The 55,812-nt window shown below is 71.6% G+C and carries 54 protein-coding genes (1 of these 54 running past the window's edge); 26 read left to right on the top strand and 28 right to left on the bottom strand.

Going from position 1 to position 55,812, the window contains the following annotated elements:
* Positions 1 to 55: 55 nt before the first annotated feature.
* From mmuM to IEY87_RS36125, 3 genes are all read right to left on the bottom strand, one after another.
* Entirely contained in the window at positions 56 to 922 is an 867-nt protein-coding gene (gene mmuM, locus IEY87_RS36115; RefSeq protein WP_189143324.1) for a homocysteine S-methyltransferase, read from the bottom strand.
* 229 nt (positions 923 to 1,151) lie between these two features.
* Positions 1,152 to 3,434, bottom strand: coding sequence for a VIT domain-containing protein (locus IEY87_RS36120; protein WP_189143325.1), 2,283 nt, complete (start codon positions 3,432 to 3,434; stop codon positions 1,152 to 1,154).
* Positions 3,431 to 4,042 carry a helix-turn-helix domain-containing protein gene (locus tag IEY87_RS36125; protein WP_189143326.1) on the bottom strand — a complete coding sequence of 204 codons (612 nt, stop codon included), beginning with the start codon at positions 4,040 to 4,042 and terminating at the stop codon, positions 3,431 to 3,433. The genes IEY87_RS36120 and IEY87_RS36125 overlap by 4 nt, the downstream gene beginning before the upstream one ends.
* Before the next feature lie 89 nt (positions 4,043 to 4,131).
* Here IEY87_RS36125 and IEY87_RS36130 point away from each other — a divergent pair, with 89 nt between their 5' ends.
* The 3 genes from IEY87_RS36130 (at position 4,132) to IEY87_RS36140 (ending at position 7,068) form a co-directional block, all read left to right on the top strand.
* Positions 4,132 to 4,599, top strand: a complete 468-nt coding sequence (locus tag IEY87_RS36130; protein ID WP_189143327.1) for a Dps family protein — start codon at positions 4,132 to 4,134, stop codon at positions 4,597 to 4,599.
* A gap of 267 nt (positions 4,600 to 4,866) precedes the next feature.
* A complete protein-coding gene (locus IEY87_RS36135) occupies positions 4,867 to 5,676 on the top strand; it encodes a hypothetical protein (RefSeq protein ID WP_189143328.1) in 810 nt (269 codons plus the stop codon).
* A 351-nt stretch (positions 5,677 to 6,027) separates the two neighbouring features.
* The gene (locus tag IEY87_RS36140; protein WP_189143329.1) at positions 6,028 to 7,068 is read left to right on the top strand and encodes an alkaline phosphatase PhoX; all 1,041 of its coding nucleotides are present in this window, start codon (positions 6,028 to 6,030) and stop codon (positions 7,066 to 7,068) included.
* Between the two features lie 40 nt (positions 7,069 to 7,108).
* On the opposite strand, the gene IEY87_RS36145 is transcribed toward IEY87_RS36140, so the two are convergent.
* A complete protein-coding gene (locus IEY87_RS36145; RefSeq protein WP_189143330.1) occupies positions 7,109 to 7,702 on the bottom strand; it encodes a TetR/AcrR family transcriptional regulator in 594 nt (197 codons plus the stop codon).
* A 94-nt stretch (positions 7,703 to 7,796) separates the two neighbouring features.
* On the opposite strand from IEY87_RS36145, the gene IEY87_RS36150 reads away from it, so the two are divergent.
* Entirely contained in the window at positions 7,797 to 9,974 is a 2,178-nt protein-coding gene (locus IEY87_RS36150; RefSeq protein WP_189143331.1) for an MMPL family transporter, read from the top strand.
* On the opposite strand, the gene IEY87_RS36155 is transcribed toward IEY87_RS36150, so the two are convergent.
* Positions 9,943 to 10,845: a bifunctional helix-turn-helix transcriptional regulator/GNAT family N-acetyltransferase gene (locus IEY87_RS36155; RefSeq protein WP_229699435.1), complete on the bottom strand. Its 903-nt coding sequence runs from the start codon at positions 10,843 to 10,845 to the stop codon at positions 9,943 to 9,945. The genes IEY87_RS36150 and IEY87_RS36155 overlap by 32 nt on opposite strands.
* A 39-nt stretch (positions 10,846 to 10,884) precedes the next feature.
* Between IEY87_RS36155 and IEY87_RS36160 the strand changes: the two genes are divergently transcribed.
* Positions 10,885 to 11,790 carry a lactonase family protein gene (locus IEY87_RS36160; RefSeq protein WP_189143333.1) on the top strand — a complete coding sequence of 302 codons (906 nt, stop codon included), beginning with the start codon at positions 10,885 to 10,887 and terminating at the stop codon, positions 11,788 to 11,790.
* Positions 11,791 to 11,794: 4 nt separating this feature from the next.
* On the opposite strand, the gene IEY87_RS36165 is transcribed toward IEY87_RS36160, so the two are convergent.
* Positions 11,795 to 12,499 carry a Clp protease N-terminal domain-containing protein gene (locus IEY87_RS36165; protein ID WP_189143334.1) on the bottom strand — a complete coding sequence of 235 codons (705 nt, stop codon included), beginning with the start codon at positions 12,497 to 12,499 and terminating at the stop codon, positions 11,795 to 11,797.
* 454 nt (positions 12,500 to 12,953) lie between these two features.
* Here IEY87_RS36165 and IEY87_RS36170 point away from each other — a divergent pair, with 454 nt between their 5' ends.
* Positions 12,954 to 13,538 (top strand): superoxide dismutase family protein, encoded by a 585-nt coding sequence (locus tag IEY87_RS36170; RefSeq protein WP_189143335.1) that lies wholly within the window; start codon positions 12,954 to 12,956, stop codon positions 13,536 to 13,538.
* A gap of 231 nt (positions 13,539 to 13,769) precedes the next feature.
* Here IEY87_RS36170 and map read toward each other — a convergent pair whose 3' ends face one another.
* From map to glpK, 3 genes are all read right to left on the bottom strand, one after another.
* Positions 13,770 to 14,564, bottom strand: coding sequence for a type I methionyl aminopeptidase (gene map, locus IEY87_RS36175; RefSeq protein ID WP_189143336.1), 795 nt, complete (start codon positions 14,562 to 14,564; stop codon positions 13,770 to 13,772).
* 172 nt (positions 14,565 to 14,736) lie between these two features.
* Positions 14,737 to 15,276 (bottom strand): DinB family protein, encoded by a 540-nt coding sequence (locus tag IEY87_RS36180; protein ID WP_189143337.1) that lies wholly within the window; start codon positions 15,274 to 15,276, stop codon positions 14,737 to 14,739.
* 177 nt (positions 15,277 to 15,453) lie between these two features.
* Positions 15,454 to 16,914: a glycerol kinase GlpK gene (gene glpK, locus IEY87_RS36185; RefSeq protein WP_189143338.1), complete on the bottom strand. Its 1,461-nt coding sequence runs from the start codon at positions 16,912 to 16,914 to the stop codon at positions 15,454 to 15,456.
* Between the two features lie 115 nt (positions 16,915 to 17,029).
* On the opposite strand from glpK, the gene IEY87_RS36190 reads away from it, so the two are divergent.
* Positions 17,030 to 18,055: a 6-phosphofructokinase gene (locus IEY87_RS36190; RefSeq protein ID WP_189143339.1), complete on the top strand. Its 1,026-nt coding sequence runs from the start codon at positions 17,030 to 17,032 to the stop codon at positions 18,053 to 18,055.
* Positions 18,056 to 18,176: 121 nt separating this feature from the next.
* On the opposite strand, the gene IEY87_RS36195 is transcribed toward IEY87_RS36190, so the two are convergent.
* From IEY87_RS36195 to IEY87_RS36220, 6 genes are all read right to left on the bottom strand, one after another.
* A complete protein-coding gene (locus IEY87_RS36195) occupies positions 18,177 to 19,343 on the bottom strand; it encodes a zinc-dependent alcohol dehydrogenase (protein WP_189143340.1) in 1,167 nt (388 codons plus the stop codon).
* A 73-nt stretch (positions 19,344 to 19,416) separates the two neighbouring features.
* Positions 19,417 to 19,905, bottom strand: coding sequence for a 2,4'-dihydroxyacetophenone dioxygenase family protein (locus tag IEY87_RS36200; RefSeq protein ID WP_189143341.1), 489 nt, complete (start codon positions 19,903 to 19,905; stop codon positions 19,417 to 19,419).
* A 50-nt stretch (positions 19,906 to 19,955) separates the two neighbouring features.
* The gene (locus IEY87_RS36205; RefSeq protein ID WP_189143342.1) at positions 19,956 to 20,747 is read right to left on the bottom strand and encodes an enoyl-CoA hydratase/isomerase family protein; all 792 of its coding nucleotides are present in this window, start codon (positions 20,745 to 20,747) and stop codon (positions 19,956 to 19,958) included.
* 109 nt (positions 20,748 to 20,856) lie between these two features.
* Positions 20,857 to 21,726: an alpha/beta fold hydrolase gene (locus tag IEY87_RS36210; RefSeq protein ID WP_189143343.1), complete on the bottom strand. Its 870-nt coding sequence runs from the start codon at positions 21,724 to 21,726 to the stop codon at positions 20,857 to 20,859.
* A gap of 23 nt (positions 21,727 to 21,749) precedes the next feature.
* The gene (locus tag IEY87_RS36215) at positions 21,750 to 23,009 is read right to left on the bottom strand and encodes an alpha-hydroxy acid oxidase (RefSeq protein ID WP_189143344.1); all 1,260 of its coding nucleotides are present in this window, start codon (positions 23,007 to 23,009) and stop codon (positions 21,750 to 21,752) included.
* Positions 23,010 to 23,041: 32 nt separating this feature from the next.
* Entirely contained in the window at positions 23,042 to 24,595 is a 1,554-nt protein-coding gene (locus IEY87_RS36220; RefSeq protein WP_189143345.1) for a class I adenylate-forming enzyme family protein, read from the bottom strand.
* A gap of 345 nt (positions 24,596 to 24,940) precedes the next feature.
* On the opposite strand from IEY87_RS36220, the gene IEY87_RS36225 reads away from it, so the two are divergent.
* Positions 24,941 to 26,035: a PucR family transcriptional regulator gene (locus tag IEY87_RS36225; protein WP_189143346.1), complete on the top strand. Its 1,095-nt coding sequence runs from the start codon at positions 24,941 to 24,943 to the stop codon at positions 26,033 to 26,035.
* Between the two features lie 60 nt (positions 26,036 to 26,095).
* Here the strand turns inward: IEY87_RS36225 and IEY87_RS36230 are convergent, their stop codons facing one another.
* From IEY87_RS36230 to IEY87_RS36245, 4 genes are read right to left on the bottom strand one after another with little or no spacing between them, the layout of a single operon-like run.
* Positions 26,096 to 27,421: an MFS transporter gene (locus IEY87_RS36230; RefSeq protein ID WP_189143347.1), complete on the bottom strand. Its 1,326-nt coding sequence runs from the start codon at positions 27,419 to 27,421 to the stop codon at positions 26,096 to 26,098.
* A gap of 59 nt (positions 27,422 to 27,480) precedes the next feature.
* Complete coding sequence (locus IEY87_RS36235) at positions 27,481 to 28,461, bottom strand: quinone oxidoreductase family protein (RefSeq protein WP_189143348.1); 981 nt, start codon at positions 28,459 to 28,461, stop codon at positions 27,481 to 27,483.
* Entirely contained in the window at positions 28,458 to 28,988 is a 531-nt protein-coding gene (locus IEY87_RS36240) for a VOC family protein (RefSeq protein ID WP_189143349.1), read from the bottom strand. Before IEY87_RS36240 ends, IEY87_RS36235 begins: the two co-directional genes overlap by 4 nt.
* Before the next feature lie 18 nt (positions 28,989 to 29,006).
* The gene (locus IEY87_RS36245; RefSeq protein WP_189143350.1) at positions 29,007 to 29,423 is read right to left on the bottom strand and encodes a YybH family protein; all 417 of its coding nucleotides are present in this window, start codon (positions 29,421 to 29,423) and stop codon (positions 29,007 to 29,009) included.
* 233 nt (positions 29,424 to 29,656) lie between these two features.
* On the opposite strand from IEY87_RS36245, the gene IEY87_RS36250 reads away from it, so the two are divergent.
* A complete protein-coding gene (locus IEY87_RS36250; protein WP_189143351.1) occupies positions 29,657 to 30,628 on the top strand; it encodes an NADPH:quinone reductase in 972 nt (323 codons plus the stop codon).
* Between the two features lie 57 nt (positions 30,629 to 30,685).
* Here IEY87_RS36250 and IEY87_RS36255 read toward each other — a convergent pair whose 3' ends face one another.
* Positions 30,686 to 31,510, bottom strand: coding sequence for an MHYT domain-containing protein (locus tag IEY87_RS36255; protein ID WP_225277964.1), 825 nt, complete (start codon positions 31,508 to 31,510; stop codon positions 30,686 to 30,688).
* 90 nt (positions 31,511 to 31,600) lie between these two features.
* Positions 31,601 to 32,602, bottom strand: a complete 1,002-nt coding sequence (locus IEY87_RS36260) for an MHYT domain-containing protein (protein ID WP_225277963.1) — start codon at positions 32,600 to 32,602, stop codon at positions 31,601 to 31,603.
* A 215-nt stretch (positions 32,603 to 32,817) separates the two neighbouring features.
* Here IEY87_RS36260 and thiI point away from each other — a divergent pair, with 215 nt between their 5' ends.
* Entirely contained in the window at positions 32,818 to 34,014 is a 1,197-nt protein-coding gene (thiI, locus tag IEY87_RS36265) for a tRNA uracil 4-sulfurtransferase ThiI (protein ID WP_189143353.1), read from the top strand.
* Here the strand turns inward: thiI and aroF are convergent.
* A complete protein-coding gene (gene aroF, locus IEY87_RS36270; protein ID WP_189143354.1) occupies positions 34,011 to 35,039 on the bottom strand; it encodes a 3-deoxy-7-phosphoheptulonate synthase in 1,029 nt (342 codons plus the stop codon). The two genes, thiI and aroF, sit on opposite strands and share 4 nt — an antisense overlap.
* A 243-nt stretch (positions 35,040 to 35,282) precedes the next feature.
* Here aroF and IEY87_RS36275 point away from each other — a divergent pair, with 243 nt between their 5' ends.
* The 5 genes from IEY87_RS36275 to IEY87_RS36295 all read left to right on the top strand — a co-directional run bounded on the left by IEY87_RS36275 (position 35,283) and on the right by IEY87_RS36295 (position 39,849).
* On the top strand, positions 35,283 to 35,879 hold the full coding sequence (locus IEY87_RS36275; protein WP_225277962.1) for a molybdopterin-dependent oxidoreductase: 597 nt from the start codon (positions 35,283 to 35,285) through the stop codon (positions 35,877 to 35,879).
* A gap of 54 nt (positions 35,880 to 35,933) precedes the next feature.
* Entirely contained in the window at positions 35,934 to 37,076 is a 1,143-nt protein-coding gene (locus IEY87_RS36280) for a sensor histidine kinase (protein WP_189143356.1), read from the top strand.
* A gap of 66 nt (positions 37,077 to 37,142) precedes the next feature.
* Positions 37,143 to 37,883, top strand: a complete 741-nt coding sequence (locus tag IEY87_RS36285) for a LytR/AlgR family response regulator transcription factor (protein WP_189143357.1) — start codon at positions 37,143 to 37,145, stop codon at positions 37,881 to 37,883.
* Positions 37,880 to 38,170: a hypothetical protein gene (locus IEY87_RS36290; RefSeq protein WP_189143358.1), complete on the top strand. Its 291-nt coding sequence runs from the start codon at positions 37,880 to 37,882 to the stop codon at positions 38,168 to 38,170. The genes IEY87_RS36285 and IEY87_RS36290 overlap by 4 nt, the downstream gene beginning before the upstream one ends.
* Positions 38,167 to 39,849: a sodium:solute symporter family transporter gene (locus IEY87_RS36295; RefSeq protein ID WP_189143359.1), complete on the top strand. Its 1,683-nt coding sequence runs from the start codon at positions 38,167 to 38,169 to the stop codon at positions 39,847 to 39,849. Before IEY87_RS36290 ends, IEY87_RS36295 begins: the two co-directional genes overlap by 4 nt.
* Before the next feature lie 286 nt (positions 39,850 to 40,135).
* On the opposite strand, the gene IEY87_RS36300 is transcribed toward IEY87_RS36295, so the two are convergent.
* Positions 40,136 to 40,978, bottom strand: a complete 843-nt coding sequence (locus IEY87_RS36300; RefSeq protein ID WP_189143360.1) for a deoxyribonuclease IV — start codon at positions 40,976 to 40,978, stop codon at positions 40,136 to 40,138.
* Positions 40,979 to 41,087: 109 nt separating this feature from the next.
* On the opposite strand from IEY87_RS36300, the gene IEY87_RS36305 reads away from it, so the two are divergent.
* From IEY87_RS36305 to IEY87_RS36340, 8 genes are all read left to right on the top strand, one after another.
* The gene (locus tag IEY87_RS36305) at positions 41,088 to 42,077 is read left to right on the top strand and encodes an aldo/keto reductase (protein ID WP_189143361.1); all 990 of its coding nucleotides are present in this window, start codon (positions 41,088 to 41,090) and stop codon (positions 42,075 to 42,077) included.
* A gap of 13 nt (positions 42,078 to 42,090) precedes the next feature.
* Positions 42,091 to 42,675, top strand: a complete 585-nt coding sequence (locus tag IEY87_RS36310) for a TetR family transcriptional regulator (protein WP_189143362.1) — start codon at positions 42,091 to 42,093, stop codon at positions 42,673 to 42,675.
* A gap of 100 nt (positions 42,676 to 42,775) precedes the next feature.
* The gene (gene uraD / locus IEY87_RS36315; RefSeq protein ID WP_189143363.1) at positions 42,776 to 43,285 is read left to right on the top strand and encodes a 2-oxo-4-hydroxy-4-carboxy-5-ureidoimidazoline decarboxylase; all 510 of its coding nucleotides are present in this window, start codon (positions 42,776 to 42,778) and stop codon (positions 43,283 to 43,285) included.
* A complete protein-coding gene (gene uraH, locus IEY87_RS36320; protein ID WP_189143364.1) occupies positions 43,282 to 43,581 on the top strand; it encodes a hydroxyisourate hydrolase in 300 nt (99 codons plus the stop codon). The genes uraD and uraH overlap by 4 nt, the downstream gene beginning before the upstream one ends.
* Positions 43,582 to 44,442 (top strand): factor-independent urate hydroxylase, encoded by an 861-nt coding sequence (gene pucL, locus IEY87_RS36325; protein WP_189143365.1) that lies wholly within the window; start codon positions 43,582 to 43,584, stop codon positions 44,440 to 44,442.
* Between the two features lie 4 nt (positions 44,443 to 44,446).
* Positions 44,447 to 45,307, top strand: a complete 861-nt coding sequence (locus IEY87_RS36330) for an FAD binding domain-containing protein (RefSeq protein ID WP_189143366.1) — start codon at positions 44,447 to 44,449, stop codon at positions 45,305 to 45,307.
* On the top strand, positions 45,307 to 45,780 hold the full coding sequence (locus tag IEY87_RS36335) for a (2Fe-2S)-binding protein (protein ID WP_189143367.1): 474 nt from the start codon (positions 45,307 to 45,309) through the stop codon (positions 45,778 to 45,780). The genes IEY87_RS36330 and IEY87_RS36335 overlap by 1 nt, the downstream gene beginning before the upstream one ends.
* Before the next feature lie 5 nt (positions 45,781 to 45,785).
* Complete coding sequence (locus tag IEY87_RS36340; protein WP_225277984.1) at positions 45,786 to 47,129, top strand: 8-oxoguanine deaminase; 1,344 nt, start codon at positions 45,786 to 45,788, stop codon at positions 47,127 to 47,129.
* An 81-nt stretch (positions 47,130 to 47,210) separates the two neighbouring features.
* Here IEY87_RS36340 and IEY87_RS36345 read toward each other — a convergent pair whose 3' ends face one another.
* Entirely contained in the window at positions 47,211 to 48,359 is a 1,149-nt protein-coding gene (locus IEY87_RS36345) for a winged helix DNA-binding domain-containing protein (protein ID WP_225277961.1), read from the bottom strand.
* A gap of 137 nt (positions 48,360 to 48,496) precedes the next feature.
* On the opposite strand from IEY87_RS36345, the gene IEY87_RS36350 reads away from it, so the two are divergent.
* The 3 genes from IEY87_RS36350 to alc are packed head-to-tail and all read left to right on the top strand — an operon-like array spanning position 48,497 to position 51,947.
* Complete coding sequence (locus tag IEY87_RS36350; RefSeq protein WP_225277960.1) at positions 48,497 to 49,639, top strand: glycerate kinase; 1,143 nt, start codon at positions 48,497 to 48,499, stop codon at positions 49,637 to 49,639.
* Positions 49,640 to 49,694: 55 nt separating this feature from the next.
* Complete coding sequence (gene allB / locus IEY87_RS36355) at positions 49,695 to 51,002, top strand: allantoinase AllB (RefSeq protein ID WP_189143368.1); 1,308 nt, start codon at positions 49,695 to 49,697, stop codon at positions 51,000 to 51,002.
* A complete protein-coding gene (gene alc, locus IEY87_RS36360) occupies positions 51,003 to 51,947 on the top strand; it encodes an allantoicase (RefSeq protein WP_189143369.1) in 945 nt (314 codons plus the stop codon).
* Positions 51,948 to 51,953: 6 nt separating this feature from the next.
* Here the strand turns inward: alc and pknB are convergent, their stop codons facing one another.
* The 4 genes from pknB to IEY87_RS36380 form a co-directional block, all read right to left on the bottom strand.
* Entirely contained in the window at positions 51,954 to 53,855 is a 1,902-nt protein-coding gene (gene pknB, locus IEY87_RS36365) for a Stk1 family PASTA domain-containing Ser/Thr kinase (protein WP_225277959.1), read from the bottom strand.
* 180 nt (positions 53,856 to 54,035) lie between these two features.
* A complete protein-coding gene (locus IEY87_RS36370; protein ID WP_189143371.1) occupies positions 54,036 to 54,791 on the bottom strand; it encodes a thiazole synthase in 756 nt (251 codons plus the stop codon).
* On the bottom strand, positions 54,784 to 54,996 hold the full coding sequence (gene thiS / locus IEY87_RS36375) for a sulfur carrier protein ThiS (protein ID WP_189143372.1): 213 nt from the start codon (positions 54,994 to 54,996) through the stop codon (positions 54,784 to 54,786). The genes IEY87_RS36370 and thiS overlap by 8 nt, the downstream gene beginning before the upstream one ends.
* Positions 54,993 to 55,812 carry the 3' portion of an FAD-dependent oxidoreductase gene (locus tag IEY87_RS36380; RefSeq protein WP_225277958.1) on the bottom strand. The gene runs 431 nt beyond the window's last position, so the window shows 820 of its 1,251 coding nt (coding positions 432-1,251); its start codon lies beyond the right edge, outside the window; it ends in the stop codon at positions 54,993 to 54,995. Before IEY87_RS36380 ends, thiS begins: the two co-directional genes overlap by 4 nt.

The following is a 55,812-nucleotide window of genomic DNA, read 5'->3' on the forward strand; positions in this document are numbered from 1 at the left end:
GTCCCGGGCGGGCCACGCCGCGGCTTCGGAGCCGCCCGCGCCCCTCGTCCGGCGATCAGGACAGGTGCGCGCGGATCTGCCTGATGTGCTCAGGAGTGGTACGACAACAGCCGCCGATCAGTGAGGCGCCCACCGCCTGCCACTCCTTGGCCGCCTGGCCGTACTCCACCGGGTCGGCCGCGCCCCGCCACCGCCGCCGCCCGGCATCCCAGGTCTCGCCCGAATTGGGGTAGACCACCACGGGCAGCATCCCGGTGAGCGAGGCGATCAGACCGGGGATGTGACGCGGCGCCGTGCAGTTCGCGCCCACCGCCACCACCTGCGAGTCGCCGGTGAAAAGGGCGGCCGCCTCGGTGATCGGGGTGCCGTCGCTGAGGTGGGCGGCGTCACGGCAGGAGAAGCTCACCCACACCTTGACCGAAGGCGTCTCGGCCAGCAGCCTGACCAGCGCCCTCGCCTCGGGGTAGGAGGGGATGGTCTCGCAGGCCAGCAGGTCGGCCTCCGACGAGGCGAGGATCTCCCAGCGCGGCCGGTGCCAGGCGACCAGGCCGTCCTCGTCGAGGTCGTAGTCGCCGGTGTATTCGGCGCCGTTGGCCAGACAGGCGCCATAAGGGCCGATCGAGGCCGCCACCAGACCGCCGCCCGCCTCGTCGCGGGCCTGCGCCGCCAGCTCCACCGACAGCCTCATCAGCCGCTCCGCCCGCGCCACGTCCAGCCCCTTGCGGGCGAAGCCCGGGAAGGAGGCCTGATAGCTCGCGGTCGTGGCCACGTCCGCACCGGCGGCGAAGTAGGCCGCGTGCGCGCTCCGGATGAGCGCCGGATCCTCCAGGAGCAGCCGAGCCGACCAGAGCTCGTCGCCGAGATCGGCGCCGAGTGCTTCGAGTTGGGTGGACAGGCCACCGTCGAGGACGAGTGTGCTCACCCATCCAGAGTATGGTCCCGGCGCCGCTGCCCGGCCCCATGAGCCGGCCGATCTAGGCCCCGCTTGACCTGGCGGCTCACGGGTCCGGCCACCTGCGAGCGACACCCACCAGGCCGGGGACGGGGACGTTTCGGCGACGCCCCCGGCCGGGGCCGGGGGCGTTTCGAGCGAGCGGCTGGGCGTGTCGGGCCGGGCAGGTCAGGGGCGTTTCCAGAAGAGGCGCGGTGCGTCAGGGGCGTTTCCAGAAGGGGCGGCGGGGGGCGTCAGGTTCGGCCGCCGGTGCGCCTCCGGTCAGGGAGGTGAGGACCTGGACGGCGCGCAGCCGCAGCGCCTCGGGGTCGGCGCCCGGTCGCTCGGCCGCCTCGAGCTCGCGGGCCAGGGCGGCGAGCTCGGCATGGCCGCCGAGGAAGGTCGCCAGCGCCGCTAGCCGGGAGCCGAGGTCGGCCAGGTAGAGCACGTCCGGGGCGCCCAGAGCCTTGAGCCGGTCCAGCTCCGCGACGAGCTGCGCCCGTACCGTGTCCAGGCCGTGCGTCGCCGGGCGAGAAGGCGCGGACCGGGCGAACATCGGCGCGCGCGGGTGGCCGCCCGGCATCCCGGCGGGCGGAGGAGCCGGCGCGCCGAGGGCGGCGGAGATGCCGGGATCGGGCACCGCCATGGGGCCCCGGGGAGGCGACGCGGCCATCGCGGCGAAACCGAAGGACAGAGGCGCGCTCGCCGGCTGCTCCCAGCCGCTCGGCGGCTCCACCGGCTGGATGACCCGGTGCTCCGGGCCGCCCTCGGCGACCTGCCGGGTGTCGACCGCCACGTAAGCGGTGAACCGGCACAGCACGCCGTACTCCAGCGAGACGCGGACGATCTCCGGCTCCAGCTGGTGCTCGCCCATGGCGTACCGGTCCTCCAGCTCACGCAGGTGAGCGCGGGCCCAGACGGCGCGGATGGCAGGGTTGTCCACGACGGTGCCGGGCACGCCCTGCTCCCACGGCGCTCCCGCCGCCAGCCCGCGCACGGTCACCGACGAGCCGCCCCGGTAGCGGCCGTGCACCCGCAGCGGCACGCCGGGGAAGATGGAGCCCAGGTGGGTGACCGTATCCGGCTCGATGTCGAGGTCCTTCAGCGACAGGTCGGTCACCAGCGGCGCGCCGATCCGCCGGTGGATCTGCTCCATGGCGGCGTCCAGCCGGTCCTCCGACTCCACCAGCTCGCAGCGGCCCGCGCCGAGCCCGGCCAGCCGGCCGAGGAAGGCGGCGTTCACCGCCCGGTCGATGCCGACCGCGTGCACCCGCATGGCCGACAGCGCTCCGCCGGCCTGCTCCAGGATCTGGTCCTCGTTGCCCACCTGGCCGTCGGTGACCAGCACCACGACCCGCTCCCTGTCCTGCGGGCCGTCCAGCAGGGCGATGGCCTGGCGCAGCGGCTCCAGCAGCTCGGTGCCGCCCCGGGCGTCGACCCGCGCCAGGTGCTCGACCGCGCGGTAGCGCGCCCGGTCGGACCCCTCGGTGAGCCCTTCGAAGGCCGGCTCCACCACCGAGTCGAAGGTCAGCACCGCGAAGCGGTCCTGCAGGGTGAGCGTGTCCACGATGCGGGCGGCCGCCCGGCGCGCGGCGACCATCTTCCAGCCGCCCATGCTGCCCGACCGGTCCAGCAGCAGCACCAGGTCGCGCGGCCTGCGGGCCGCCTCCAGCGCCGGCGGCACGACGGTCAGCGCGAACGTGCCCGCGCCGTCCAGCTGCAACGACGTGGACGCCTCGAACGCCGCCCGCAGGATGAAGTCGCGGTCCAGCCGCTCGCCCGGGCGCAGTCGTACGGTGCCGGCCTTCTCCTCCACCACGTGCAGGCTGGAGGCCAGCTCCCGCAGCTCCAGGCCGCCCGCGTCGACCGTGGCGGTGAGGCTGAGCCGGACCGGGGCGGGGAATCCGGGCAGCAGCACCGGGGGAGTGATCCGGGAGGCGTCGGGCACCGCGTCGGTGTCGGGCGCGGTGCCGTCACCGGCGGGCGGGCCGTCGATCGGGTCGCCGGGGATGTAGCGCGGCGCGACGACCAGCGGGAAGCGGAAGGTGGCCGCCCCGTCCTCGTACGGCAGCGGCTGGCTCATCGTCAGCCTGATCGTGACCCGCTCGCCGGGCAGGATGTTGCCCACCCTGATGGTGAACACGTCGGGGCGGTCCTCCTCGGCGATCGCCGCCCGCCTGCCCTCACGCAGAGCCTGGTCGTAGTCGGCCCTGGCCTGGCCGCGCTCCTTGAGCACGCCCTCGATCACCCGGTCGTCCGCCTCCATGGTGAACGCCGTCACCGCCGCCCGGTCAGGCAGCGGGAAGACATAGGTGGCCTCCAGCGTGACGTCGAACGGGTTGCGGAACCCCTGCGTCACCTCGACCCCGGCGTCGAGCCCGGAGATGCGGGCGGCCACGTCGACGCTGTCCAGCGGCAGATTGCCGCGCTCGGTCCGCAGCGCGCCGAACCCGGCGTCGGGCAGCGGTGCGCATCGGGCGGGCTCGAGCGACGTGATCCTCATGTCAGTTTCCTCTCATCGAGCACCGCGAGCAGCGGTCCGGCCGCCGCGAGTACGGCTTGTACGTCGTCCTTCGTCGGGGTGCGACCGGCGCCGTCGAGCAGCAGCGTCACACCCCCGCCCAGCCGGATCCCGCGCACCGGCGCCCCCACGCCATCGGGCGCGCCGCTGTGCCGTGCCGGGCCGTCCTCGGCCACGGGCGTCGGGTTCTTCCGGGCGGCGGTCCCGGAAGTCCTGGTCCAGAACCTGGTCTCCTGGCCGCTGCGCGGCGCGGCCGCGGGCTGTGCCGTCGGTCGCGCCGGCACGGAGCCGGCGGCCTCTTCCAGCATCGTGTCCGTCGCCCCCGCCAGGGTCGCCTGGATGTCGGCGATGGACATCCCGCCGGCCTGCAGCCGTTTGACGGCCACGAGTTGGAGCAGGTGACGCCTGCCGTACCGGGCGATCCTGCCGCGTCGCGACAGCGGCGGGTCGACGAGCCCGATCGTGGTGTACCACCTGATCAGGCGCTCGCCAGGCACCTCGCGGACCCGGCCGTTGAGCGGCTGCCCGTGCGCGCGCAGCGCGTCGGCCGCGTGCTCCGCCAGCTCGCCGATGGTCCAGGTGTCGCTCATGCCTCCACAGTGACACTGTCACTGTTGCACTGTCAAGGATAGTCCTGACCAGGGGGAATGAAGGCCGGATCGGCGGGGAGGGGTACGGCATGGCTACGATTTCCGGCCCGCTCACGGGTGACGACAAGACCACCACCGTCCAGGCGCTGCAGGGTGCCCTCATGGACCTGATCGACCTCTCCCTGGTCGCCAAGCAGTCCCACTGGAACGTCATCGGCTCCCACTTCCGGCCGATCCACCTGCAACTGGACGAGGTCACCGACCTCGCCCGCGAACACGCCGACACCGTCGCGGAGCGGATTGTGGCGCTGGGCGCCAACCCGGACGGCCGTGCCGCCACCATCGCCAAGTCCACCAAGCTCCCACAGCCCGAACTCGGCTGGATCGAGGACGGCAAGGTGGTGGCGACCTTCACCGATCTCCTCGACGGGATGAGCAGGCGGATGCGCGAGCGCATCGACGCCACCGAAGAGTCCGACCAAGTCACGCAGGACATCCTGATCGCCGTGACCCAGGACATCGAGAAGCAACGCTGGATGTTCCAGGCACAGCGCTGAGCGCACCCGCCGAGCCCGGAGTCGCCCGACTCCGGGCTCCCGCATGCCCGGCTCACCTCTCACGGGTCATGCGGTCGCGTCCAGGGGGAGTGGTGTACGAGTCCGAACCGGCAGTCGGCGCGGCTACGGCTTGCCGAGAGCAGACGTTGACCACATCGATCAGGTATCTTTACTCAGTGTAGCCACTCGATTGCATTGGGCTATGTGCGCTGCTCGTCCCAGGAGTGTGAGGCGCTTCCGGGTCATCTCCTTCGTTAGGAGTTCACCGTGTCGCATGACCAGATCAGCGTCGAGACTCGGCGGGGTGTCGAGAAGCTGCTGCAGTTCTCGGGGCAGGTCGGTGGGTTGACCGAGGATGATGTGCTGGCCGTTCTGCGTGAGTCGGGCATCACGTCGCTGGAGTCTCTGGTTCGGCACGCTTTGGCGGTGCCCCCGGCTCCGCAGCCTGAGCCGCTCGACTCTCTTCGTCTGCTGGCTCCCGGTGTGGAGCCTGGCCTGGCGGCGGCCAACGGGCAGTCCGTGCCGTTGAAGCATCGGTCGCCGGGTGTGGCGGTGATCGTCGACGGTGTCGAATACGATCCGGCGGACATCACGCGGTTCGACGGTCAGGTGCTAACTTTCGTGGTCGACGGCTCTCCGGACCGCATCCTGGCCTACACCGACGATCGGCCGCTGCTCGCGGCGGTGTGGGCAGCGGGCCTGCTCGGCCGGCTGAGCACGGCCGCCGGCCCGCGCGACGACTCCCTTGCCGCCGACACCCGGCCGCGCACCTTCGGCGAGGTGCAGATGTTCGAGCATCACTTCTTCGCCGGCGACTGGTTCTGGCTGCCGGCCAATTACGGATGGCCCGATCTGACCCGGATCAGGCACGGCGCCTGGCCAGGATCGGACTGGAACGACACCATCAGCTCGGTCGCCAGGACCGACTGCCTGATGGGCTACTTCGAACACATCAACTTCGGCGGCATCAAGCTGATCGTCCCCGCCGGCTTCGAACTGGCCGACCTGGGCACCTGGGGCTGGAACGACCGCATCTCCTCGGTCGCCAACTACGGCGTCGTCCGAAGCGGCCGGTAGCCGACGGGCGTTCAGACAACTCGCAAAAGCTGACTCAGCCGCCGCCTCGCCCTCACCCCTGGCGAGGTGGCGGCTGCTGTGCGAAGCCGGGCTGAGGGGGTGGAATCGCCCTGCCTCGCCGACGTCGGCGTCTGGTTCACGTGGGCGACGGCGTCGGTGCCCGATCTGTCCGCGCTCGCTGTGCGGACCTGCCTCAGCCTTACGCATCAGCGGTGGCCGGTGGGGCGCTGGTTCGTCGTGCTGCGACAGGGGATGTACGGCGGGTGAGTTTCCACGGTGTTCGATCCCGGTATCCCCTGCCATTCATGTCCGTGCGGTCGACTAGCGTGGCATCTAGAGGGAGGCCTGACGATGTCCCGCAAGACTCTTCTGCGCGCGGGCCCGCTCTGGCAGGGCGGCGAGAGCCCGTACGGCCCGATCGGGCAGCCCGGCCCCGTGGGCGGCCTGGCGCTTCCCGCCGGTTTCGGCGGCAGGGTGGTGGCCCGGTCCGGGCACAAGGTGGCCGGGCTGACCTGGCACGCCGAGCCGGACGGCGGTGCCTGCTTCCCTGACGGCGCGGGCTGGATCTACGTGTCCAACTCCGGCCTGTCGCTGGTCGGTGGCGCCTCGGCGCTGCGCTTGCGGTCCGGCGGCTCGATCGGCGACGCCTACCGCATCCTGTCCGGCACCGAGCTCAACCGGTCGGGCGGGGCGACGCCCTGGCACTCCTGGCTCTCCTGTGAGCTCGGTCCTCGCGGGCGCGTCTTCGAGTGCGACCCCTACGGCACGCGCGCGGCCCGGCCCCGGCTCACCATGGGGCGCTTCAAGCACCAGGCGGCCGCCTGCGATCCGGAACGGCAGGTGGTCTACCTGACCGAGGGTGAGCGTGACGGCTGCTTCTACCGGTTCAGGCCGGAGGACTGGGGCGACCTGACCGAGGGCACGCTGGAGGTGCTGTGCGCCTCCGGTGCCTGGGAGCCGGTGCCGTCGCCGGCCGCTCTGCTGAAGGGGACGCGCCACCAGGTGCGGGGCGCGCGCCGCTTCGACGGCGGCGACGCCTGTCACTACGCGGGCGGCGTCTGCTTCTTCACCACCCGTGGCGACGGCGCGCTGTGGGCGTACGACGCGCGGACTTCGACGCTCGACCGGATCGCCTTCGGCGGCGTGGCCGGGACCGTGGCCATCACCTCCGCGCCGTCCGGCGACCTCTACCTGGCCCGGCGGGGCGGCCGGATCGACGTGGTCACCCCGGACCGCACCGTCGCGCCGTTCCTCAGGCTCGACGGGCCGGCGGGCGCGGAGCCGACAGGGCTGGCGTTCACGCCCGACGGCGACCGGCTCTACTTCTCCGCCAGGCGGGGTCGCACAGGCAGCGACACCTTCGAGGTCACGGGCCCCTTCCGCAACGCCTGACTCCGGTACGTTCGAGGTGGCCGAGCCTTTCCCGCGACGCCTAGGCCAGGTAGCGGGTCAGTGCGACCTTGAGTTCGTCCACCAGTTCGTTGGCGCGCTCGGGGGTGGCTGCGGACACCAACGGCATGACGGCCTTGACCATCGCCACGGCCACGGTCCCCATCAGCAGGGCGCGGTCCTCGGCCAGGCCGGGGGAGCGGCGCCGGAGGAGGGCGGCCACCTGCCGGGCGATGGCGTCGTGTAGCACTTGGGCGGCCGTGGCCAGCTTGTCGCCGGTGGCGCTGCCGTACAGGAGAGACCAGTAGGCGGGTGAGCGGCCCTTGAAGGCGACGCTCTCGTCCACGACCCGGCCGACCAGCGTCTCCAGCGGCACCTCGGGGGTGACGGCGGCGAGTGTCGCGTCCCAGAACTCCTGCCGCTCGACGGTGTAGCGGGACACCAGGGCGTCGAGGATCTCCTCTTTGTTGCGGAAGAACTGATACAGCGAGCCCGGTGACAGGCCCGCCCTGGCGGCGACCTGGTTCGTGGTCATCTCCGGATAACCCACCTCGGCGATCATGAGCTCCGCCGCGTCGAGGATCTCCGCCATGCGCTTCAGCCCGCGTGCCTGCCGGCGCACCGTGCGCTCAGCCATAGGGCATCACGTTGACAAATACGAGCATTTACTTGTATTCCTTGCCGAGGGATGAAACACGAGTAGTTTACCGGGTTTTGCTCAGGGATCGAGGGTGAACGTGCTGATCACGGAGAGGCCGCCGGTGCGCGAGGAGGCCGGGCCGCCGCTGCGCAGGCTGGGGTTCCTCCTGGTGAGACGGCGGCGGGCGGTGCTGGGACTGGCCTTGGCGCTGGCGGTCGTGGCGGGGGTGCTCGCTGCAGGGGCGGTGCCCCGGATGTCGCTGTCCAGGTTCGAGGCGCCCGGATCGGAGTCCGACCGGGCGCAGGCCGAGCTGGTCGAGCGGTTCGGCACCGGTAGCGCCGACATGATCTTCCTGGTGACCGCGAGGTGGGGGACGGTCGACGACCCCGAGGTCGCCGCGGCAGGCCAGGAGTTGGCCGCGCGGGTCGCACGGCACGAGGGCGTGGCGGAGGTCGAGACCTATTGGAGCCGGGGCAGGCCCGCCACCATGCGCAGCGGCGACGGCGAGCACGCGCTGATCCTGGTGCGCATCCCGGGCGACGCCGACCACGTGCGGGCGACGGTGCTGCCCGGACTCGTGCCCGCGAGCACCCGGGGCGGTGAGCTGCTCCAGGTACGCGCCGGAGGCGGCGAGGAGGTCTTCAGGGCCACCGTGCCCCTGGCCAGGCAGGACTTCGTGCGAGCCGAGCTGGTGATCTTCCCGCTGGCCTTCGCGCTGCTCTGGCTCTACCTGCGGCGCGCGATGGCCGCGCTGGTGCCGATCCTGGCCGGCGTGTTCGCCATGGCCGTCGCGCTGGCCTTGCTGCGCATCCCCCTGCTGTTCGTGGACGTCTCCACCTTCGCCCTGAACCTGACCCTCGCGATGGGCCTGGGACTCGGCATCGACTACTGCCTGTTCGTGATCTCGCGATTCCGTGAGGAGGTGCGCGCCGGGCGGGACCGGGCCGCGGCCGTCGCCGGGGCCGTGGAGCACGCCGGGCGGACGGTGCTCTTCAGCGGGATCACGGTCGCCGCGTCGCTGGCCGTGCTGTTCGCGCTACCGTTCGACTTCCTGCGATCCTTCGCCTTCGCGGGCATCGCGGTGGTCGTCGGCGGCCTGGTCGCGGCCGTTGTCGTGCTGCCCGCGGTGCTCGCCACGATCGGCGGCGCGCTGCTGCCGCGGCGTGCGGCGAGCGTGCGGGGAGCCGAATTCTGGCACGGGCTGGCCGTCCGGGTGATGCGGCGGCCGCTGCTGTACGGCGGGCTGGCCACGGCGCTGCTGCTCGTCCTGGCCGCACCGTTCCTGGGGCTGCGCCTGGGCACCGCCGACGACCGGATCCTGCCGCCGGACGCCGCACCCCGGCAGACGCAGGAGATCATCAGGCAGAGCTTCCCCGCCGAGGAGACCGACGCTGTGCGGATCGTCTCCAGCGGCCCCACCGGCCAGGACGTGACGGGCTACGCGAGTGAGTTGTCACGGGTGCCGGGAGTCGCCCAGGTGGACTCCGCCGCGGGGGTCTTCGCGGGTGGGCGGCGCGTGGGCGACGGCGACGTGTCGAGATTCGCCGGAGGCGAAGGCGCCTGGCTCTCCGTGGTGCCCTCGGCCCGGGCGCTGGCCGGCGACCCCGTTCGGTTCGTCGACGCGGTGCGCGCCGTCCAGCCGCCCTTCGAGGTGCTGATCGGCGGCTACCCGGCCGAACTGGCCGACTACCGTGCCTCGGTGGTCGATCGGCTGCCGCTGCTGCTCGGGCTGATGCTCGGCGTGACGTTCCTGGTGTTGCTGCTCATGACGCGCAGTGTGATCCTGCCGATCAAGGCGACCATCCTGAACGTTCTCAGCCTGGGCGTCATGTTCGGCGCGCTCGTCTGGGTCTACCAGGAGGGCAATCTGTCCGGGCTGCTTGGCTTCACCCCGACCGGCACGCTCGACCCGAGCATCCCGATCCTCATGCTCTGCGTGGCCTACGGGCTGTCGATGGACTACGAGGTCTTCCTGCTGTCGCGGATCAGGGAGGAGTACGACCGGACCGGCGACACCGAGGAGGCCGTCGCCTCCGGGCTCCGGAACGGCGCCCCGCTGATCACCGCCGCGGGCGGGATCCTGGCGCTCACGTTCGTGGCCTACGCCACGGCCTCGGTGTCGTTCGTGCAGATGCTCGGCGTCGGCATGGCGGTCGTGGTGCTGGTGGACGCGACCGTGATCCGGGCGGTGCTGGTGCCGAGCCTGATGCGCCTGGCCGGGCCGCTGAACTGGTGGCCTAGAGGTCGCGTGACCACATCTGCTCGTTGACCTCGACTCCGTTCTCCACGCCCTGCTCCTGCGAGTCGAGCTCGAACCCGGCAGCCTGGTAGATGCGCCGTGCGCTCACCAGGCTGTCGCGGGTCCACAGCACGATCCGCTTGTAACCCTCCGCCTTGGCGTGCCGCAGGCACTCCTCGACCAGCCGGCCGCCCAGGCCGAGCCCGCGGGCGGACGGCTCAACCAGCAGCAACCGCAGTTGGGCGGTGGTGTCGTCGCGGCGGACGCAGAACACGGAGCCCGCGCGCGCCGTGCCGGCCTCGGCGATCCAGCACGCGTCGTGCGCCTGGTCGAAGCCGGCGACGATGCGCGCGACGGTGCGCTCGAAATCCATCCCCCAGCCGTACTCCTCGGCGTAGAGCGCGCCGTGCCGCTGGACGACCCAGCTCAGGTCGCCGGCCCGGGGCGGCCTGATGAGGGTCTGCGGGCGTTCGGCGGGCGCGTCGAGCAGGCTTCTGATCGTTCGCATGCCGGTGACCAGCCGCTCCTGACCGTCCTCGGGCAGCCTGTCGAGCAGCCGCTGGACCTCCTCGCTGGAGCGCCTGTCGAGGGTGGCGAACGCCTCGGCGCCGGCCGCGCTGAGCCGTACGAGCTGCTTGCGCGCGTCGGTGGCCGAGCGCTCCTTGATGATCAGCCCGTCGCCGTCGAGCCGCGCCAGGATCCTGCTCAGGTAGCCCGCGTCCAGGTCGAGCAGCCCGCGCAGCTCGCCGGTCTCCAGCCGGTCGGCGTGCGCGACCTCGTACAGCACCCTGCCCTCGGTGAGGGAGTAGGGGGAGTCGTGCATGCCGGACTGCAGGACGCCGATGACCTTCGTATAGAAGCGGTTGAAGGCGCGGACCTCAGAGATCCTTGCCTCTGTCAACGAATTCATTGCCTCAGTCAAGCATGAGAAGATGCCCCTGTGAAGAGGCATCTCTACATAGGCGGCTACGGCCCCGGCATCGTGACGATCGGCGAGGGGCTGACGAGGCTCGCCTCGCCGTCGTTCCTGGCCCGACACCCCTCGCTGCCCATCGTCTACGCGGTGGGGGAGCTCTCCCAGGGCTGGATCACCGCGTTCAGCGCCGAGGGCGGGCTCTCGCCGTGGGACGAGCGCGCCACCGGGGGCGACAGCCCCTGCCACGTCGCGGTGCACCCGTCCGGCACGCTGCTCGCCGTCGCCAACTACGGCGACGGCGTCGCCAGCCTGCACCGGCTCGACGCGCGCGGGCTGTTCGAAGGCGAGCCGATCGTGCTCCGCCACCAGGGCTCCGGGCCGGTCGCGGACCGTCAGGAAGGCCCGCACGCTCACCAGTGCGTCTTTCACGACGACCTGCTGCACGTCTCCGACCTGGGCACCGACGAGATCCGCCGCTACACGCTCGACGGCGCCGAGCCGGCGCCCATCGCGCTGCCGCCCGGCACCGGCCCGCGCCACTTCGCCTTCGCCGGCTCCCGGCTCTACGTGGCCGGCGAGCTCGACGGCAGCGTCACGCTCCTGGACGGGACGCGGACCACCCGTGTGCCGGCCTCCGCGAGCGGGGCCGCCAACGCGCCGTCCCACCTGGAGGTCGTCGGTGACCTGGTGTACGTGGCCAACCGCGGCCCCGACACGATCTCCGTGCTGTCGGCCGACGACCTGAGCCCGGTGGCGGAGGTGTCGTCGGGCGGCGCGTGGCCCCGGCACTTCGCCGTGCACGGCGAGCACCTGTACGTCGCCAACCAGAACTCCGGTGGGGTCGCGGTGTTCGCGCTCAAGGACGGCGTCCCCGAGCCGACCGGAGAGGTCATCGAGGTGGAGAGCCCCGCCTGCGTGCTGCCCGGATAGCGGCCTACGCCGTGCGCCCGGCGTGCTCCTCGACGACCGCCCTGGTCACGCCGAGCCCGGTGAGCGCCTGCACGGCCGGATCCTCCGGCAGGCCGAGGACGGCGAGCAGCAGATGCTCGGCGCCCACGTGGTCATGGCCGAGCCGCAGCGCCTCCCGGAGCGTCAGCTCCAGCGCCTTCTTGCCCGGGGCCGAGAACGGCACGGCCCCGGACAGGGCGGGGCCTCCCGGGCCTAGCGCGGACTCCACGGCCTCCCGCGCCGCGCCGAGCGACGTCCCCGCCGCCCGTACGGCCTCGGCCGCCGGGGCCTCGGGCTCGTGCAGCAGGCCGAGCGCCAGGTGGCCGACGCCGATGTGGTTGTGTCCGAGCCGGCGAGCCTCCTCCTGAGCCTGTACGAGCACGACCCGGGCCCGGTCGGTGTAGCGGGCGAAGTTGCGCAGGTCGTCGGCCAGTGAGCCGGAGCCGCCCTCCTTGGGGACGAACCTCTTCTGCGCCGCCTGCTTGGTGACGCCCATGCTGCGGCCGATCTCGGTCCAGGAGGCTCCGGAATGCCGGGCGCGATCGACGAAGTGGCCGATCAGGTGATCCGCCACCTCGCCTAGGTGCTCGCCGAGCGTGACGGCGTCGGCCAGCTCACCCAGGGGATCGCTGTCCGGGTGACGGCTCTTGACCGCTTGGATCAGGTCATCGAGACGAACGTTTCTCTCCATGCGTCAACCTTAGGTTGACGATTCCCGATCGTCAACCTTGGGTTGACGCACTGAAGCTCCCCGGGATGGTTGACACTCGTGCTGTGGTTGAGCGGTGACGGTCTGTCCCGGTACGGCTCTCGTCGGGGGCGCCGGTGAAGCCCCCGGCGGTGAGCACCTCGCAGGCGCGGGGCCGCGATGCGGCGCCGCCCGCCTTGGTGGTGCAGCTCGGAGCGGAAGGCTTGCGGGCTTGGCTGATCCTCAATGGGTCACCGTATTCGGTTCGGACCAGATATGTCTCCGAAATCGCATGTCGTCCGGCTGGAGAACCGCGCCATGACATCGCGCTGAGCGACATGGCGCTTCTTTGACAGGCATCGTGAATGGGATCCGCGCCAAGGGGGTAACAGGGGATGGACCTCCGCTGGAACATGGAGCGGACAAACCAGGTACGGGGGGTGTCATGCCTGGGAAAGTGCATCTGGCTCTGGCCGTCACGTTGGGCCTGGGGACGGCGGGTCTCGCCACCACCGGGACCGCCGACAGGCTGCAGGAGCAACCGGCGGTCGAGGCCGTCATCAAGAGTGCTGAGGGGAAGAACGTCGGCCTGCTCCGCGCTGAGCCGCTGAATTCCACCGCGTCCAAAGTCACCGTCAGCGTGAGCGGCATCCCGGCCGGCTATCACGGCATTCACATTCACGCCAAAGGTGTCTGCGATCCCGGATCCACTGATCCATCCACCGGGAGCCCGTTCTTCAGCGCGGGCGGCCACTTCAGCCTCGGTCCCGGCTCCCATCCTGAACACGCCGGCGACCTGCCTGCCCTCCTGGTGAGCGAGGACGGTAAAGGCGTCGCATCCGCTGCCACCGATCGATTCCGCGTGAAGCAGCTCTTCGACAGCGACGGCAGCGCCGTCGTCATCCATGCCGAGCCGGACAACCAGGCACATATCCCCGACCGCTATCGCCAGGCGGACGGGAAAGCCGGACCCGACGCCGACACTCTCAAGACAGGCGACTCCGGCGGCCGCATCGCCTGCGGCGTTCTCGAACAGCGCTGACGCCGCATACGCGGCCGCGAAGGCGTGCTCAGGCGAGCGTGACCTCGACGGGCGGCTTCTTGATGCCGTTGACGAAGTTGGAGCGCACCCGCGGCACCTCGTCGGCCAGGCGGATGCGGAAGTGGTAGACCGGCATGCCAGCCCCGACAACCGCCGCCAGATCCTCGCCTTGGACGCCGCCTGCTACAACATCCCCTCCTTGCCGACCACCCTCAACACCGGGAAGCGGGCTCAGCCGGTTTTCGTCACGGAGGCCTCCGTGACGCGCCGGGTGAGCACCAAGGGGGCGTCCTCGGTGATGGCGACCGTGTGCTCGGAGTGGGCGGTGCGTGAGCCGTCGGCCGACCGGATGGTCCAGCCGTCGGCGTCGTAGACGATCCGGTCGGTCGTACGGGCGAACCAGGGTTCGAGCGCGAGGGCCAGGCCCGGCCGGAGCGTGAGGCCGCGCCCCGCCCGGCCCTTGTTCGACACGTGGGGTCCCTCGTGCATGGTGCGGCCGATGCCGTGGCCACCGAACTCGGTGTTGACCGGATAGCCGTAGTCGTGGGCCACCGCCCCGATGGCCGCCGAGAGGTCGCCCACGCGATTGCCCGGACGCGCCACCTCGATCGCCGCCTCCAACGCCTCCTCGGTGGCACGGATGAGCCGCAGGTCCTCCTCGGCGGCGGTGCCGACGACGACCGTACGCGCCGAGTCGGCCACCCAGCCGTCGACGCTGACCGCGAGGTCCGCGCTGAGCACGTCGCCGTCGCGCAGCGTGTAGTCGTGGGGCAGGCCGTGCAGGACGGCGTCGTTGACCGACAGGCAGATGACGTTGCGGAACGGGCCGCTGCCGAAGGACGGCGCATAGTCCCAGTAGCACGACTCCGCCCCGCGCCGTTCGATCATGCCGCGTACGTGGCGCTCCAGGTCCAGGAGGTTGACGCCCACGTCGGCGAGCCGGCCGACCTCGGAGAGCGCCTCGGCGACGAAGCGCCCGGCCACGTGCATGCGTTGGATCTCCGCCGGCGTTTTCAGTTCGATCATGAATACCTCAAGCCACAGGGTGTTGGTATAGTTATACCAGCAGCCTAACACTCGCCGGTATAGTAATACCAACCACATGGCTGGGAGCATGGTCGGCCGACCGCTCGCCGCTGCGCGGATCGAAGCCGGCGGGCGCCACGTGCGAGCGCGTCGCCTGTGGTCCCCCGCCGCGTCACTCCCCGGTGCGCCCGTCCACCGATTCCCGGAGCAGGTCGGCATGGCCGTTGTGCCGCGCGTACTCCTCGATCATGTGCAGCAGGATCCAGCGCAGGCTGGGCGTCCGGCCGTCCGGCCAGGTGCGCCGGGCGGGCTGGTCCAGGCCGCCCTCGGCCAGCGCCTGGGCCACCAGGGCGCGGGAGCGGGCCACGGTGTCCTGCCAGAGCTCCAGCAACTGCTCGGGAGTGTCCTGCGCGGCCGAGTGCCAGGCCCAGCCGGGGTCGGCCGTCCAGTCCACCGCGTTCCACGGCGGCTGCCGGTCACGCCCGTGCAGCCACCGGGAGAACCAGGAGTCCTCGACGTGGGCCAGGTGCTTGAGCAGCCCGCCCAGGGACATCGCCGAGGGCCCGACGGTGACGCTCAGGCCGACCGCGTCGAGTCCCGCGCACTTCCACGCCAGGGTCGCGCGCTGGTAGTCCAGGAACCCGAGAACGGTGCCGGTCTCATCAGCGGTGAGGGGAGGCTCCGGGCGGCCCTGCTCGTCCACGTCTACCATGGGCGGTGAGTGTATCGGCGGCCTCAGCACCTGGCCAGAGGCCGCTGGCACGTCATGACGAGCCGACTCGACGGCCGCGCGCCACCGCTCGTAGGTCACAAAGCCGGCTCGACGGCCGCGCGCCACCGCTCGTAGGTCGCGAAGCCGGTTCGACGGTCGCGCGCCACCGCTCGTACGTCACGACGGATGGGTCGAAGCCAGTTCGACGGCCGCGCGCCACCGCTCGTACGCCTCGTCGTCGCGGCCGCCCGGCTCGAAGCGGCGGTCGAGCTGCCAGGTCTTGCGCAGTTCGTCGCGTGACCCCCACACGCCCGCCCCAAGCCCGGCCAGGAACGCCGCGCCCAGCGCCGTGGTCTCCTGGATCACCGGCCGTTCCACGGCCGTGCCGAGCTGGTCGGCCTGGAGCTGCATCAGCAGGTCGTTGCCGCTGGCCCCGCCGTCGGCCTTGAGCACCGGTGCTCCGTCGGTCATCACCTCGACCACGTCCCGCACCTCGAACGCGATCGCCTCCAGCGTGGCCCGGACCAGGTGCGCCCTGGTCGTGCCCCGGGTGATCCCGGTGATCAGGCCGCGCGCCTGCGGGTCCCAGTGGGGCGCGCCGAGCCCGGTCAGCGCGGGCACGAACACCACGCCGCCGCTGTCGCGCACGGTGCGCGCCACCGCCTCCGACTCGGCCGCCGTGCCGATCAGGCCGAGCCCGTCACGCAGCCACTGCACCGCGGCCCCGGTCACGAAGATCGACCCCTCCAGCGCGTACGTGCGCTCGCCGGACGGCGCCTGCCAGGCCACCGTGGTCAGCAGCCCGGCCTGCGAGCGGACGATCTCCGTGCCGGTGTTGGTCAGGATGAACGAGCCCGTCCCGTAGGTGCACTTCACCTCGCCTACGCCGTAGCAGGTCTGCCCGAACAGCGCCGCCTGCTGGTCGCCCGCCACCCCGCTGATGGGCAGGTCGAGCCCGAGGAACGCGCCCGGATCCGTCCTGCCCAGCGGGCCGAAGTTGGGCACGATCGACGGCAGCGCCGCCTCCGGCACGCCGAACAGCTCGCACAGCTCCGGCTCCCAGGTGCCGGAGCTCAGGCCGTACAGCAGGGTGCGGGAGGCGTTGGACGGGTCGGTCACGTGCTGCGCGCCCGCGGTGAGGCGGGCGATGAGGTAGGAGTCGACGGTGCCGACCGCGACCTGCCCCGAGGTGACGCCCTGCCAGGCGCGCGGGTCGTGCGCGGCGATCCAGGCGAGCTTGGAAGCGGTGAAGTAGGGGTCCAGGCGCAGGCCGGTCAGCTCCGACACGCGCGGTTCGTGGCCCCGCGCGCGCAGGTCCTCGCAGATCGCGGCGGTGCGGCGGTCCTGCCAGACGATCGCGCGGCGGGGCGCGGCCAGCGTCCGGCGGTCCCACAGCACCGCCGTCTCCCGCTGGTTGGTGATCCCGACGCAGGCCGGCGTGGCCGAGGCCGCCGCGAGGGCCGCCGCGCAGGCGCTCAGCGTGGCCTGCCAGATATCCTCGGGATTGTGCTCCACCCAGCCAGGCTCCGGAAAGTGCTGGGCGAACTCTTCGTAGCCGCGGGCCTCGATCCGGCCGTCCTCGGTCACCACCAAGGCGGTGACCCCCGTCGTTCCCGCGTCGATGGCCAACACGCTCACGAAATCGCCTCCAGGACTGGTTTCGGTCGGTACGCTCTGGTTTGGTCTAGACCAGTGCCCGACGGTACGGGCACAATGCGATTCTGGTCGTGAACCCCATCGGGAGGAACCCGTCATGCGTATCGGAGTGCTCACCGGAGGTGGCGATTGCCCCGGTCTCAACGCTGTGATCAGAGCCGTCGTCCGGAAGGGCGTGAGCGTTTACGGCCACGAGTTCGTCGGCTTCCGTGACGGCTGGCGAGGCCCGCTCGAAGGCGAGACGATGCCTCTGGACATCCAGGCCGTACGCGGCATCCTGCCCAGGGGCGGCACCATCCTCGGCTCGTCGCGCACCAACCCGATCAAGATCGAGGGTGGCGTCGACCGGATCAAGGAGAACCTCGCCTCGAGCGGCGTGGACGCGCTGATCGCCATCGGCGGCGAGGACACGCTCGGCGTGGCCAGGCAGCTCTTCGAGCGCGGTGTCCGGGTGGTCGGCGTCCCCAAGACCATCGACAACGACCTGTCGGGCACCGACTACACCTTCGGCTTCGACACCGCCGTCAACATCGCCACGGAGGCCATCGACCGGCTGCACACCACCGCCGAGTCCCATCACCGGGCGCTGATCTGCGAGGTCATGGGCAGGCACGCCGGCTGGATCGCGCTGCACGCGGGCATGGCCGGCGGCGCCAACGTCATCCTCATCCCGGAGAAGCCGTTCGACATCGACCGGGTCTGCGAGTACGTCGAGTCGCGCTTCCGCACCCGCTACTCGCCGATCCTCGTCGTGGCCGAGGGCGCGCACCCGATCGAGGGGCAGATGGAGCTGCAGGCGGGCGAGCTCGACGCGTTCGGGCACGTGCGCCTCGGCGGCATCGGCGAGATGCTGGCCAAGGAGATCGAGAAGCGCACCGGCAAGGAGGCCCGCACCACCGTGCTCGGCCACATCCAGCGCGGCGGCACCCCCACCGCGTTCGACCGGGTGCTGGCCACCAGGTTCGGGCTGCAGGCGATCGACGCCGTGCACGAGGGTGAGTACGGGACGATGGTCGCGCTGCGCGGCACCGACATCGTCCGGGTCGGCCTCGACGAGGCGACGGCCGAGCTCAAGACCGTGCCGGTGTCGCGTTACGCCGAGGCCGAGGTGTTCTTCGGCTGATTGAAAGCGGCTTGCAAGCGGGCGGCCGTAGCTTGAGGACCAGCGGGTTTCCGCTGAAACCCCCTCAGGGTACGGCTTGCGCCGCGGAGAGTCGGCGGCCCACCACGCGTCGCAAGCCGTACTAAGAGATAGTTCGACCGCGGGGCGTGCCGAAGAGATCCACTTCCGGCGCGCCCTCGCCGGTGGCCGGTCCGGCCACTTCACCACCTGTAAGGCATCGGTCCGCGACTTCTGCCACAGCGGAAGGATCGGCGATTTCGATGAGGACCTTCATGGGGGCGTCGTCGGCGCGCGCTGCGTGGAAGGCCGCGGCGGCTTCGTCCAGAGGGAAGACCGCCACTGGCAAGCGGTCGAGGCCGAGTGGGTCGTCCGGGAGGAGTGCCACGGCCTCGGTGAGGTCATCGCGGGTGTAGACCCGGGAACCGAGCAGGCGCTGCTCGCCGAAACACAGGGCTCTCAGGTCGAGCGCTACCGGGTCCGGGTAGACGGCCACCAGCACGATCGTGCCGGTCTCGCGAGCCGAGGCGGGCAGCACGCGGGCGACGTCGCGATGTCCTGCCGTGTCGAAGACGATGTCCGCCCCCTCGGATGCGTTCGTGGAGCGGAACCAGGTCGCCGGGTCGACGCCGTCGGGGACGGTTTCGAAGCCGCAGGCGGCGGCTGCTCTTCTGCGGCTCGCCTTCGGTTCGGCGATGACTATGCGGGCGGCACCGGCCTCGCGGGCGACCAGCGCGACGAGGATGCCGATCGGGCCCGCGCCGAAGACGAGCACCGACTCGCCTCCCCGCATCCGCGCTTGAGCCACCGAGTGCACCGCGACGGCGAGGGGCTCCGCCCATGCGGCGCGACGAACCGGCACCCCAGGCCGCACCGGGACGACCCGGTCGGCCGGCACCGCCATGTAGTCGGCGAGGCCGCCCGCCGCGTCGATTCCGAACAGTTCGAGCTCGCGGCATACGTGTGCTGCCTGATCGCGGCAGGCCCGGCAACGGCCGCAGGCGATGAGCGGCTCGACCACCGCTCGCGTTCCGGCGGGCGGTCCGTCGGGACCCGTTCGTTCGACGGTTCCGACGATCTCGTGACCGATCACCAGGGGGGCGGTCGCTCGGGGGTGCCGTCCCGCGACGATGGCGAGGTCGGTTCCGCAGATGCCGCCGTACTCCACCCGCAGGAGCAGCCATCCGTCCGGTACGTGCGGATACGGGACGTCGCGTACGTCGACGCGTCCCGGAGCGGTCCAGACGGCGGCACGCATGGTGGCGTTCCGCGTCACGGCGTTCGTCGCCATGGTCAGAGCTCCTCGGGTCTCTTCGGTCCGATACGCCATCGGCGGGCGTCGAGGGCTCGCCGGGGTGCCGGGGTCAGCGTCGGAACCGGTCGGCATAGTCGGCTCCCAGGCCGTTCGCCGCGTAGTGGGCGCGGCACATGTCCAACTTGGTGAAGGCGTCCTCGTAGCCGATCTGGCGGCCGTCCTCGTCGAGGTAGATCATCGCGCCGCTGATGTTGAAGAAGGTGATCATCTCTTGGCAGTGGTCGGGAACCCGCAGGGTGTGGATCTCGCCGGGCGGCTCGTAGACGAACCCTCCGGCGCGAGCCGTCCAGTCGTGCTCGTCGTACTTCCACTCGCCCGCGATGACGTATCCGACGACGATGCCGGGATGCCTGTGACGGGAGACGATGCCTGACTTGGTCACCTTGAGAAGGTTGCACCATTGGCCGGTCACGGTGTTGATGAACAGCGGGCGGAAGAAGACGCCCGGGGCCTGCGGGACCCACACCCGGTCATCGTCCGGAATCGCGTCGACGGCGATCTCCAGCGGGATGTCGGACGAGACGGCGATCTGCTGCATGTGCGAGTTCCTCTTCTCTTGTCTGGCTGGGGGTCGGGAAGGGGCGTGGGCTAGTACCTGTCGGAGTTGACGGCCCCGGGGAACTCGGGTTCGGTGCCCTCGCGCACGGCACGGATTCCGGCCTCGGCGTCCGGCAGCGTCGCGCTGAGGGCCTCGACGTAGAGCGAGTGCTCGAAAATGCCGATGTTGTGCAGGTACCAGTCGTTCAACGCCGCCTTGGTGCCCTGGATGGCGAACTGCGGCCCCTCGGCGAGCCGCGTCGCGATCTCGTTCGCGGTCGGCATGAGGTCCTCGTGGGGGACGCACGTGCCGACCAGCCCGATCTCGGCGGCTTCCCGGCCGGTGATCCGGTTGCCGAGCAGGAGGTGGTACTTCGAGCGGGCCATGCCGATCGCGAGGGGCCACACGAGGGCGGCGTGATCGCCCGCCGCGAGACCGAGTCTGACGTGGCCGTCGATGAGCACCGCTCGCTCGCTGGCGATCGAGATGTCCGCGAGCAGGGCGATCGCCAGGCCACCGCCGACCGCGACCCCGTTGATGGCGGAGACGATCGGCTTGCGGCATGCGATCATGTTGCGCACCAGGGCGCGGCCGTCGCGCGTGTCGACGGGGAGGGGCCCGTTGCCCTCTTTGATGTCACCGCCCGCGCAGAAGGCACGTCCCGCGCCGGTGATCAGGGCGACGTTCATCTCCGGGTCGGCGTCGAACTCACGCCAGATGCGGCCCTGTTCGGCGTGCCCGATCTCGCCGGACGCGTTCAGCTTCTCGGGGCGGTTCATGGTGATCCGGAGGACTCGATCCGCCCCCGGCTCCACCTTGAGGAATTCGTAGTCGCTGTACATCTGCTGCTCCTGTCATCGTCGGTGTTGAGGGAGTCCTGTCGCCGGGCGTGGCGAACACCGGCCCCGGATCGACCTGGACCAGGTCGGTGGCCGTCCGCCAGGGGCGGGGTTACGCCGCGACCGTGGCGATCGTGTCGGCGAACACGCCGGGTGCCTCCACGGGCACGAAGTGCCCGACCCCGTCCACGGGCACCACCGTCACGTCCGCGAAGAACGCGTCGAGCCGGTCGGACCACGCGCGGGGGAAGAGCGGGTCATGTTCGGGCCACAGGAACGTCGTCGGGACGGCGATCCGGTCGGCGGGGTCCGGCTCGGTCTCGGCGAGCGCGCGGGCGACCATTCCGCTCCCCGCGCGGTACCAGCCGATCGACGCGACGAACGCCCCAGGAGCGCCGTAGGCGGCGGCGAGGTGGTCGAGCCGCTCGTCGTCGACGGTGTAGTCCGGGCCGGACCAGCGTGACCAGAAGTGCTTCAGGTAGGCGCGGGCGCGGCTCACGTCGCCGTCGATCAGATCGCGGGCGAGTTCGAGCTGGTGGAACGACTGGTACCAGAATTCGCGTATCGGATGCTCGTCGAGGACCCGCCGCCCGACGCCCGGGGCCGGCGGGGTGACCACCAGGGCGCGCACCAGGTCCGGCCGGTCGACGGCCAGCTGCGAGCCGACGCGGCCGCCGATGTCGTAACCGCCGACCACGGCCGCCGAGACTCCCAGCTCGTCGAGCAGCCCGGCCACGCTGCGCGCCTGGGCCGGGGCCCCGTAGCACTCGGCGGGATCCCGGTCGTGCTTGTCTGACTGTCCGAACCCACGCAGGTCCGGTACGACGACGTCGAACCCGGTGCCGGCGAGCCGTTCGGCCACAGCCGCATGGTCGGTCCGGTCACCCGGCCAGCCGTGCAGCAGGAGGACGGGCGACCCGGCAGGGTCGCCATGCCGGTCGTAGGCGAGGCGGAAGTCGTCGATGGGCTGGGACAACAACATCGGTGCTCCTTGAGCGGGTGTCGTCAACTCTGTGCGTTTCCTGCCGCCGGGTCGCCCAGCGTGGCATGGCCGTTCGGGAGCGCGTCGATCTCCGCGACCCCGAGCAGGCGGAGGGTACGGGTCAGCTCAGTGCGCAGGATGTCCAGCGCCCGGTCCACGCCTCGCTCCCCGCCGGCCATCAGGCCGTAGAGGTAGGCCCGGCCCACCAGGACGCCTGTCGCCCCGAGGGCGATCGCCGCGGCGACGTCCGCTCCGGACCTGACACCGCCGTCGACGAAGACCTCGGCGCGGTCGCCGACGGCCGCACGGACGTGCGGCAGCACCCGCAACGGCGTCGCCGCCCGGTCCAGTTGCCGCCCGCCGTGGTTGGAGACGACCACGCCGTCGGCTCCGGCGTCGACCACCATGCGGGCGTCCTCGACGGTCTGGATCCCTTTCACCACCAGCGAGTGGGGCCAGGCGTCGCGTAGCCGGCGGAGGTCGTCGATGCCCGCGCCGGGGTCGAACAGGCTGTCGGCGAGCTCGGCGGCCGTCCCCTTCCAGGAGCCGAACGACGCGAAACTCAGCGGATCGGTGGTCAGCAGGTTCGCCCACCAGCGCGGATGGAGAGCCATGTCGGCGAGCGTCCGGGGGCCGATCATCGGTGGGATGGTCAGGCCGTTGCGCAGGTCCCGTAGCCGAGCGCCGGAGACCGGTGTGTCGACGGTCAGCATCAGGGTGTCGTAGCCGGCCGCCAGGGCCCGCTTGACGAGGTCCTCTCCCGCCGCCCGATCGCGCCAGAGGTACAGCTGGAACCATTTCCGGCCGGTGGGCTCGGCGGCGACGAGGTCCTCGACGGACGTGGTCCCCATCGTCGACAGGGTGTACGGGATGCCCGCCCGCGCGGCGGCGCGCGCCACGGCCACCTCCCCGTCGTGGTGCATCATCCGGGTGTAGCCGGTCGGTGCGAGCACGACGGGGAGCTCCGACTGCTTGCCGAGCAGCACGCGGCCGAGCTCGACCTGGGAGACGTCGCGCAGTACCGCCGGGTGGAAGTGGACGTCCCGGTAGGCCGCACGGGCACGGGCCAGGCTGATCTCCGACTCCGCGCCGCCGTCGACATAGTCGAACACGGCGCGGGGAACGCGCCGCCGGGCGATCGCCCGCAGATCCCCGAGGCTGCGGGCGCGGGCGAGGCGGTGCTCCGTCGTCGGCGGGGCGAAGGTGCGCAGGTCGATCACGTCGGTGAGGTCTGACCACCGCGGAAGACGGCGTCGCCGTCGGATCGGCTCGTCGGATGCCATGGGGGTTCTCCTTCGGTCTTCTGCGGCAGGCGTCAGATCTGCCGGTCGACGCCACGCCAGTACGGCTCGCGCACACGATTCTTGAGAACCTTCCCGTTGGGGCTGCGCGGGAGCTCCCGGACGATGTCGATGCGCTTCGGAGCCCGGACGCCACCCAGCCGCTCGCGACACCAGGCGATGAGCTCCTCGGGGGTGGCGTCGGCCCCTGAACGCAGCTCGACCACGCCGGTCACCGCTTCACCCCAGTCCGGATGCGGAATGCCGACGACGGCGCAGTCACCCACCGCGGGATGGCTCCACAGGACCTGTTCCACCTCGCTCGGGTACACGTTGAAACCACCCGAGATGATCAGGTCCTTCTTCCGGTCGGTGATGTAGAGGTAGCCGTCGTCGTCGAGGTGGCCGATGTCGCCGGTGTGCAGCCAGCCGTCCACCACCGTCGCCGCCGTCTGCTCGGGCTGGGCGTAGTAGCCCGCCATGACCGTGTCCCCGCGCACGCAGATCTCGCCCGCCGTCCCCCGGGGCACGGCGTTGCCCTTGTCGTCGCGGATCTCGAAGGAGATGAGCGGGGTCGGCCGGCCGCAGGAGGCGAGCCGCGTCTCATTGAGGCCGCCGTCCGGATCGAAGAGTTCCGCGCATCGCATCAGCGCGATGGTTCCCGGGGACTCCGTCTGGCCGTACGCGGCCGTCATCACGGGCCCGAAGACGTCGATGGCCTGTCTGAGCCGGTCGACCGACATGGGCGCGGAGGCATAGATCAGGTAGTGCAGCGATGAGAAGTCGCGTTTCTGGCCCTCCAGATGGTCGAGCCAGCGGTAGATCACCGTCGGGGGCAGGAACATCTCGGTGACGCCGTACTTTTCGACCACGTCGGCGAGCACCGTGTGGTCGGCCTTCTCCAGGACCACGACCGTGCCGCCCCGCGCCGTCGCCGGCAGGCTGAGGAGCCCGCTGGTGTGCGTCATCGGCGCTGCGGCGAGGTTGACGATCGGCTGGTGGGCCTCGTAGCCCAGCAGCATCAGCAGGTGAGCGGTGGACGTGTGGAAGTTGCGATGGGTGCTCATCACGCCCTTGGGCCTGTCCGTCGTCCCACCGGTCGGCGGAATCGCGACGACGTCGTCGATCGCGGTCCGGACGTCCGGAGGTTCGGCGGGGTAGGCGGCGCACCAGCGGTGCAGTTCGGGGTCGTCCGCCATCTCCCGGTCGAGGCATACGGCCAATCGGAGACCAGGCGACTTGCCCCGGAGCGACTCCACCACGCCTGCCATCGACGAGTGGTAGAAGATCGCTTCGCAGTCGAAGGCCGCGGCGAGTTCGGCCGTCTCCTCCTGCGGCATGGCGGGGTTCAGCGGCACCCAGAGCATTCCGGCCCGCCAGCTGCCGATCACGCAGATCCAGGCCTCCGGGTGGTTCGGCGACAGGACGGCGACCTTCGTGCCTGGCTCCAGGGCGGCGCTCAACCCCTGCGCCACCCGGCAGGACAAGGCGTACGCCTCGCGGTAGGTCCACTGGCGGCCGTCCATGATGTACGCCGGACCGTCCGGGTTCTGACGGAGCCCGCGATCGAAGAATTCGGTGATCCTCACTCCCCACGTCCCTTTGACGTGCCGTCGGCGCCGACGCGGGGCGGCTTGGACGGCGATATGAGGTTTGTCGCGATGTCGGCAGCGCTGCTCATCAGCCGGCTCCTCTCATCGACCTGTGGCACTGCTGACCGGCCGGCGTGTCGCCGCCTGCGCAGTGCTTCAACGACTCGATGGTCCAGTGCGGCCGCCCCCGCTTCTACGGCGAGCGCCCCAACCGTCGGCGACCGCGATTGGATGCCGCTACAACGTCTGGCAGAATGCTGTGACAGGAGGCAGGAATTGGAACCATCGGCACTGCCCGCCGATGTCGCCGGGCGATCGTTTCGCGACAGCGTGGCGAGGCTGATGGACGACGTCGACGAACTCGTCGCGCGCACCGTCGCGTTCGGCGACGAGCAACGGCCGCCGTACGCGGTGGTGCCGCGCAGCGCCATCGAGGCGTCGGTCCGGATGAACCTGGAGACCGTCCGCGACTCGCTTCTCGCCGGGGCGCCCGTCATTGACGACCGCGATGTCGAGGCCCTGACCATCCGGGTCGACGAGCGCCTCGGGCAGGGGCTCCGGGTCGAGGACGGGATCCAGGGCTGGCGTAAGTCCATCGGCGTCATCCAGGAACGATTCATCGAGATCGCGGCCGAACAGGACGTCGACGTGGCCGAGGTGCTCAATGCCGTCCGCGTGCTCTGGCAACTGAGCGACCTGATGACCAATCAGATGACCGCGCTTTTTCGGAGCCGGCAGCTCACCGGCGCGCTGCGGCACTCCCAGTTGCGCGCGGAGTTCCTGGAGAAGGTCCTCGCCGGAGGGCTCCCGGTTCCCGAGGTTCACGCGCGGGGGGAGGAGCTCGGCCTGGACACCACCATCGACTACCTGACGGTGAAGGCAGGCACCGCGCAGGGCGCGTCGGTGGAGGCCCTGCGACGTCGCCTGGAAACGCGGGCGACCGGCCTGGTCGTGGTCGCCGACGGATATTGCTTCGGGCTGCTGTCCGGCCCCATCGGTGTCCTGGCCGGCGAGGACGTCGTCGCGCTCGGCCCTGCGGCACCGCTGCCCGAGGTCGCGGGCTCGTTCGAGCTCGCGACCCGCATTTACGACTGGATGCGGCAGCATGGCGTTCGCGGCCGGCGCAGGATCGAGGACATCGGCTGGCGGCTCGCGGTGGACCGGGACGACGCCGTCACCTCGCTTCTGCTACGCCGCTACCGAGCGCCGCTCGACCCGATGGGCGAGTTCGGCGAGCTCATCTGGCGCAGCGTCCGCGCCTACGTGAGCGCGGACAAGAACGTGGCCCGCGCGGCCGAGGCACTGGTCGTCCACCAGAACACCCTTCGCTACCGGCTCGCGCGCTTCGCGGAGATCACCGGGGCGAACCTGGATTCCGCGGATACGTTGCTCGAAGTGGCCTGGGCCCTCGCCGCGGACCCGGACGAGACGACATGAATCGCCCGGTCGCGGAGAGAGTTTTCGGCCCAGCCGCACGCCCGTTGTAGCAGCCTCCAATCAGGCGGGCTGGTCGATGGTGGCGGCCACGCCCGCCCGGGTCGTGCGCCGGACGATCGCCGCGGCACACCAGCCGGACAGCAGGACGACCACCGAGAGGCCGATGCCGAGCAGGGTCGAGCCGTTCGGCAACGTCGCGACCAGTGTGGCGACGAAAGGTGTCAGACCGCCGATGACGACCCCGAGCTGCATGCCCAGGGACAGGCCTGAATAGCTGACCTTCGTGGCGAATGCCTCGGCGATCATCACGGGGTAGACGCCCGTGATGACGGCCCAGCCGATGCCGAAGAGCAGCAGATAGGCGCAGAGCACGAGCACCGCGGAACCGCTCGCGATCATGGGGAAGAAGAACAACGCGGTGATCGCGATGAACACCGCGCCCGCGAGATACGTGGGCAGCCTGCCGAAACGGTCGGACAGGGCGCCCGCGGCGGGGACGAGGGCGAGGTGCAGCGCGCCGCTGAGAATGATCCCGAGCAGCGGCAGTGAGGCGGGCACATCGTGCTCGCGTGCGTACGCCAGGCTGTAGATGACGGTGATGTACGACGCCACCGCCTGGCCTGCCTGTACGCCGCCGGCGAGCAGGATCTGGGCCGGGTGGGTACGGATGACGTCGCGGATCGGGGAGGCCGACACCTGATCGTTCGCCTTGTTCCGCTCGAAGTCCGGGGTCTCGGCCAGTCCGAACCTGATCAGGAGTCCGATGAGAACCAGGAGACCGCCCGCCCAGAACGGGATGCGCCAGCCCCACGTCAGCACCGTCGCGGGGTCCATGGTGTTGTTGACGGCGAGGAACGCGAGATTGCCGAGGACCAGGCCGAAGGACACGCCCGCTCCGGGCAGTGAGGCGAACAGCCCTCGGCGCCCCTCGGCGGCGTGCTCGGCGACGAGGAGGACCGCACCGGGTTGTTCGCCGCCGAAGGCGAATCCCTGCGCGAGCCGGAGCAGGACGAGCAGCACCGCTCCCCAGTAACCGATCGAGTCGTATCCGGGGAGGCAGCCGATCAGCACCGTGGACACGCCCATGATGAGCATCGTCGTGACGAGGACGTTCTTTCGCCCCAGCCGGTCACCGAAGTGGCCGAAGACGATGCCGCCGAGTGGGCGGGCGAGGAAGCCGACGCCGAAGGTGACGAACGACGCCAGCACACCCACCGTCGGATCGGCGGAGGGGAAGAAGAGCGGTCCGAAGACCAGGGCCGAGGCCAGCCCGTAGATGGCGAAGTCGTAGTACTCGAGTATCGTCCCGCCCAAGCTCGCGGCGGCCGCACGCCGCGTGTGCTTCAGAGAGTGGGAGGGGGACGTCCCCCGCTGATCTGTTGTCATGACCGTACTCCTTGGTGCAAAGGGGGGGGTGGAGGTCGCGAGGGACGGCCCCGGAAGTGCTAGTCCTCGACGGCGACCCGGATGACGACCTTCCCGACGACGGCGCCGGTGGACAGGAGTCCTTGTGCCTCCTCGGTCTGTTGCCAGGGGACGACACGCTCGATGACCGGGCGAAGCTTCGTGAGGTCCAGATTCCGGACCTGCTGGTAGAGACCGGTCAGCTCGGCCGGGGTGCGGGTGCGGAAGGTGACCCCGCGGAGGGTGAGTTGCTTCAGCGAGAACGCCTCTAGATCCGCCGTCGCCTCCGCGCCCGCGGCACGCCCGACGTTGACGATCCGCCCGTTGATCGCCGCCGCGGCGACGAGGTCGGGGAAGTAGCTCCCGCCGACGTGGTCCACGGCCACGTCGGCGCCTGTCCCGCCGGTCGCGTCGAGCACGTGCTTCGCGAAGCCGCGCCCCGGGCTGTGCAGGACGAGATCGGCGCCGAGGCGGTGGAGGACGTCGTCCGCGCGGTCCGATCGCGCCACGGCGATGATCCGGCCGGCCCCGAGATGCCGTGCGAGTTGCACTCCTTGCAGCCCCATGCCCGAGGTGGCGCCGGTGATGACGACGCTTTCGCCGGCACTTAGGCCGTCGGCGGCGCTCAGCGCGCTGCATTCGGTCAGCAGGGCGACGATCGCGGCCGCGCCCTCCTCGTGGGACCATTCCGGCGGGATCGGGACGGTGAACCGCGCGTCGGCGACCACCTGCTCCGCCAGGCTGCTGGGCACCATGGCCATCACCCGGTCACCGACTCGCACGCCGGTGACGCCGTCGCCGACCTCGGTGACCTCCCCGGCGGCGTCCAGGCCCGCCACCCACGGAACGCCGTCCGCGGGGGGCTTGCCGTACCCGCCCTGAGGCACGAACCGGTCGACGTAGTTGACCGAGACGGCGCGGACGGCGATCCGGACCTGGCCGTGGCCGAGTTCCGGCTCCGGGACGTCGCCGAGGGCGAGCGTCGCGCCGTCGGCGTGACGCTGGATCAGCACTGCTCTCATCGCGGCCCCGTCCCGTTTCCCGTCCCGGTGATCTCGGACAGCAGGGCCGCCATGTCGCGGACGGGCCTGGTGCCATCCCAGCCCTCGGCGGCCTGGGCGATCGCGTCGAACAGCGCGCGCTTGTCGACCCCTCGCTCGGAGATCTCGATGGCGGTGCCGTCGGCGGCCCCGCCGTCGAAGTAGGCGAACCGGTCGTCGGGCCTGCCGCGTCCCGATCTGCCGTGGTGGATCTCGACGTACCCGCGGGCCAGCGCGGTCTCCACGCAGGCGTCGAAGTGCTCGGTCCAGAAGGCGACATGGTGCAGGCCCTCGCCGAACTTGCCGACGTACGTGTGGAAGAACGACGGCGAGTCGTCGCGCAGCTGGATCAGCTCGATCTGCACGCCACCGGATTGCGCCAGGGCGCCGTTGTTCTCCAGGTAGTAGAACGGCCCGACGCCTGGGCCTTCGATCCACTGGCGCATGGCCGCGTGGATGTCCGTGACGATGTAGCCGAGTTGCCGAATCGGCCCGAAGGGCATGGTCATGGGTCTCCTCCGAGTGGGTCAGATGATCGGGCGCACGAGCCGGTGGGTGAGCTGCCAGCGGCCGTCCGGCTGTCGGCGCACCGTGTCGGTGAACTCGCCGACGCTCAGCCGTCCACCCGAGCGGAAGGTCAGCACCTTGGACCGGCAGGTCGCCGTGCCCGGTCCCGCCGGCTGGACGGTCATGGTGGACAGGTGGTGGCTCAATGCGGGGTCGGCCGAGTTCTCGAGCGTTTCGACGAGCTCGGCCAGGCTGTGAAGGTGCGTCTTCCCGGGGTTCTCGTACTGGACGTCGTCGGCCAGCAGTTCGCCCAGCCGTACGGCGTAGTCGCCGCCGCTGTCGAAGGCGAACGCGATCTCGGCGATGAGGTGCTGGATGGCGAGGATCTCGCGCTCGGTCAGGGGGCCGGTGACTACCGGCTCTTGTGTCGTGCTCATAGGTGGCTCCTGTGGACCTCGTGGGCTGAGCGGCTCTGCCCATCCGGCGCGGCGACTCGGTCAGACCGGCCGCACCAGATGCCGTAGGCGCTCACTTCTCCCACTCGGGGCCTGTGTGGGTGTGACGCCGCTCACTCTTCGCCACCTGGGTATGTCTTGATATAGCGGTGCGACCAACTCTGCCGCGACGAGGTTGTGCCGCGCTCCAACCAGACCTGGGCACCATGTGTTACATGAGAGCAGCAATTTATCGGACAACCGGGCACGCACCGGACGTGCTAGAGCTCGTCGAGTTGGATGTGCCCGACCCCAAGGCGGGAGAGGTACGCGTCGCGATCTCGGCTTCCGGCGTGAATCCCACGGACTGGAAGGCCCGCGCCGGACTCACCGGCCGCGATCCCGACGGTTTCCAGGTACCCCATCACGACGGTGCCGGCCGGGTGGACGCCGTCGGCCCAGGGGTGACCGGGTTCGCCGTCGGCCAACGCGTGTGGCTCTATCTGGCCGCGGCCGGCAACCGGTACGGCACGGCCGCCGAGTTCGCGGTGGTACCGGCGGACAAAGTGGTCCCGCTCCCCGACAACGCGTCGGACGAGCTCGGTGCCTGCCTCGGTGTTCCCGCGCTGACGGCGGCGTACTGCCTCGGTGGTGATCCCAGCGCGGTGCGAGGGCGGACGGTCCTCGTCGCGGGGGGCGCGGGAGCCGTCGGGCACTTCGCGATCGAGTTGGCGAAGCATGCGGGGGCCCACGTGATCACCACGGTCAGCTCGGAGGCGAAGGGGGAGCTGGCGCGTGCCGCGGGCGCCGACCTCGTGCTGAACTATCGCGAGGAGGACGTCGCGGAAAGGATCCTGGCGTCCGCCGGGCAGGTCGATCGAATCGTCGAGGTCGCCCTGGGGGCGAACATCGACACCGACGCCGCCGTCATCGGACCCAATGCCGTGATCGCCGTCTACGCAGGGGAAGCCGAACGGCCCAGCATACCGATCCTGCCCTTGGCCAGCGCGAACGCGTCGATTCAGTTCGCGCTGATGTACACCGTCTCCGCAGCGGAGTTCAAGCGGCTGTCGTCATGGACGAATGCCGCCATCGAGGCGGACGCACTGACCACGCTGCCCGTCTCCGACTACGACCTCAGCGACATAGCCGCCGCGCAGTCGGCCGTGGAGAAGGGCGCGGTCGGGAAGGTGCTCGTCCGCCCTTGAGCGCTGGGCCCGGCGCGGATTCGTCCTCCTCGCCGCTGAGGTGAAACAGAGCGCCGCTTAAGAGACAGCTGGACCGCGGGGCGTGCCGAAGAGATCCACTTCCGGCGCGCCCTTGCCGGCTGCCGGGGGCTCGTCGCCGCCGCGTTGGTCCCGGAGGCGGTCGAGGAACTCCTGCTCCCTGCGCAGCTCCCGTTCCGACGGGGAGAGCACGAGGGCCAGCAGCAACCCCATGGTGACCACGCTGATCCCGACGATCACCGGCAGCATGAAGTCGATCGGCCTGGCCCCGGCGATCGGCGCCGTCTCCGGGTGGACCTCCACCGACAGCGCGTACATGCCGGTGAAGTGCATCCCGGTCACCGCCACGCCCATGACCAGCGCCGCGGCGCCGATCCGCAGCGCGCCGTGGACCCGCAGGGTGAACCAGAGGGCCGTCGTCGCCGCCGCGATGGCGATGAGCACCGATGCCGCCACGAGCAGCGGGTCGTAGGAGACGTGCGCGGACATGTTCATCGCCGCCATGCCGAGGTAGTGCATGCCCGCCACGCCGATCCCGGTCAGCGCGCCGCCGCCGAACAGGAACGGCAGCCGCTCGCCGCCCCGACGGACAAGGAACAGGCCGGCGCCGACGACCACGATGGCGATGATCGCAGACCCGACGGTGAGGGGGACGTCGTAGCGGATCGCGGTGCCGTGCACCGCGAATCCCGTCATGGCGATGAAGTGCATCGTCCAGATGCCCGTGCCGCCGATCGCGATGGCGGCTCCCGCCAGCCAGTAGCGGCTCTCCTTGGCGTTGACCAGGCGGGCGCGTGAGGTGAGGAGCAGGCCGAGCATGCAGCCCACGCTGGACATGACGTAGGCGACGACGGGCGTCAGCAACCCGTAAGCATAGTGGTCTATAGCGGACATACCTACCCTTCGATCTTGATGAAGGGAGTATGTGCGGTGGGCGGTGAAAATGGCAACTGACTAGCGGCGACGACCACGCATCGGAGGCTGCTGGTCGGCGGGCGCGGGGTAACCGGGACGCTGCCCGGCCGCGGGGGCGGGCCCGTGGTAGGTGGGCGCGGGCAGGATCGGCACCGGTCGCGGGGCCGGGGGAGCCTGAGCCGGGGGAGCCTGAGCCGGGGGAGCCTGAGCCGGGGGAGCCGGGGCGGGGGCCTGAGCCGGATAGACGAACTGCTGCTCCTGCGTGATCTGCCGGCGCCGCTCCAGGCGGGCCACCAGCTCGGCGTCCTCGTTCAGCTCCCGCTCGGACGGCGACAGGATGACCATGAGCAGCATGGTGAGCGTGATGAGGCTGATCACCGTCATGAGCGGCACCAGGAAGTCGAGCGCGTCGGCGCCGCCCACGGCCCCCGGCTGCGCGGCCGGCGTGATGATCAGCGCGAACATGCCGGTGTAGTGCATGCCGGCCACGGCCAGGCCCATGACCATGGCCGCCCCGGTGATCCAGACAGGGCTCCTGACTCGGAGCGTGAACCACAGGGCGGCGGTCGCGGCGACCACCGCGATGATCACGGACGCGATCACGAGGGTGCGGTCGTAGGAGACGTGCGCGGACATGTTCATGGCGTACATGCCGAGGTAGTGCATGCTGGCCACGCCGAGCCCGGTCAGTACGCCGCCGCCGAGCAGCGGGAGCAGCCGGCCCTGGCCGTAGGAGACCAGGAACAGGCCGGTGCCGACGACCACGATGGCGACGACCACCGAGGCGACGGTCAGCGGGACGTCGTACCGGATCTGGGTGCCCTGGACCTCGAAGCCCATCATGGCGATGAAGTGCATGACCCAGATGCCGGTGCCACCGATGGAGACCGCAGCCCCGAGCAGCCAGCGGATCCGCGAGGCGCCTCGTGAGGCGTGGGCCTGCGCGGTGAGCCGCAGCCCGAGCATCGAGCCCACGCACGACATCACGTAGGCGAGGACCGGGGTGAGCATGCCGTGGGTGAAATGGTCAACTGGGGACATTCAGGAGATTCCTTGCATTAGGGGTCTCCGGATTCTTCCAGGGGTGCTGTCCCTTTCGCATGGATACCTCGACTATCTGTCAATCTGGCCTGTCGGAAACGTGAGAAGTCCTCATGGTGTCCACGGCATCGAACGGACGCCGGAGCCGGACTAAACTCAGGGCACCGATGCGTTGGTACCAGCGGCGCATTTCCCCATCTTCCGGAGGTTCCACCATGACGATGTCTGCCCTGGGCGAGCCGTGTGTTCTGCTCAAGCTGGGCGAGATCGTCCTGAAGGGTAAGAACCGCGAGGTGTTCGAACGTCGCCTCATCAGCAACATCCGCGACGCGCTCAAGGAGCTCGGCATCAAGCTCGATGTGCGCAAGCGGCACGGCGTCATCGCGATCTTCCTGCCTGAGGGCGCCACCGCCGAGCAGGCGCGGACCGTGGCCGAGCGCGTCGCCGACGTGCCGGGTCTGGTCTGGATCCACCCCGCCTGGCGCGTCGCCAAGGACCCCGAGGCCGTGCTCAAGGCCGGTCTGGAGCTCGTCGGCGAGCGCGAGGAGGTCAAGCGCAAGGCGTCGTTCGCGGTCCGCTCCCGCCGCCGCGACAAGCGCTTCCCGCTCCGCTCCAACGAGCTCGACCGGCTCGTCGGCGGCGCCATCAACGACGAGTACGGCCTGCCCGTCGACCTGAAGAACCCGGCGCTGACCCTGTCCATCGAGGTCGACAGGGACGAGGTGTTCGTCTTCACCGGCGGCCTGCCCGGCCAGGGCGGCCTGCCGGTCGGCAGCAGCGGCCGGGCGCTGGTGCTCATGTCCGGCGGCATCGACTCGCCGGTGGCGGCCTACCGCATGATGCGACGCGGCCTGCACGTCGACTTCCTGCACTTCTCCGGCATCCCGTTCAGCACCTCCGAGTCCATCTACAAGGCCTACGCCCTGGTCAAGAAGCTCGACCGGTTCCAGGGCGGCTCGCGCCTGTGGGTGGTGCCGTTCGGCAAGGCCCAGCAGTCCATCCGCAACTCCGGTCAGGAGCGGCTCGCGGTCATCACCCAGCGCCGGCTCATGCTCAAGACGGCCGAGGAGGTCGCCCACCGCATCCGCGCCGCCGCGCTGATCACCGGCGACGCGCTCGGCCAGGTCTCCTCGCAGACCCTGACCAACATCACCGCCCAGGACCACGCGGTCGAGCTGCCGATCCTGCGCCCGCTGGTGGGCTGGGACAAGACCGAGATCATGGCCGAGGCCCGGCGCATCGACACCCTGGCGATCTCCGAGCTGCCCGACGAGGACTGCTGCAGCCTGCTCGCTCCCAAGCGCGCCGAGACCCGGGCCAAGATCGCGGACCTCAAGCAGATCGAGAAGCGGCTGGACGCCGAGGAACTCGCCGTCCAGCTCGCCGACTCGATTCAGGAATACACCCTCTAGCTGAGGGCCAGCGCGGCCGACTTGCCCAGCATCGCCGGGAAGTCCCGCATGACCTGGGCCAGCTCGCCCAGATCGGTGTCCACCAGGGCCTGCGGGCCGTCGCAGAGCGCCTGCTCCGGGTGCGGATGCACGTCGATGATGACGCCGTCCGCGCCCACCGCGATGGCCGCCCGGGTCAGCGGCAGCACCAGGTCACGGCGGCCGCCCGAGTGCGACGGGTCCACGATCACCGGCAGGTGCGACAGGCGCTGCGCCACCGGGACGGCGGACACGTCCAGCGTGTTGCGGGTGGCGGTCTCGAACGTCCTGATGCCCCGCTCGCACAGCACCACGTCAAGGTTGCCGCGCTGCGCGATGTACTCCGCCGCCATCAGCCACTCCTCGATCGTGGCGTTCATGCCGCGCTTGAGCATGACCGGCCTGCCCGCCGCCCCGACGGCCTGCAGCAGCGCGAAGTTCTGCGCGTTGCGGGTGCCGACCTGCAGCATGTCGGCGTGCGAGGCGACCAGGTCCACGTCGTTCGCGTCGACCACCTCGGTCACGATCGGCAGGCCCGTCTCCTCCCGCACCTCGGCCAGGATCCGCAGCCCGCGCTCGCCCAAGCCCTGGAACGCGTACGGCGAGGTGCGCGGCTTGAAGGCGCCGCCGCGCAGCAGCGTCGCACCCGCCGCCTGCGCCATCCGCGCGGCCAGCAGCGTCTGCTCCGGCGTCTCCACCGCGCACGGCCCCGCGATCAGCGTCACCGTCTCGGGGCCGATCGGCACCCCGCCCACATGCACGGTAGAGCGTTCGGGGTGGTTCTCCCGGCTGACCAGCTTGTACGGGGTCGACACCCGCATCACCTCGCGCACCCCCGGCATGCCGCGCAGGTTGGCCGAGTCGAGCTGCGTCACGTCGCCCACCAGGCCGATGATCGTCCGCTTGACACCTTTACTCACGAACGCTTCCACTCCCGCCGTCCGCACGACGGTGACGATCGAGGCGACGTTGTCGCCGGTTGCCTCAGGGCCCATCACGATGACCATGTTCTTCTCCTTTGGAAAACGCAGAAGGCCCCGGGTCCTTTCGGACCCGGGGCCTTCTGTTCGCCTGTCTGCTAGCGCAGCGTCAGGTGGCGAACGGTCCGACCAACAGGTCCGTCGCCATACCAAAAAACGATCGCGGTGCGCATAGTGCCCTCATGGTAGCGCACCCCGACCCGCTGGCGAGCCGGCTCCCGCCCGATGGCAGGATGGTCCAGACCGCGAGACCCCGTGAGGAGAGTGATCGTGGCGGAGTCACGCCTGCCTCCAGGCCAGTACGTCCCCCGCGGCCTACCCGTGGTCCATTACGGCAGGGTCCCCCCGTTCAAGCCGGCCAGCTGGGACTTCCGGGTGTTCGGCGCCACCGCCTCGGGTGAGGAGCACGGCTTCGCCTGGGACGAGTTCGAGCGCCTGCCCCGCACCAGCGTCACGGCGGACTTCCACTGCGTCACCAAGTTCTCCATGATGGACCTGCGGTGGCGCGGCGTCACCCCGGCCACCATCCTGGAGGCGGTCCCGCCCGCCGCCGGCGTCCGGCACGTGATGATCTGGGCCGAGTACGGCTACAGCGCCAATCTCAGGACGTCCGACTTCACCGCCCCCGGCACGCTGCTGGCCACCGCCTTCGGGGACGAGCCGCTCACCGCCGAGCACGGCGCCCCGCTGCGGCTCATCGTGCCGCACCTGTACGCGTGGAAGAGCGTCAAGTGGGTGCGCGCCATCGAGTATCTGGTCGACGACCGCCGGGGATTCTGGGAGGAGCGCGGCTACCACAACGTCGCCGACCCCTGGCACGAGCAGCGCTACTCCTACCAGGAAGAACCCGGGGAGGGCCCGGCGTAGGACAACGCTCGGTTTCCGCCCGGACACGGTGCGTTGTTGGCTACGGTTGCCCGCATGCTGACCGCCGGGTGCGTGGCGCTCTCCTGCCTGACCTTCGTCCTGGGCTACACGCTCGGCCGGGTCGCGCGGCGCCGCACCCGGATCGAGACCCGCTGGAACGATCAGGCGACCTTCGCCACGCTGCACCTGGCCGCGATGGCCGCGCCCGCGCTGCGCACCGGGCTCACCCGTGACTCCGCCCGTAAGGCCGTACGTCATCTGCACGCCCTGCTCGGCACGCACGCCGTCGCGATCACCTCCACCGACGTGGCGCTCGCCTGGGACGGCCCCTGCGCCGAGGAGGTCCTCGGCTACGCGCGCGCCACGCTCGCCTCCGGACGGGCGCAGGTGTTCGCGGGTGAGCCGTACGGCGCGGTGGTGGTGCCGCTGGCCGTCGACGGCACGATCGTCGGCGCGCTGGCGGTCTTCGACGAGGAGCTGAGCGCGGGCCTGGTGCGGACCGTCACCGAGGTCGGCCGCTGGGTGTCGGGCCAGCTGGAGCTGGCCGAGCTCGACTCCTCGCGGCGGCGCGCGCTGGAAGCGGAGATGCGGGCGCTGCGCGCCCAGATCTCCCCGCACTTCGTCTACAACGCGCTGACCACGATCGCGTCGTTCGTCCGCACCGACCCGAACCGCGCCCGCGAGCTGCTGCTCGACTTCGCCGACTTCGCCCGGTACGCCCTTTCCAAGACCCATGACTTCACCACCCTCGCCGACGAGCTGAGCTGCGTGGACCGCTATCTGCTGCTGGAGCGCGCCAGGTTCGGCGACAAGCTGCGCTTCAGCCTGCAGGTGGCCCCGGAGGTGCTGCCGGTGCCGGTGCCGTTCCTGTGCCTGCAACCCCTGGTCGAGAACGCCATCAAGCACGGCATGCGGGACCGCGGTGGCATCGGCGAAGTCCGCGTGGTGGCACGGGACGCGGGACCGGAGGCGCACATCACCGTGGAGGACGACGGCACCGGCATGGACCCCGAGCGGGCCAGGAGGGTGCTCGACGACGACCCGACCCGCGAGGGCAGCGGCATCGGCCTGGCCAACGTGGATCTGCGCATGCGCCAGATCTACGGCGACGGCTACGGGCTGGTGGTCGAGACGGCTCTGGGCGCGGGCACGAGAGTGCGGCTCCGGGTGCCAAAGGCGCAACTCGGCCATATGTGACCATATCTTTACGCAGAGTGACGTGAGGGGTTGTGACCTTTGACTTCGTACGGCAGCGTAGGGGCCATGCTACGTGTGCTGGCCGTGGACGACGAGGAGCCCGCGCTGGAGGAGCTGGCCTACCTGTTGCGCCAGGACCGCCGGGTCGAGCACGTGATCACCGCCTGTGACGGCGTCGCGGCGATGCAGGACATGGTCCAGATGATGGGCGGCGGCGAGCGGCTCGACGCGATCTTCCTGGACATCAGGATGCCCGGCCTGGACGGGCTCGACCTGGCCCGGCTCGTCGGCGGGTTCCCCAGCCCGCCGAAGCTGGTCTTCGTCACCGCCCACGACGGGTGCGCGGTGCAGGCCTTCGACCTCGAAGCCGTCGACTACCTGCTGAAGCCGGTCCGGGCCGAGCGGCTGGCGGAGGCGGTGCGCCGGCTGGAGGTGGCCGCCTCGCCCGCCCCCGAGCCCGGCCAGGACGACGTGATCCCGGTCGAGCTCGGCGGCCGCACCCGGTTCGTGCCGCAGCAGGCGGTCCGCTTCGCCGAGGCCAAGGGCGACTATGTGCGCCTGCACACCGACGACGGCAGCTATCTGGTGCGCATGTCGCTGGCGGCGCTGGAGCGGCGCTGGGCGGAGGCGGGCTTCATCCGGGTGCACCGCAGCACGCTGGTCTCCGCCCGCCATGTCAGCGAGCTCAGGTTCGAGGGCGGCCGGGTCACGGTCACCGTCGGCACCGAGGTCCTGCAGGTCAGCAGGCGACACAGCCGGCAGGTGCGCGAGCAGCTCGTCCGCCAGCACAGAGGAGTGATCTCGTGACCGCTCGCCGGGTCCCGGTGACCCGCCGCCGTAGGGTGGCCGGCCGCCCGCGCGGCGCCTTCACCCCCGAAGGCGAGGCCCCCGACGTGGGAGAGCTCGTCTCCCGGCAGTTACGCCAGGCGCTGGCCACCGTCGCCGCCGCGCTGATCTCGCTCGCCGGGCTGCCCGCCGTCGCGCTCTGGCTGCGCGCCCCCGGCGCCTGGGTGGCGCTGACGCTGGCGGTGCAGCCCGTCCTGGTGGCGCTGGCCGTCCACCATCTCAAGCGCGCGGAGCGGCTCGAACGATGACCGTCGCGGTGCTGTCCTGGACCGCCTTCGTCGTGCTGCTGGGCATCTCGGTGAGCGCCGCGCGCCCGCGCCGCTACAGCGCCCCCGCGCAGTTACAGGCCGCTCGCCGGGCGGTGCGGCCGTGGCGCAACGGGGCGGCGATCAGCTCCGAGTTCACCTCGGCCGCGGTGTGCCTGGGCCTGGCCGGGCTGAGCAGCGCGAGCGGCGGGTGGCATCCGGCGGGCGTGGCCGGCGGGTTCGTCATCGTCCTCGCCCTCGTCGTCGCGCCGCTGCGCCGTTCCCGCACCTACACGCTGCCGGACTTCGCCGAGTGGCGGCTCGGGTCGGTGCCGCTGCGCTGTCTCACCACGATGCTCTCCCTGGTCATCGGGATGGCGTTCCTGGTCGCCCAGCTGCACGCGGCGGGGGTGGTGGTGCGGCTGCTGACCGGCATGCCCGCCTGGGCGGGGTGGGCGGCGCTGGCCGCGGCCGGGGTCGCGATCGCCCTCGCCGGGGGGACGGGCAGCGTGACGAGCGTCCAGGCGTCCCAGTACTGGCTGAAGCTGGTGATCTTCGTCGGGGTGGGGGTGGTGCTGTGGGCGGTCTGGTGGCACCACCTGCCCTCCGGCGACGTCACGGCCTTCGTCGCGGGCCTGCCGGACGGGCTCTGGGAGGGCGCCGTCGGAACGTCGTACGGTGCCGCGGACCCTTCGGCCGCTCCCGCGCACGCCCCCGCGCACGCCCCCGCGCACGCCCCCGCGCACGCCCCCGCGCACGCCCCCGCTCCCGCGCACGCGCACGCCCCCGACCTCGCCCCGGCTCCCCAGGGCGGTGGCGACGGGATGGCGGGACTGCTGCCGGGGGCGCTCATGGTGCTGCTGGCGTGCGCGCTGGGCACGATGGGGCTGCCGCATGTGATCGTCCGCCTGCACGTCGCCCTGGACGGTCACGAGGCCAGGCGGTCCATCGTGGCGGCGCAGGCGATGCTGGCGCTGTTCTGCGTGGTGCCGCCGCTCTACGGCGTGCTGAGCGCGGTTGTGGCGCGCGGCGGCGTCATGGACGAGATCGTCCTGCTGCTGCCCGCCAGGATGCTGCCCGGACCGGCCGGCGACCTGCTGACCGGGCTGCTGGCCGCCGGCGCGTTCGTCGCCTTCCTGGCCACCGCGTGCGGGGTGCTGAGCGCGGTCGGGGGCGCCATCTCGGCCTGTGTCTCGCGGGCCACCGGCGCCAGCGTCTTCCGCGGCGCCGTGCTCGCCGTGGCGCTCACCGCGCTGGCCCTGACCATGGCCACGGACCCCAGCGGCTCGATGCCGCTCATGATGCTCGGCTTCAGTCTCTCGGCGGCCACCCTCTGCCCGCTGCTGCTGCTCGGCATCTGGTGGCGGCGGCTCACCGACGCCGGTGTCCTGGCCGGGGCGGTGGCCGGCGGGGGCGTGACGGCCGCCCTCGTGGTGTGCGAACAGACGGGCTTGAACCTGGGCGTGCCCACGTCCCACCCCGCGTCGGTCGCGGTGCCTCTCGCGTTCGCCGTGATGGTGGTGATTTCCCTGGTCACACCGGGTCGAGTGCCCGGGGGAGTGGGCCGGATGATGGCCAGAATGCACCTGCCGGAGCCTTCGGAGCGCGCCGGAGGCCACCGCTCGTCGCCCGGTGCGGACCGCTCACCGTCCGGGCGCGTCCCGCATACCGATGACTACTGACCGTTGGGCGAGGCGGCGGTCAACGGGGTGTCGTGCGGTAGGTCGCGACCGTAGTGTTTCGGCATCGGAGCCACTCCGGCGCAGCAGGAGGGGAGCCGCAAGGCTCGCCGAACGCGCTGGATCCATGGTGGTCACACGGGCCGCCACGGCTGTCGGGCCCTCGACCGGGGGGTCGGGCCCGCTGCCGACCACGTGAAGGGGCGCCCGCTGTGGCCGGGGATCGGACCGCGATCCGGCCAAACGGGGGCGGTCGGACCGCGAGAGCGGGCGCCCCTGTCACGCCGGATCAGCCCTCGTCGCGCAGCCTCTTCAGTGTGGCGATGTCCGCGCGGTGCTGGTCGGCCTTGCCGGGCGTCTCGATGCAGATCGGCACCCCGGCCACGGCGGGATGGCGCATGAGCTCCGCGAACGGCCGGGCGCCGATCTGGCCGGCCCCGATGTTCTCGTGGCGGTCCTTCTTGGAGCCGCAGGCGTCCTTGGAGTCGTTGGCGTGGATCAGCTTGAGCCGGCCGGGCGCGATCTTGTGCAGCAGGTCGAACGTCTCCTGGACGCCGCCCTCGGCCGTCAGGTCGTGACCGGCCGAGAAGGCGTGACAGGTGTCGAGGCAGACGCCCACCCGGGGGTGCCATTCCAAGGCGTCCAGGTAGGGCTCCAGATCCTGCACGGTGGCGCAGAGCATCGCGCCCTGGCCCGCCATCGGCTCCAGCAGCAGGTCGGGCCCGTCGTCCGGGATCTCGTCGAGCAGCGGCAGCAGGTGCTCGCGCAGCTGGCGCATCGCGTCGTCGCGGGGCTGGGACACCGCCGAGCCCGTGTGCACCACCACTCCCTTGGCCCCGATCTCGCGGCCGCGCCCCAGCGTGTAACGCACGATCGCCACCGAGGAGGCGAGCGTCTCGGGGGTGGGGGAGCCGAAGTTGGCCAGATAGGGGACGTGGACATAGGTGTCGACGCCCGCCTCGGCGAGCTTGGCGTCCTGCTCCGGCTTACCGGGGGTGAGCGCCCAGCCGCGCGGGTTGGTGACGAACACCTGGATCATCTCGGCGCCGATGTCGTCCATGTAGGCGAGGCCGCCCTTGGCCAGGCCGCCGGTGACGAAGACGTGTCCGCCGATGAGAGAGCGTGGGGTCATGGTCCTCCCAGTCTAGTGGCCGGAACCTCCGGGCAGGTCAGGCCCCGTCCCGCAGAAGAAAGAATGACAAAAGTTGAAATCTGTCATCTGATAGGCGATACTTCGTGGCATGAGAACTCTGGGAAAGAACGGACCGCAGGTCGGCGCGCTCGGGCTGGGCTGCATGGGCATGTCCGACCTGTACGGGCCGTCGGACGAGAGCGAGGGCATCGCGACCATCCGCGCCGCGCTCGACGCGGGAGTGACCCTCCTCGACACCAGCGACTTCTACGGGATGGGGCACAACGAGCTCCTCATCCGCGAGGCGCTCGACGGCCGGGACCGCGACGGGGTGCGGATCAGCGTCAAGTTCGGCGCGCAGCGCGACTACGACGGCAACTGGCTCGGCCACGACGTGCGCCCGGCCGCCGTCAAGACGGCACTCGCCTACACCTTGCGCCGCCTGCGCACCGACTACGTCGACATCTACCGCCCGGCCAGGCTGGACCCCCAGGTGCCCATCGAGGAGACCGTGGGCGCCATCGCCGAGGAGGTGCGGCAGGGACGCGTGCGGCACATCGGGCTGTCGGAGGTGGGGGCCGCGACGCTCAGGCGCGCGCACGCCGTGCACCCCATCGCCGACCTGCAGATCGAATACTCCCTGCTGTCGCGGGGGATCGAGGACGACATCCTGCCCACCTGCCGTGAGCTCGGCATCGGCATCACCGCGTACGGCGTGCTGTCGCGCGGGCTGCTGAGCGGACACTGGACGAAGGACCGCGCGCTGCCGCCGGGGGACTTCCGCGCCCACGGCCCGCGCTTCAGCGGCGACAACCTGGCCCGTAACCTCGCCCTGACCGAGGCGCTGCGCGAGATCGCCGAGGCCAAGGGCGTGACGGTGGCCCAGTTGGCCATCGCCTGGGTGCTCGGGCGGGGCGACGACATCGTCCCGCTGGTCGGCGCCCGGCATCGGGACCGGCTCACCGAGGCGCTGGGGGCGCTCGACGTGACGCTCACCGCCGGGGAAGTGGCGCGCGTCGAGGCGGCCGTGCCCGCCGGCGCGGCCGCGGGGGAGCGCTACCCGGCCCCCATGATGACGGCCCTCGACAGTGAGCGCTGACAGACTGGGGCATATGACCGATGGCAGCTTGACCCGTGACCAGATCCTCAGCGCGGCGGTGGAGGTTCTCCGCCGGTACGGGCCCGCCAAGGCCACGGTGGTCGACGTGGCGCGAGCCCTGAAGGTGAGTCACGGGAGCGTCTATCGGCACTTCCCGAGCAAGGCGGCGCTGCGGGAAGCGGTCATGGAGCGATGGCTGCGCGAGTCGCACACTCTGCTCGACGCCGTGATGGCCGGCGACGGACCCGCCGACGTCCGGCTGCGGGACTGGCTGGCCACCCTGTTCGCGGCCAAGCGGAAGAAGGCGCTGGACGACGAGGAGCTGTTCGCGACGTACATGGCGCTCCTCGGTGACGCCAGTGAGGTGATCGAGCAGCACATCGACCACCTCCTGGGGCAGCTCCGGGAGATCATCTCCGACGGGGTGGCCCGCGGGGAGTTCGCCGTCCAGGACCCGGCCGCGACGGCGCGTGCGGTGTTCGACGCCTCGCTGCGGTTTCACTCTCCCGTGCACGCGGCGGACTGGGGGCGGGCGGAGATCGACGAGGAGTTCGACGCGCTCTGCGTCCTGATCCTGGACGGCGTCCGCGCCCGCTGACCGGGTTGGAGCATGACACGAAAAGTCTTGACCAAGCCCTCCCGCAGTTGAGAGCTCTGGCGGGTGGACCGGGCACCACCCGCGTGTGTCTACTCGTGTCATGCCCAACACGCCCCCCGGCCTGGCCGGCTTCAACGCCCTCGACCCGGGCGACGCGGAGAAGGAGCTGCTCTCCTGCTGCGCCAGCCACGCCTTCGCCGAGGCGGTGGCCGCCCGCCGCCCGTTCCAGGACGCGGCCGCGCTCGCCGACGCGGCCGGCGCGGCGGTGCGCGAGCTGACCTGGCCGCAGGTCCTGGAGGCGCTGGCCGCGCATCCGAGGATCGGCGAGCGGGCACGCGGCCCCGCCAAGGAGTCGGCGTGGTCCCGGCAGGAGCAGTCCGGCGTCGAGGAGGAGCTGCGCGCGGCCCTGGCGGAGGGCAACCAGGCCTACGAGCGGCGCTTCGGCCACGTCTACCTCATCTGCGCCACCGGCCTGACCGGCGGCGAGATGCTCCGGCGGCTGCGCGAGCGACTGACCGCCGACGAGGAGGGCGAGCGGCGCACGGTCCGCGAGGAGCTCGCGAAGATCACCCGGCTGCGCGCCGGCAAGCTGGTGGGGGAGGCCGGATGAGCTTCTCCACGCACGTGCTGGACGCGGTCACCGGCCGGCCCGCCACCGGGCTGCTCGTCCGGCTGGAGCACGAGGGCGGGGTGGTCGCCGAGGGGCGCACCGACCGCGACGGCCGGATCGGCGGCTGGGAGCCCGAAGCGGGCGTGCACCGGGTCGTCTTCGACACCGGCGGCTATCTGACGGACACCTTCTATCCCGAGGTCGTCATCACCTTCACCGTGACCGACCCCGGCGACCACTATCACGTGCCGCTGCTGCTCAGCCCGTACGCCTACTCCACCTACCGAGGGAGTTAGATGTCGATCGTTCTCGGACCCAACCGCTACGGCAAGGCGGAGACCAGGCTGGTGCGGGTCGTCAGGGACGGCGGCCGCCACCACATCAAGGACGTCAACGTCAGCTCCAGCCTGTCCGGCGACATGGCGGCCGTGCACCTGACCGGCGACAACGCCGCCGTGCTGCCGACCGACACACAGAAGAACACCGTGTACGCCTTCGCCAAGCGGCACGGCGTGGACCAGATCGAGGACTTCGCGCTGCTGCTGGCCCGGCACTTCGTCGAGGCGCACCCGACGATCCGGCACGCCAGGGTGGAGATCGAGGAGTACGGCTGGGACCGCCGCGGCGAGCACTCCTTCGTCCGCCGAGGCGGCGAGGTGCGCACCTGCGTGGTCCACCACGACGCCGACGGCCGCACCACCGTGGTGTCCGGGCTCAAGGACCTGGTCGTGCTCAACTCGACCGGCTCGGAGTTCCACGGCTTCCTCACCGACGAGTACACCACCCTCCAGCCCACCACCGACCGCGTCCTGGCCACCGCGGTGACCGCCCGCTGGCGGCACACGGGCGGTGGGCGGGACTACCTCGACTCCTACGACGCCGTACGCGACTGCCTGGTCCAGGCGTTCGCCGAGACGCACAGCCTGTCCCTCCAGCAGACCCTGTACGCGATGGGCGAGCGCGCGCTGACCGCCCGCGCCGAGATCTGCGAGGTCAGGCTGGCGATGCCGAACAAGCACCACTTCCCGGTGGACCTGTCGCCGTTCGGGCTGGACAACGACAACGAGGTCTTCTTCGCGGCCGACCGTCCGTACGGCCTGATCGAGGGCAGTGTGCTGCGGGAGGACGCCCCTGATGCCGGATTCGCCTGGGAGTAGAGCGATGGACTTCTTGCGGCCCACGACGTGGGCGGAGGCGCTGGCCGCCAAGGCGGACCAGCCGGACGCGGTGCCCCTCCAGGGCGGCACCGACGTGATGGTGGAGATCAACTTCGCCGTGCGCCGCCCGGTGGCGCTGCTGGACCTCACCCGGGTGGCCGAGCTGGCGACCTGGTCGGAGCAGGACGGGCGCTACCGGGTGGGCGCGGCGGTGCCGTACAGCACGATCATCGGTGAGCTCGGCGGCGCGCTGCCGGGACTGGCGCAGGCGGCGCGGACGGTCGGCTCGCCGCAGATCCGCAACCGCGGCTCCGTCGGCGGGAACCTGGGCGCGGCCTCGCCGGCGGGCGACAGCCATCCGCCGCTGCTGGCCGCCGACGCGGTGATCGAGGTGGAGTCGCGGGACGGCGGCGTCCGGCTGATCCCGGCGGCGGAGTTCTATCTCGGCGTCAAGCGCAACGCGCTGCGCCCGGACGAGCTGATCAGGGCCTTCCACGTCCCGGCGGCGAGCGGTCCGCAGTACTTCTCCAAGGTCGGCACCCGCAACGCGATGGTGATCGCGGTCTGCTCGTTCGCGGTCGCGCTGCATCCCGGGGACAGGCGGGTCGGCACCGGGCTGGGCTCGGCGGCGCCCACGCCGCGCCGGGCGCTGGAGGCGGAGGAGTTCCTGGCCGGTGCGCTCGACTGGGAAGCGCCGCTCGACCCGGCGGTGCTGCGCCGCTTCGGCGAACTGGCCGCGCGGGCCGCCTCGCCGATCGACGACGTACGCGGCACCGCCGGCTACCGCACGCACGCCATCAGCGTGATGGCCCGCCGCACGCTCACCTGGGCGTGGCACGACCATCTGGGAAGGAGGGCCGCCTGATGCGCGTCAGCTTCGTCGTCAACGGCCGCGAGGAGACGGCCGACGACGTGTGGGAGGGCGAGAGCCTGCTGTACGTCCTGCGCGAGCGGCTCGGCCTGCCCGGCTCCAAGAACGCCTGTGAGCAGGGCGAGTGCGGATCCTGCACGGTCTACCTGGACGGCGCGCCGGTCTGCGCCTGCCTGGTCGCCGCGGGGCAGGCCGACGGCCGCCAGGTGCGGACCGTCGAAGGGCTGGCCGAGGGCGACCGGCTGGATCCGCTGCAGGAGGCGTTCGTGGAGTGCGGCGCGGTGCAGTGCGGCTTCTGCACGCCCGGCCTCATCGTGCAGGCGCACGACCTGCTCGAACGCGTCGCCCGGCCCTCGGACGCGGAGATCCGCGAGGCCCTGGCGGGCAACCTGTGCCGGTGCACCGGCTACGAGAAGATCCTGGACGCCGTGCGGCTGGCGGCCACGCGGAAGGCGGACTCCAGGTGACGCTGATCGAGAACGTGCACATCGCCCCGGTGATCGGACCCGAGATCGAGTCCGGATATATCCGCATCGAGGGGGATCGGATCGCCGAGCTCGGCCCCATGGCGCAGTCGCCCGGCGCGCCGGGGACGACCCGGATCGACGCGACCGGCTGCCTGGCCACCCCGGGCCTGGTCAACACCCACCACCATCTCTACCAGTGGGCCACCCAGGGGCTCGCCCAGGACGCCACCCTGTTCGAGTGGCTGGTCGCGCTGTACGAGGTGTGGGCCGCCATGGACGCCGAGGTGGTGAAAGGGGCCGCGTCGGCGGGCCTCGGCCATCTGGCGCTGTCCGGCTGCACCACCTCCAGCGACCACCACTACATCTTCCCCAAGGGCCGCGGCGACCTGTTCGCCGCCGAGATCGAGGCCGCCCGCGAGCTGGGCCTGCGCTTCCACCCCGCGCGCGGCTCGATGGATCGCGGGCAGTCGGCGGGCGGGCTGCCGCCGGACGTCGTCGTGGAGGAGCTCGACGAGATCCTCGCCGCCACGGCCGAGGCCGTCGACACCTACCACGACCCCTCCTTCTCCTCCATGCTGCGCGTAGCCGTCGCGCCCTGCTCGCCGTTCTCGGTGAGCGCCGACCTGATGACCGAGGCCGCCCGGCTCGCCAGGGACAAGGGCGTCCGCCTGCACACCCACCTGGCCGAGACCCTGGACGAACAGGAGCACTGCCTGGAGCAGTTCGGCATGCGGCCGGTCGACTACATGGACAAACTCGGCTGGCTCGGCCAGGACGTGTGGTTCGCGCACGCGGTCCACCTCAGCGACGGCGACATCGCCAGGTTCGCCGCCACCGGCACCGGCTCGGCGCACTGCCCCTCCTCCAACGGACGCCTGGGGGCCGGCATCGCCCGAGTGTCGGAGATGCTGCGGCGCGGCGCGAACGTCGGGCTCGGCGTCGACGGCAGCGCCTCCTCCGAGCTGACCACGATGGCCGGGGAGATGCGGCAGGCGCTGCTCTTCCAGCGCGCCAGGTACGGGCCGAAGGCGCTGTCGGCCCGGCAGGCGCTGGAGCTGGCCACGCTGGGCGGCGCCCGCAACCTCGGCCGCCAGGACGAGCTCGGCTCGCTGGAGCCGGGCAAGCTGGCCGACCTGGCGCTGTGGCGGGTGGACGGCCCGTTCACGGCGGCCGTCGACGACCCCGTCTGCGCGCTGGTCTTCGGGCCGCAGCCGCCGCTGGCCCGGCTGCTGGTGGGCGGGCGCACGGTGGTGGAGGACGGCGAACTGCGCACCGTCGCGCACGACGCCACCGGCCGGGCGGGCGCCGAGGCCCACCGCCGCCTGATGCGCCTGGCCGCCGCCCGCTAGCACCGCGCCCGCCCGCCGGACCGCGCCCGCCCGCCGGACCGCGCCCGCCCGCCGGAGCGGGCGCTGGGTCCGTCCCGCAAGTCAGCTCGACAGCTCCCGTTCCAGCGGGGTACGGAAACGAGGAGTGACCGTGATCCCGCCGAGCCACGCGGCCAGCCCGGCCACCTCGGCCTCGATCGCCGCCCTGGCGTCCGCGCCCACGTCCGTCAGCGGCCGCCACGCGAGCTCGCCGTCGGCGCGCTGGGCCCAGCCGCCCACCACCTCGCCGTTCCACCACACGGTCGGTCCCACGTTGCCGGTGCGGTCGAACAGCTCGGCCCGGTGAGCCGGCGGCAGATACCAGTCGCGGGCCTGCCAGCCCATCGGCGTTGGATCGAGCGCGGGCAGCAGCGCCGCCCACGGCTCCGGGTCCGGCACCTCGCCCAGGTCGTCGGCCAGGACGAGGCCGGTGCCGTCCGCCAGTTCGACCTCGACCGCGCCGGTGGCGGCCAGCGCCTCGCGCACCTGGCCCAGCGACCAGCCGGTCCACCACTTGAGATCGGCCTCCGTGCCCGGCCCGAACGCGGCCAGCCACCGCCGCACCAGCTCCGCCCGCGCCTCGTGCGCCGCGAGCTCGGCCGGCGGCGGGCTGACGCCCCACCGGTGCAGGCCGCTGATCCACGTGCCGGCCGGGCGGCCCCGCCGCACCAGTCTGCCCTCCATGGCCATGACGTTCAGCAGGCGGCCGCCCACGCTCTGCGTCCCCTCGTAGGGCTTGCCCACCGCCACCCTGAACTGCTCGCGCAGCCGCGGCTCCAGCCCGCCCAGCTCGCTCGCCGTCGCCTCGCCCACCTCGGCCAGCGAGCGCAGCACCGAGCCGGCCACGTCGTCCAGCCACGCCTCGTCCCTGCCGTTCTCGGTGAGCACCTTCACCAGCGACCTGCGCTCCCGCACCGCGATCGCCCGGGTCGAGGAGTGCTGCACGACGGGCACCAGGTCCGCCGGGACCACGAACATCGTGCGCCGCATGCCGGTCATCCGGGTCAGCGTGCGATCCTCGTACAGCGCCCTCTCGACCGGCTCGGGGCCGGGCGCGGTCAGTCGCGCGCCCGCCGACAGGAACACGGTGGCGGGGTCGGTGGCGTGCAACGCCACGACCGCCCGTGCCGCCTCCTCGACGCTCGCCGCCTTGCGCGCCAGCCGGTGCCGCACGCCCAGCCGGGCGCGCCTCTGCGCGGTGGAGATCCGCACGAACCCCCTCCTTTCGATTCGGTACGGCGGAGCCTAGACGAGGTGGGCCGTGGGCGGTTCGGGGCGATCAAGGCCGAGGTGTGATGATGGGGCATGGCCGGCCCCGGCCCCCGTGTCGTCTCGTGTGGGAGTGCGCAGTGGTTGAGCATGTGCTTGTCGCCCCGGACAAGTTCAAGGGTTCGCTGACGGCGGCCGAGGTCGCCGCCGCCGTGGCGGGGGCCCTGGCGGTCCCGGCGGTCGAGCTGCCCGTCGCCGACGGCGGTGACGGCACCGTCGACGCGGCCGTGGCCTGCGGCTTCACCCGCGTCACCCGAACCGTCACCGGCCCGACGGGCGAGCCGGTCGAAGCGTCCTACGCCAGGCGCGGCGACACCGCCGTGGTCGAGCTCGCCGAGGCGTCCGGCCTGCGCCGGCTGCCCGGCGGCCCCGAGCCGCTGACCGCCACCAGCCACGGCACCGGCGAGCTCGTCGCCGACGCCGTCCGGCAGGGCGCCACCCGCGTCGTGCTCGGCCTGGGCGGCAGCGCGTGCACCGACGGGGGAGCGGGCCTGGTGCGGGCACTCGGCGCCCGCTTCCTCGACGCCGCCGGCGCCGACCTGCCGCCCGGCGGGGCCGCGCTGCGCGACCTGGAGCGCATCGACATCTCCGGCCTCCTGGACCTGTCCGCCGTGGAGTTCGTCGTCGCCTCCGACGTGGACAACCCGCTGCTGGGTCCGCACGGCGCGGCGGCCGTCTACGGCCCGCAGAAGGGCGCCGGCCCGGACCAGGTCCGCGTGCTCGAAGCCGCGCTGTCCCGCCTGGCCGCCATCGCCACCCGCACCCACGGCCTGGTCGGCGCGATCGAGCACGACGACCGGCCGCGCCCCATGGGCGTCGCCGGAGCCCCCGGCGCCGGCGCGGCGGGCGGCGTCGGCTTCGCCGCGCTGGCCTTCCTGCACGCCGACCTCCAGCCCGGCATCGAATACCTCCTCGACCTGCTCGGCTTCAACGACCTCGTCAGGGGCGCCCGGCTGGTGATCACCGGCGAGGGCTCGCTCGACGAGCAGTCGCTGCGCGGCAAGGCGCCCGTCGGCGTCGCCCAGGCCGCCGCCAAGGCGGGCGTCCCCGTGGTCGCGGTCTGCGGCCGCCGCACGCTCAGCGACGCCGACCTCCAGGCGGTGGGCATCATGGCCGCCTACGCGCTCACCGACCTGGAGCCCGACCCCGACCGCTGCATGGCCCAGGCCGCCGCGCTGCTGCGCGACCTGACGGCTCGCCTGGCCGCCGACCACCTCGCATGACCATCGCCCCCGGACCCGGCGCCGTAGCGGTGCCCGCGAGAAAGACGGTGCCCGCGTGACCGGATACGACCTGGTCATCAGGTCGCGCAGGACCGTGACGGCCGGCGGGGAGCAGGCCCTGGCCGTCGCCGTCCAGGACGGCAGGATCGCGGCGCTGCACGCCTACGACGCGGCGCCGCCGGCGGCAGAGGAGATCGACCTGCGGGACCTGGCGCTGCTGCCCGGCATGGTCGACACGCACGTGCACGTCAACGAGCCCGGCCGTACCCACTGGGAGGGCTTCGCCTCCGCCACCAGGGCGGCCGCCGCCGGCGGCGTCACCACCATCGTCGACATGCCGCTCAACTCGCTGCCGCCCACGGTGAGCGTGGCGGCGCTGGCGGCCAAGGTGCGCGCCGCCGAGGGACAGTGCCACGTGGACGTCGGGTTCTGGGGCGGGGCCGTGCCGGCGAACGTCAAGGAGCTCAGGGCGCTGCACGAGCAGGGCGTCTACGGCTTCAAGTGCTTCCTGTCGCCGTCAGGGGTGGAGGAGTTCCCGTCGCTCACGCCGTCGCAGCTGCGGGCGGCGATGACGGAGATCGCCGCCTTCGACGGCCTGCTCGTCGTGCACGCGGAGGATCCGGCGCTGCTGACCGAGTGCGACGGCCCGACGTACGAGCAGTTCCTGCGGTCGCGGCCGGGCGCGGCCGAGCGGAGCGCGGTCCAGCGGGTGGTCGAGCTGGCCCGCGAGACCGGCGTACGGGCGCACATCCTGCACGTCTCCAGCGCCGAGTGCCTGGACGTGCTGGCCCGGGCCCAGGCGGACGGGGTGCGGATCACCGCCGAGACCTGCCCGCACTACCTGACGCTCGACGCCGAGCAGGTCCCCGAGGGCGACACGGCCTACAAGTGCTGCCCGCCCATCCGCTCGGCCGCCAACCGCGACGTGCTGTGGGAAGGGCTCGCCGGCGGCGTGCTGAGCTGCGTCGTCTCCGACCACTCGCCCTCCACCCCCGACCTCAAGGTGCCCGACTTCGCCGCCGCCTGGGGCGGCGTCGCCTCCCTCCAGCTCGGCCTGCGGGCGGTCTGGACCGAGGCGTCCCGCAGAGGGCACGGGCTCGGCGCGGTGGTTCGCTGGATGTCGGCCAACCCCGCCGCGCTGGCCGGGCTGGCGGGCAAGGGCGGGATCGAGCCCGGCAAGGACGCCGACCTCGTCGCCTTCGACCCGGCGGTCACCGAGCCGGTGGACGTCCGGCGGCTGCACCACAAGAACCCGGTCACGCCCTACCACGGCCGGGTCCTCAAGGGCGCCGTCCTGACCACCTGGCTCCGGGGCCGGCCGATCGACGGCACACCGTACGGACATCTGCGCTTTGGAGATTAGATGCACTCCTTCACCCGCCTGCCCGACCTCGCGCTCCGCAGCCACGGCGGCTCGGTCGTCGCCGCCAGCGACGAGTCCTTCGCCGACAAGGAGTGCCTGATCCGGCCCGGACGTCCCGCCTTCCAGGCGGAGACGTTCGGCAGCAAGGGGCAGGTGTACGACGGCTGGGAGACGCGCCGCCGCCGCGAGCCCGGCCACGACTGGGCGCTGGTACGGCTCGGCATGCCGGGGGTGATCCGCGGCGTGGTGATCGACACGGCCTGGTTCAAGGGCAACTATCCGCCGTACGCCTCCGTCGAGGCGGCCGAGGTGGCGGGCCACCCGTCACCGGCCGAGCTGGCGGCGGCCACATGGGTGGAGATCGTGCCCAGGAGCGCGCTGGGCGGCGACGCCGAGCACCACTTCAAGGTCGACGGGGATGGCCGCCACACCCACGTGCGGCTGAACATGTTCCCCGACGGCGGCATCGCCCGCCTGCGGGTGCACGGCGAGGCGCGGCCGGACCTGTCCGTGTACGACGGGCTCGGCCTCGACCTGGCGGCCCTGGCCAACGGCGGCCTGGTGACCGCCTGCTCCGACGAGTTCTACTCCTCGCCCAACCACGTCCTGGCGCCCGGCCTGGCCCGCCACCAGGCCGAAGGGTGGGAGACCGCGCGCCGCCGCGGCGCGGGCAACGACTGGCTGGTCATCCGCCTGGCCGGGCGCGGCCTCATCCGCCTGGCCGAGATCGACACCACGAACCTGCTGCACAACGCCCCCGGCTGGGTGTCGCTCACCGGACTCGACGGCGACCGGGAGACGGAGCTGCTGCCGAAGACCAGGCTCCAGCCCGACACCCCGCACCGCTTCCGCCTCCGGCACACCGAGCCGGTCGGCCAGGTGCGCGTCGACATCTACCCCGACGGCGGCCTGGCCAGAGTGCGCCTGCACGGCATCCTGGCCTGAACGGCGTCACTGCCAGAGGTAGACCTCCGAGCCGGGCGGACGCTCGCTGCTGGGCGCCGGGCGCTGGTAGCGCACCACGCCGCTGTTGCCCAGGTTGCGCACCCGCACCTGGAAGCCCTGCGCCTGCAGCTCGGCCTTGGCGTCGTTGATGTTCTTGCCCATCACCTGGGGCACGATCCGCGACTCACGCTCGCCGCCGTCGTCGCCGTCCACGCTGTTGTCGCGGCCCCACCACTGCCAGAAGTCCTGCTGGCAGCGGGCCACCGTGATCATGGCCGGCGCGCCCTTGTCGACCTCGGACTTGGCCTTGGGCGACTGCGCGATGACGGTGCACGGCTCGGCGTCGTCGTCGACCTCGGCGACCTGCACCGCGAAGCCCTGCTGGCCGAGGAAGGCGGCGGCCTCGTCCTTCGGCATGCCGCCGACGTCCGGCATCACCATGCCGGCGCTCACGTAGAGGTCGACCTTGGCGCCTTCCTTGACCTTGTCGCCCACCTGGGGCGAGGTGCGGATCACCGTGTTACGGGCGATCTCGAGGTTCTGCAGGCGCCTGACCTTGGCCACGGTGAGGCCGGCGGTGGCGATCGCGTTGCGGGCGTCCTGCTCGGACATGCCCTGGACCTTGGGCACCAGCACGCGCTTCGGCCCCAGCGAGGGCACCAGCGTGATGGTCTGCCCGCTCTCGACCTCGGTCTTGGGCGCCGGATCCATCTCCAGCACCAGCCCCTCGGCCACCTTCTCGCTGTGCTTGCCCGCCACCTTGACGATCTTGAAGCCGAGCGTGCTGGCGTTCTGCTCGGCCACCGCGATGTTCTTGCCGACCAGGTCGGGCACGATGGCGTAGCTCCGCTGGGAGAAGTAGAGCCCCGTCGCCGCCACCGCCACCACCATGACGGCGGCGAGCACCACCAGGAACCAGTTGACCCGGAACCGGTCGCGGCGCGGCGGCGGCGCCTCCTCGATCCGCGGCTGGATCATCGTGTGGGCGGGCGCGGCCCGCGGCGGCATCGTGTGCGGCCGGGAGTGCTGCGGCGAGCGCGACGCCGGCGGGTCCGTCAGCCGGGGCAGCATCCGGTGCACCTCCACGGCGGCCACCAGCATCGCGGTCGCGTCGGCCGGGCGGTCCTGCGGGTCGCGGGCCGTGGCGTGCGCCACCAGCGAGTCGATCAGCCGCGGCACGTCGTGCACCACCGACGACGGCGCCGCCACGGTGTCGTGCACATGCCGGTAGGCCACCGACATGGGGGTCTCGCCGTCGTAGGGCTGCTGGCCCGTCACGAGCTCGAACAGCATGATGCCCGCGGCGTAGACGTCGCTGCGCACGTCGGCGCCGCCGGTCGTCACCTGCTCGGGCGACATGTAGCCGATCGTGCCGATCATCACGCCGGTGCGGGTCTGGTTGGTCGCCTCGATCGCCCTGGCCAGGCCGAAGTCCACGACCTTGACCCGGCCGTCGTCGGTCATCAGCACGTTCTCGGGCTTGACGTCACGGTGGACGAGCCCGGCCTGGTGGGCCGCGCCGAGCGCCGCGAGCACCGGGATCATGATCTCCAGTGCCTCTCGGGCCGGCACCCTGCCGCGCTCGCGCAGGATGTCGCGCAGCGTCTTGCCGGGCACGTACTCCATCGACAGGTAGACGACGTCGTTGTCGGTGCCCTGGTCGAAGACGTGCACCACGTTGGGATGGGAGAGACTGGCCACCGACTTGGCCTCGCCGATGAACCTGCGCACGAACGCCGGGTCCTCGGCGAGCGAGCGATGCATGACCTTCAGCGCGACCGTCCGGTCCAGCCGGACGTCCAGCGCGAGGTAGACGGTCGCCATACCGCCCCGGGCGATCAGGGACTCGATGCGGTAGCGCCCATCGAGCAGCCGGCCGACCAGAGGGTCCGCTGTCGTCGTGTCCACCCCGCCGAGTTTACGGGCGTTTCGCCCTCGGGAGGGCCTGACCATCCGAAACCGATGCGGACCCGTGCCCGTTCCGGGGTTTCCCGGCGAGTCCTCCGGAGCCGCACGTGGTTTCAGCGGTCAGTGCCGGCCTCACAACCGGCGGTGACCGCGCTGGTCAGCGCCGGCGACACCGTGACCTCAGGGGGTCAGGGGTGAGGAGGCTTCGGCGTAGCGACGTCGTGGGATGCGGCCCGCCTGCCACGCCTGCCGGCCGGCCAGCACCGCGCCCTTCATCGCCGTCGCCATCAGATCCGGCCGCTGCGCCCTGGTGACCGCCGTCGCGAGCAGCACGGCGTCGCAGCCGAGCTCCATCGCCAGGGCGGCGTCGCTGGCCGTGCCGATGCCCGCGTCGAGGATCACCGGCACGCCGGCCGCCTCCACGATGAGCTCGATGCTGTGCGGGTTGCGGATGCCGAGCCCCGAGCCGATCGGCGAGCCGAGCGGCATCACCGCCGCGCAGCCCGCCTGCTCCAGCCGGCGGGCGAGCGCCGGGTCGTCGCCGATGTACGGCAGCACCACGAACCCGTCGGCCACCAGCCGCTCGGCCGCGTCGAACGTCTCGATCGGGTCCGGCAGCAGGGTCCGCTCGTCGGCGATGACCTCCAGCTTGACCCAGTCGGTGCCGAGCGCCTCCCTGGCCAGCCGCGCCGTCAGCACGGCGTCGCCGGCGGTGAAGCAGCCCGCCGTGTTGGGCAGCACCCTGATGCCGCGCTCGCGGAGCACGTCCAGCACCGAGCCGCGGGCACCGGGGTCGAGCCGCCGCATCGCCACCGTGGTCAGCTCCGTGCCGGACGCCGCCAGCGCGGCGTCGAGCACCTCCAGCGAGGGCGCGCCGCCCGTGCCCATGATGAGCCGGGAGGAGAACTTCTCCCCGGCGATGATCAGATCATCCACCTTGCACCGCCGTCAGCACCTCCACGCGGTCGCCCTCGCGCAGCGCCGTGGTCTCCCACGAGCTCCGCGTGACGACCTCACCGTTCACGGCCACCGCCACACCGGTGGTGGCCCCTCCTGGCCGAGCCGTCAGATTCTGTACGGCCTGCGCCACGGTCATGCTGTCAGGCACCTCGTGCGCGGCCCCATTGACCATCAGTTTCATGAAATATCCCGGAATCTAGCGGGTGAACACAGTGTCGCGAGATCGGCATCCTCGCCCTGCACGATCGCGGCCGTGACGGGAGTCAGCAGCACCCCGCCGCGGAAGTGCCCGGTGGCCAGTGTGAGGCCCGGCGTCCCGCTCGGCCCGATGATCGGCAGATTGTCCGGTGTCCCCGGGCGCAGCCCCGCCACCACGTCGGCCACCTCCAGCTCGGTGACGCCCGGCACCAGCTCCCTGGCGTCCCGCAGCAGCTCGTACAGGCCGCCCGCGGTCACCCTGGTGTCGAAGCCCAGCTCCTCCTGGGTGCCGCCGACCACCAGCTCCCCGTCGCCGCGCGGCACCAGATAGACCGGCGTCCCATGCACCAGGCCGCGCACGCACCGGCCGAGCAGCGGCTGTGCCGAACGCAGCCGCATGATCTGCCCTTTGACCGGACGTACCGGCACGTTCGCCAGCTCGCCGCTCCACGACCCGGCCGCCAGCACCACCCGCTCGGCCGGGATCTCCCCGGGGCTCGCCGGGGGCGCCAGCCGTACCCCGGTGACCCGGTCGCCGTCGCGCAGCAGCTCGCTGACGCGCGCCGGCACGAGCGGCACGCCGCGCCGCTCCAGGGCGGCGAGCAGCGCCGTGGTGACGCGGCGGGGGTCCACCCAGGCGTCGGTCGCGGCCAGCAGCCCACCGCGTACGGAGGGCGCCAGCATCGGCTCCAGGCGGCGGCACTCCCGGCCCGTCAGCCGCTCGACCGGCAGGCCCAGCTTCTCCATGAAGGCGGCCAGCTCGCCCAGCGCGGCCAGATCGTCGGCCCCGAACGCCACG

Origin of the sequence: Nonomuraea glycinis, assembly GCF_014646515.1 — a bacterium.
Lineage (GTDB): Bacteria > Actinomycetota > Actinomycetes > Streptosporangiales > Streptosporangiaceae > Nonomuraea > Nonomuraea glycinis.

What these genes read in the sequence shown, in the direction of transcription:
- IEY87_RS36120 (WP_189143325.1), bottom strand. Translation starts at nt 3,434, where the DNA reads ATGAGGATCACGTCGCTCGAGCCCGCCCGATGCGCACCGCTGCCCGAC.
- IEY87_RS36125 (WP_189143326.1), bottom strand. Translation starts at nt 4,042, where the DNA reads ATGAGCGACACCTGGACCATCGGCGAGCTGGCGGAGCACGCGGCCGAC.
- IEY87_RS36130 (WP_189143327.1), top strand. Translation starts at nt 4,132, where the DNA reads ATGGCTACGATTTCCGGCCCGCTCACGGGTGACGACAAGACCACCACC.
- IEY87_RS36140 (WP_189143329.1), top strand. Translation starts at nt 6,028, where the DNA reads ATGTCCCGCAAGACTCTTCTGCGCGCGGGCCCGCTCTGGCAGGGCGGC.
- IEY87_RS36145 (WP_189143330.1), bottom strand. Translation starts at nt 7,702, where the DNA reads ATGGCTGAGCGCACGGTGCGCCGGCAGGCACGCGGGCTGAAGCGCATG.
- IEY87_RS36165 (WP_189143334.1), bottom strand. Translation starts at nt 12,499, where the DNA reads ATGGAGAGAAACGTTCGTCTCGATGACCTGATCCAAGCGGTCAAGAGC.
- map (WP_189143336.1), bottom strand. Translation starts at nt 14,564, where the DNA reads ATGATCGAACTGAAAACGCCGGCGGAGATCCAACGCATGCACGTGGCC.
- IEY87_RS36180 (WP_189143337.1), bottom strand. Translation starts at nt 15,276, where the DNA reads ATGGTAGACGTGGACGAGCAGGGCCGCCCGGAGCCTCCCCTCACCGCT.
- IEY87_RS36190 (WP_189143339.1), top strand. Translation starts at nt 17,030, where the DNA reads ATGCGTATCGGAGTGCTCACCGGAGGTGGCGATTGCCCCGGTCTCAAC.
- IEY87_RS36195 (WP_189143340.1), bottom strand. Translation starts at nt 19,343, where the DNA reads ATGGCGACGAACGCCGTGACGCGGAACGCCACCATGCGTGCCGCCGTC.
- IEY87_RS36200 (WP_189143341.1), bottom strand. Translation starts at nt 19,905, where the DNA reads ATGCAGCAGATCGCCGTCTCGTCCGACATCCCGCTGGAGATCGCCGTC.
- IEY87_RS36205 (WP_189143342.1), bottom strand. Translation starts at nt 20,747, where the DNA reads ATGTACAGCGACTACGAATTCCTCAAGGTGGAGCCGGGGGCGGATCGA.
- IEY87_RS36210 (WP_189143343.1), bottom strand. Translation starts at nt 21,726, where the DNA reads ATGTTGTTGTCCCAGCCCATCGACGACTTCCGCCTCGCCTACGACCGG.
- IEY87_RS36215 (WP_189143344.1), bottom strand. Translation starts at nt 23,009, where the DNA reads ATGGCATCCGACGAGCCGATCCGACGGCGACGCCGTCTTCCGCGGTGG.
- IEY87_RS36225 (WP_189143346.1), top strand. Translation starts at nt 24,941, where the DNA reads ATGGACGACGTCGACGAACTCGTCGCGCGCACCGTCGCGTTCGGCGAC.
- IEY87_RS36230 (WP_189143347.1), bottom strand. Translation starts at nt 27,421, where the DNA reads ATGACAACAGATCAGCGGGGGACGTCCCCCTCCCACTCTCTGAAGCAC.
- IEY87_RS36235 (WP_189143348.1), bottom strand. Translation starts at nt 28,461, where the DNA reads ATGAGAGCAGTGCTGATCCAGCGTCACGCCGACGGCGCGACGCTCGCC.
- IEY87_RS36240 (WP_189143349.1), bottom strand. Translation starts at nt 28,988, where the DNA reads ATGACCATGCCCTTCGGGCCGATTCGGCAACTCGGCTACATCGTCACG.
- IEY87_RS36245 (WP_189143350.1), bottom strand. Translation starts at nt 29,423, where the DNA reads ATGAGCACGACACAAGAGCCGGTAGTCACCGGCCCCCTGACCGAGCGC.
- IEY87_RS36250 (WP_189143351.1), top strand. Translation starts at nt 29,657, where the DNA reads ATGAGAGCAGCAATTTATCGGACAACCGGGCACGCACCGGACGTGCTA.
- IEY87_RS36260 (WP_225277963.1), bottom strand. Translation starts at nt 32,602, where the DNA reads ATGTCCCCAGTTGACCATTTCACCCACGGCATGCTCACCCCGGTCCTC.
- thiI (WP_189143353.1), top strand. Translation starts at nt 32,818, where the DNA reads ATGACGATGTCTGCCCTGGGCGAGCCGTGTGTTCTGCTCAAGCTGGGC.
- aroF (WP_189143354.1), bottom strand. Translation starts at nt 35,039, where the DNA reads ATGGTCATCGTGATGGGCCCTGAGGCAACCGGCGACAACGTCGCCTCG.
- IEY87_RS36280 (WP_189143356.1), top strand. Translation starts at nt 35,934, where the DNA reads ATGCTGACCGCCGGGTGCGTGGCGCTCTCCTGCCTGACCTTCGTCCTG.
- IEY87_RS36285 (WP_189143357.1), top strand. Translation starts at nt 37,143, where the DNA reads ATGCTACGTGTGCTGGCCGTGGACGACGAGGAGCCCGCGCTGGAGGAG.
- IEY87_RS36295 (WP_189143359.1), top strand. Translation starts at nt 38,167, where the DNA reads ATGACCGTCGCGGTGCTGTCCTGGACCGCCTTCGTCGTGCTGCTGGGC.
- IEY87_RS36300 (WP_189143360.1), bottom strand. Translation starts at nt 40,978, where the DNA reads ATGACCCCACGCTCTCTCATCGGCGGACACGTCTTCGTCACCGGCGGC.
- IEY87_RS36305 (WP_189143361.1), top strand. Translation starts at nt 41,088, where the DNA reads ATGAGAACTCTGGGAAAGAACGGACCGCAGGTCGGCGCGCTCGGGCTG.
- IEY87_RS36310 (WP_189143362.1), top strand. Translation starts at nt 42,091, where the DNA reads ATGACCGATGGCAGCTTGACCCGTGACCAGATCCTCAGCGCGGCGGTG.
- uraD (WP_189143363.1), top strand. Translation starts at nt 42,776, where the DNA reads ATGCCCAACACGCCCCCCGGCCTGGCCGGCTTCAACGCCCTCGACCCG.
- uraH (WP_189143364.1), top strand. Translation starts at nt 43,282, where the DNA reads ATGAGCTTCTCCACGCACGTGCTGGACGCGGTCACCGGCCGGCCCGCC.
- pucL (WP_189143365.1), top strand. Translation starts at nt 43,582, where the DNA reads ATGTCGATCGTTCTCGGACCCAACCGCTACGGCAAGGCGGAGACCAGG.
- IEY87_RS36330 (WP_189143366.1), top strand. Translation starts at nt 44,447, where the DNA reads ATGGACTTCTTGCGGCCCACGACGTGGGCGGAGGCGCTGGCCGCCAAG.
- IEY87_RS36335 (WP_189143367.1), top strand. Translation starts at nt 45,307, where the DNA reads ATGCGCGTCAGCTTCGTCGTCAACGGCCGCGAGGAGACGGCCGACGAC.
- alc (WP_189143369.1), top strand. Translation starts at nt 51,003, where the DNA reads ATGCACTCCTTCACCCGCCTGCCCGACCTCGCGCTCCGCAGCCACGGC.
- thiS (WP_189143372.1), bottom strand. Translation starts at nt 54,996, where the DNA reads ATGAAACTGATGGTCAATGGGGCCGCGCACGAGGTGCCTGACAGCATG.